General features: G+C 33.9%; 46 protein-coding genes, 1 tRNA gene and 1 pseudogene (1 of these 48 cut by a window edge). 20 read left to right on the top strand and 28 right to left on the bottom strand.

Features of this window, described 5'->3' with window-relative positions; all coding sequences use genetic code 11:
- Positions 1 to 669 carry the 5' portion of a recombinase RecA gene (gene recA, locus ACFELV_RS03555; protein WP_375326779.1) on the bottom strand. Its footprint begins 354 nt before the window's first position, so only the first 669 of its 1,023 coding nucleotides appear in the window; it begins with the start codon at positions 667 to 669; the stop codon falls past the left edge of the window.
- Positions 670 to 899: 230 nt separating this feature from the next.
- On the opposite strand from recA, the gene rpmG reads away from it, so the two are divergent.
- The 5 genes from rpmG (at position 900) to ACFELV_RS03530 (ending at position 4,396) form a co-directional block, all read left to right on the top strand.
- Positions 900 to 1,070 (top strand): 50S ribosomal protein L33, encoded by a 171-nt coding sequence (gene rpmG, locus ACFELV_RS03550; RefSeq protein ID WP_375326778.1) that lies wholly within the window; start codon positions 900 to 902, stop codon positions 1,068 to 1,070.
- Between the two features lie 17 nt (positions 1,071 to 1,087).
- A complete protein-coding gene (gene rpsP, locus ACFELV_RS03545) occupies positions 1,088 to 1,423 on the top strand; it encodes a 30S ribosomal protein S16 (protein WP_375326777.1) in 336 nt (111 codons plus the stop codon).
- 273 nt (positions 1,424 to 1,696) lie between these two features.
- Positions 1,697 to 1,771, top strand: a tRNA-Thr gene (locus tag ACFELV_RS03540).
- Between the two features lie 389 nt (positions 1,772 to 2,160).
- Positions 2,161 to 4,047: an ABC transporter ATP-binding protein gene (locus ACFELV_RS03535; protein WP_375326776.1), complete on the top strand. Its 1,887-nt coding sequence runs from the start codon at positions 2,161 to 2,163 to the stop codon at positions 4,045 to 4,047.
- 166 nt (positions 4,048 to 4,213) lie between these two features.
- On the top strand, positions 4,214 to 4,396 hold the full coding sequence (locus tag ACFELV_RS03530; RefSeq protein WP_375326775.1) for a hypothetical protein: 183 nt from the start codon (positions 4,214 to 4,216) through the stop codon (positions 4,394 to 4,396).
- A gap of 311 nt (positions 4,397 to 4,707) precedes the next feature.
- On the opposite strand, the gene trpS is transcribed toward ACFELV_RS03530, so the two are convergent.
- A complete protein-coding gene (gene trpS, locus ACFELV_RS03525) occupies positions 4,708 to 5,700 on the bottom strand; it encodes a tryptophan--tRNA ligase (RefSeq protein ID WP_375326774.1) in 993 nt (330 codons plus the stop codon).
- 157 nt (positions 5,701 to 5,857) lie between these two features.
- Between trpS and ACFELV_RS03520 the strand changes: the two genes are divergently transcribed.
- On the top strand, positions 5,858 to 6,604 hold the full coding sequence (locus ACFELV_RS03520; protein WP_375327500.1) for a lysophospholipid acyltransferase family protein: 747 nt from the start codon (positions 5,858 to 5,860) through the stop codon (positions 6,602 to 6,604).
- A gap of 288 nt (positions 6,605 to 6,892) precedes the next feature.
- Here ACFELV_RS03520 and ACFELV_RS03515 read toward each other — a convergent pair whose 3' ends face one another.
- Together ACFELV_RS03515 and ACFELV_RS03510 are read right to left on the bottom strand one after the other, a co-directional pair.
- Positions 6,893 to 7,705 (bottom strand): glycosyltransferase family 2 protein, encoded by an 813-nt coding sequence (locus ACFELV_RS03515; protein WP_375326773.1) that lies wholly within the window; start codon positions 7,703 to 7,705, stop codon positions 6,893 to 6,895.
- 50 nt (positions 7,706 to 7,755) lie between these two features.
- Positions 7,756 to 8,007, bottom strand: a complete 252-nt coding sequence (locus ACFELV_RS03510; protein ID WP_375326772.1) for a DUF2671 domain-containing protein — start codon at positions 8,005 to 8,007, stop codon at positions 7,756 to 7,758.
- Between the two features lie 375 nt (positions 8,008 to 8,382).
- Between ACFELV_RS03510 and ACFELV_RS03505 the strand changes: the two genes are divergently transcribed.
- The 4 genes from ACFELV_RS03505 (at position 8,383) to topA (ending at position 15,123) form a co-directional block, all read left to right on the top strand.
- Positions 8,383 to 10,158 carry an ABC transporter ATP-binding protein gene (locus ACFELV_RS03505; protein ID WP_375326771.1) on the top strand — a complete coding sequence of 592 codons (1,776 nt, stop codon included), beginning with the start codon at positions 8,383 to 8,385 and terminating at the stop codon, positions 10,156 to 10,158.
- Between the two features lie 119 nt (positions 10,159 to 10,277).
- Positions 10,278 to 10,880: a peroxiredoxin gene (locus tag ACFELV_RS03500; RefSeq protein ID WP_375326770.1), complete on the top strand. Its 603-nt coding sequence runs from the start codon at positions 10,278 to 10,280 to the stop codon at positions 10,878 to 10,880.
- Positions 10,881 to 11,579: 699 nt separating this feature from the next.
- Complete coding sequence (gene dprA, locus ACFELV_RS03495; RefSeq protein WP_375326769.1) at positions 11,580 to 12,743, top strand: DNA-processing protein DprA; 1,164 nt, start codon at positions 11,580 to 11,582, stop codon at positions 12,741 to 12,743.
- A gap of 1 nt (position 12,744) precedes the next feature.
- Entirely contained in the window at positions 12,745 to 15,123 is a 2,379-nt protein-coding gene (gene topA, locus ACFELV_RS03490; protein ID WP_375326768.1) for a type I DNA topoisomerase, read from the top strand.
- Between the two features lie 13 nt (positions 15,124 to 15,136).
- On the opposite strand, the gene ACFELV_RS03485 is transcribed toward topA, so the two are convergent.
- Entirely contained in the window at positions 15,137 to 15,724 is a 588-nt protein-coding gene (locus tag ACFELV_RS03485) for a hypothetical protein (protein ID WP_375326767.1), read from the bottom strand.
- A gap of 243 nt (positions 15,725 to 15,967) precedes the next feature.
- Between ACFELV_RS03485 and ACFELV_RS03480 the strand changes: the two genes are divergently transcribed.
- A complete protein-coding gene (locus ACFELV_RS03480; RefSeq protein ID WP_375326766.1) occupies positions 15,968 to 16,210 on the top strand; it encodes a hypothetical protein in 243 nt (80 codons plus the stop codon).
- 58 nt (positions 16,211 to 16,268) lie between these two features.
- On the opposite strand, the gene ACFELV_RS03475 is transcribed toward ACFELV_RS03480, so the two are convergent.
- From ACFELV_RS03475 to ACFELV_RS03425, 11 genes are all read right to left on the bottom strand, one after another.
- Positions 16,269 to 17,561, bottom strand: coding sequence for an NAD-dependent epimerase/dehydratase family protein (locus ACFELV_RS03475; RefSeq protein WP_375326765.1), 1,293 nt, complete (start codon positions 17,559 to 17,561; stop codon positions 16,269 to 16,271).
- 288 nt (positions 17,562 to 17,849) lie between these two features.
- On the bottom strand, positions 17,850 to 18,791 hold the full coding sequence (gene mdh / locus ACFELV_RS03470) for a malate dehydrogenase (RefSeq protein ID WP_375326764.1): 942 nt from the start codon (positions 18,789 to 18,791) through the stop codon (positions 17,850 to 17,852).
- Positions 18,784 to 20,181 (bottom strand): transcription termination factor Rho, encoded by a 1,398-nt coding sequence (gene rho / locus ACFELV_RS03465; RefSeq protein WP_375326763.1) that lies wholly within the window; start codon positions 20,179 to 20,181, stop codon positions 18,784 to 18,786. The genes mdh and rho overlap by 8 nt, the downstream gene beginning before the upstream one ends.
- 1,510 nt (positions 20,182 to 21,691) lie before the next feature.
- Positions 21,692 to 22,501 carry a DsbA family protein gene (locus ACFELV_RS03460; RefSeq protein WP_375326762.1) on the bottom strand — a complete coding sequence of 270 codons (810 nt, stop codon included), beginning with the start codon at positions 22,499 to 22,501 and terminating at the stop codon, positions 21,692 to 21,694.
- Positions 22,502 to 22,916: 415 nt separating this feature from the next.
- Positions 22,917 to 26,372 carry an acyl-[ACP]--phospholipid O-acyltransferase gene (locus ACFELV_RS03455; RefSeq protein ID WP_375326761.1) on the bottom strand — a complete coding sequence of 1,152 codons (3,456 nt, stop codon included), beginning with the start codon at positions 26,370 to 26,372 and terminating at the stop codon, positions 22,917 to 22,919.
- Between the two features lie 50 nt (positions 26,373 to 26,422).
- Positions 26,423 to 26,737, bottom strand: coding sequence for an NADH-quinone oxidoreductase subunit NuoK (nuoK, locus tag ACFELV_RS03450; protein ID WP_375326760.1), 315 nt, complete (start codon positions 26,735 to 26,737; stop codon positions 26,423 to 26,425).
- Positions 26,730 to 27,344 (bottom strand): NADH-quinone oxidoreductase subunit J, encoded by a 615-nt coding sequence (locus ACFELV_RS03445; protein WP_375326759.1) that lies wholly within the window; start codon positions 27,342 to 27,344, stop codon positions 26,730 to 26,732. Before ACFELV_RS03445 ends, nuoK begins: the two co-directional genes overlap by 8 nt.
- Before the next feature lie 8 nt (positions 27,345 to 27,352).
- The gene (gene nuoI, locus ACFELV_RS03440) at positions 27,353 to 27,841 is read right to left on the bottom strand and encodes an NADH-quinone oxidoreductase subunit NuoI (protein ID WP_375326758.1); all 489 of its coding nucleotides are present in this window, start codon (positions 27,839 to 27,841) and stop codon (positions 27,353 to 27,355) included.
- A gap of 444 nt (positions 27,842 to 28,285) precedes the next feature.
- Positions 28,286 to 29,302: an NADH-quinone oxidoreductase subunit NuoH gene (nuoH, locus tag ACFELV_RS03435; protein ID WP_375326757.1), complete on the bottom strand. Its 1,017-nt coding sequence runs from the start codon at positions 29,300 to 29,302 to the stop codon at positions 28,286 to 28,288.
- The gene (gene nuoG / locus ACFELV_RS03430; protein WP_375326756.1) at positions 29,299 to 31,347 is read right to left on the bottom strand and encodes an NADH-quinone oxidoreductase subunit NuoG; all 2,049 of its coding nucleotides are present in this window, start codon (positions 31,345 to 31,347) and stop codon (positions 29,299 to 29,301) included. Before nuoG ends, nuoH begins: the two co-directional genes overlap by 4 nt.
- A 103-nt stretch (positions 31,348 to 31,450) precedes the next feature.
- Positions 31,451 to 32,503, bottom strand: a complete 1,053-nt coding sequence (locus tag ACFELV_RS03425; RefSeq protein WP_375326755.1) for a mannose-1-phosphate guanylyltransferase — start codon at positions 32,501 to 32,503, stop codon at positions 31,451 to 31,453.
- Between the two features lie 253 nt (positions 32,504 to 32,756).
- Between ACFELV_RS03425 and ACFELV_RS03420 the strand changes: the two are divergent.
- The 4 genes and pseudogenes from ACFELV_RS03420 to ACFELV_RS03405 all read left to right on the top strand — a co-directional run bounded on the left by ACFELV_RS03420 (position 32,757) and on the right by ACFELV_RS03405 (position 37,055).
- Positions 32,757 to 33,524: pseudogene (locus ACFELV_RS03420) on the top strand (LicD family protein).
- Positions 33,525 to 33,718: 194 nt separating this feature from the next.
- Positions 33,719 to 34,879 carry an ADP-forming succinate--CoA ligase subunit beta gene (gene sucC / locus ACFELV_RS03415; RefSeq protein WP_375326754.1) on the top strand — a complete coding sequence of 387 codons (1,161 nt, stop codon included), beginning with the start codon at positions 33,719 to 33,721 and terminating at the stop codon, positions 34,877 to 34,879.
- A 226-nt stretch (positions 34,880 to 35,105) separates the two neighbouring features.
- Positions 35,106 to 35,987, top strand: coding sequence for a succinate--CoA ligase subunit alpha (gene sucD / locus ACFELV_RS03410; RefSeq protein ID WP_375326753.1), 882 nt, complete (start codon positions 35,106 to 35,108; stop codon positions 35,985 to 35,987).
- Positions 35,988 to 37,055 carry a hypothetical protein gene (locus tag ACFELV_RS03405; RefSeq protein WP_375326752.1) on the top strand — a complete coding sequence of 356 codons (1,068 nt, stop codon included), beginning with the start codon at positions 35,988 to 35,990 and terminating at the stop codon, positions 37,053 to 37,055. It begins immediately after the preceding gene.
- 153 nt (positions 37,056 to 37,208) lie between these two features.
- On the opposite strand, the gene rplT is transcribed toward ACFELV_RS03405, so the two are convergent.
- The 3 genes from rplT to ACFELV_RS03390 form a co-directional block, all read right to left on the bottom strand.
- A complete protein-coding gene (rplT, locus tag ACFELV_RS03400) occupies positions 37,209 to 37,568 on the bottom strand; it encodes a 50S ribosomal protein L20 (RefSeq protein WP_375326751.1) in 360 nt (119 codons plus the stop codon).
- Positions 37,569 to 37,593: 25 nt separating this feature from the next.
- Positions 37,594 to 37,797: a 50S ribosomal protein L35 gene (gene rpmI, locus ACFELV_RS03395; protein WP_375326750.1), complete on the bottom strand. Its 204-nt coding sequence runs from the start codon at positions 37,795 to 37,797 to the stop codon at positions 37,594 to 37,596.
- Between the two features lie 181 nt (positions 37,798 to 37,978).
- On the bottom strand, positions 37,979 to 38,353 hold the full coding sequence (locus ACFELV_RS03390) for a HesB/IscA family protein (protein ID WP_375326749.1): 375 nt from the start codon (positions 38,351 to 38,353) through the stop codon (positions 37,979 to 37,981).
- A gap of 355 nt (positions 38,354 to 38,708) precedes the next feature.
- Between ACFELV_RS03390 and ACFELV_RS03385 the strand changes: the two genes are divergently transcribed.
- Together ACFELV_RS03385 and argS are read left to right on the top strand one after the other, a co-directional pair.
- On the top strand, positions 38,709 to 39,857 hold the full coding sequence (locus ACFELV_RS03385; RefSeq protein ID WP_375326748.1) for a deoxyguanosinetriphosphate triphosphohydrolase: 1,149 nt from the start codon (positions 38,709 to 38,711) through the stop codon (positions 39,855 to 39,857).
- 4 nt (positions 39,858 to 39,861) lie between these two features.
- Positions 39,862 to 41,595, top strand: coding sequence for an arginine--tRNA ligase (gene argS, locus ACFELV_RS03380; RefSeq protein WP_375326747.1), 1,734 nt, complete (start codon positions 39,862 to 39,864; stop codon positions 41,593 to 41,595).
- Between the two features lie 486 nt (positions 41,596 to 42,081).
- On the opposite strand, the gene ACFELV_RS03375 is transcribed toward argS, so the two are convergent.
- The 4 genes from ACFELV_RS03375 to ACFELV_RS03360 form a co-directional block, all read right to left on the bottom strand.
- Positions 42,082 to 42,975, bottom strand: coding sequence for a hypothetical protein (locus tag ACFELV_RS03375; RefSeq protein ID WP_375326746.1), 894 nt, complete (start codon positions 42,973 to 42,975; stop codon positions 42,082 to 42,084).
- Between the two features lie 132 nt (positions 42,976 to 43,107).
- Complete coding sequence (locus ACFELV_RS03370) at positions 43,108 to 43,368, bottom strand: hypothetical protein (RefSeq protein ID WP_375326745.1); 261 nt, start codon at positions 43,366 to 43,368, stop codon at positions 43,108 to 43,110.
- Positions 43,369 to 43,576: 208 nt separating this feature from the next.
- On the bottom strand, positions 43,577 to 45,121 hold the full coding sequence (locus ACFELV_RS03365) for a sensor histidine kinase (protein ID WP_375326744.1): 1,545 nt from the start codon (positions 45,119 to 45,121) through the stop codon (positions 43,577 to 43,579).
- A gap of 337 nt (positions 45,122 to 45,458) precedes the next feature.
- Entirely contained in the window at positions 45,459 to 45,737 is a 279-nt protein-coding gene (locus tag ACFELV_RS03360) for a hypothetical protein (protein ID WP_375326743.1), read from the bottom strand.
- Positions 45,738 to 46,189: 452 nt separating this feature from the next.
- On the opposite strand from ACFELV_RS03360, the gene ACFELV_RS03355 reads away from it, so the two are divergent.
- Both ACFELV_RS03355 and ACFELV_RS03350 read left to right on the top strand, forming a co-directional pair.
- Positions 46,190 to 47,512: a hypothetical protein gene (locus tag ACFELV_RS03355; protein ID WP_375326742.1), complete on the top strand. Its 1,323-nt coding sequence runs from the start codon at positions 46,190 to 46,192 to the stop codon at positions 47,510 to 47,512.
- A gap of 284 nt (positions 47,513 to 47,796) precedes the next feature.
- Complete coding sequence (locus ACFELV_RS03350) at positions 47,797 to 49,125, top strand: NAD(P)-dependent oxidoreductase (protein ID WP_375326741.1); 1,329 nt, start codon at positions 47,797 to 47,799, stop codon at positions 49,123 to 49,125.
- A 51-nt stretch (positions 49,126 to 49,176) separates the two neighbouring features.
- On the opposite strand, the gene ACFELV_RS03345 is transcribed toward ACFELV_RS03350, so the two are convergent.
- From ACFELV_RS03345 to ACFELV_RS03335, 3 genes are all read right to left on the bottom strand, one after another.
- On the bottom strand, positions 49,177 to 50,178 hold the full coding sequence (locus ACFELV_RS03345) for a hypothetical protein (protein ID WP_375326740.1): 1,002 nt from the start codon (positions 50,176 to 50,178) through the stop codon (positions 49,177 to 49,179).
- Between the two features lie 24 nt (positions 50,179 to 50,202).
- Positions 50,203 to 51,246 carry a palindromic element RPE2 domain-containing protein gene (locus ACFELV_RS03340; protein ID WP_375326739.1) on the bottom strand — a complete coding sequence of 348 codons (1,044 nt, stop codon included), beginning with the start codon at positions 51,244 to 51,246 and terminating at the stop codon, positions 50,203 to 50,205.
- Positions 51,247 to 51,393: 147 nt separating this feature from the next.
- Complete coding sequence (locus tag ACFELV_RS03335) at positions 51,394 to 53,157, bottom strand: hypothetical protein (RefSeq protein ID WP_375326738.1); 1,764 nt, start codon at positions 53,155 to 53,157, stop codon at positions 51,394 to 51,396.
- A gap of 409 nt (positions 53,158 to 53,566) precedes the next feature.
- On the opposite strand from ACFELV_RS03335, the gene ACFELV_RS03330 reads away from it, so the two are divergent.
- Positions 53,567 to 53,752, top strand: a complete 186-nt coding sequence (locus ACFELV_RS03330; RefSeq protein WP_375326737.1) for a hypothetical protein — start codon at positions 53,567 to 53,569, stop codon at positions 53,750 to 53,752.
- Between the two features lie 17 nt (positions 53,753 to 53,769).
- Here the strand turns inward: ACFELV_RS03330 and ACFELV_RS03325 are convergent, their stop codons facing one another.
- Together ACFELV_RS03325 and ACFELV_RS03320 are read right to left on the bottom strand one after the other, a co-directional pair.
- On the bottom strand, positions 53,770 to 54,573 hold the full coding sequence (locus tag ACFELV_RS03325; RefSeq protein ID WP_375326736.1) for a hypothetical protein: 804 nt from the start codon (positions 54,571 to 54,573) through the stop codon (positions 53,770 to 53,772).
- Between the two features lie 397 nt (positions 54,574 to 54,970).
- The gene (locus ACFELV_RS03320; protein WP_375326735.1) at positions 54,971 to 57,388 is read right to left on the bottom strand and encodes a hypothetical protein; all 2,418 of its coding nucleotides are present in this window, start codon (positions 57,386 to 57,388) and stop codon (positions 54,971 to 54,973) included.
- Positions 57,389 to 57,671 lie beyond the last annotated feature (283 nt).

Raw genomic sequence — 57,671 nt, 5'->3', positions numbered from 1 at the left:
TCTAATATCTAACCTAATTGAAGCATAGAATTTTAAAGCATTGCCTCCTGTGGTAGTTTCCGGGCTGCCAAACATTACTCCTATTTTCATCCTAATTTGATTAATGAAAATGATAATACAATTAGTTCTAGAAATAGACGCAGTTAATTTTCTCAAGGCTTGGCTCATTAATCTAGCTTGGAGCCCCATATGTGAATCCCCCATTTCTCCTTCTATTTCAGCTTTAGGCACTAGGGCGGCTACGCTATCTATTACGATCATATCAATAGCACCAGAACGTACTAAAGTATCCGCTATCTCTAATGCTTGTTCTCCTGTATCTGGCTGAGAGATGATAAGTTCATCAATATTCACGCCAAGCTTTTTAGCGTATGTTGGATCCAGGGCATGTTCAGCATCAATAAAAGCACAAGTACCACCTTGTTTTTGAGATTCGGCAATTACATGAAGAGTCAAGGTGGTTTTCCCTGAACTTTCTGGTCCGAAGATTTCTATAATGCGTCCTTTGGGTAACCCCCCAATACCTAGAGCAATATCAAGTCCTAGAGAACCGGTAGGTATTGCTTCTATATTTACAGCACGGCGTTGACCGAGCTTCATAACAGAGCCTTTGCCATAATTTTTTTCAATTTGGCTTAAGGCAGCCTGAAGAGCTTTTTCTTTATCCATAATTATTTCATTTTCTTAAAATATTTAGATTAAATTTATAAAGTAACATCTAAAGGAAATCTACCTAAATTATAGATTGATATAGACAAAAACACCTATTATATTTAAGGACAATCATATTCTCGAAGTAAGTATATATAGAAAATACATTTTACTCTTGACTATTTGTGCTCATACTTTTATCATGAGCAGCGGTTTATGAAGAAAAATTAGAAAAAAGTTGGGTCACCGTGGCTAAAAAGAATAAAAATGTTTTAGTAAGGCTTGTAAGTACTGCGGGTACAGGGTATTTTTTGGTAAAAAAGCGCAATCCTAAAACTCAAACTGAGAAATTATCATTTAGGAAATATGATCCTAAAGTCAGGAAGCATGTCCCTTTTAAAGAAGAAAAGATTAAATAGTTAATAGATAAGTTATTATGGCAACAAAAATACGTTTGGCAAGAGGCGGAGCAAAAAAGCGCCCTCACTATAGAGTAGTTGTAGCAAATGCCACAGCCCCTAGAGATGGAGACTTCCTAGAGAAAGTAGGTACTTATAACCCCATGCTTGTCCGCGGTGATGCAGACAGAGTAGTGCTCAAATCTGATCGGATAGAGTATTGGTTAAGTACGGGAGCGCAACCTACCGAGCGCGTTGCAAGGTTCATTGAAGAGGCGGGTATAGTACTTCCAGCCTCAATAAAAAAGAAAATGGAAATAAAAATTAAAAGCCGTAAAGCAAAACCTCCTAAAAAAGAATCAAAGAAAGCTTAAAGACGCTAGGATCGAGGGACAAAAATTAAATTAGTGATGTTGTAAGCTATTTAATTTCTGCTCGCATCCTAAATCTATATTAGACTTCCTGCATATAGTTCAAAAAAGCCCTTTAGGATTTTGACGCCAAAACGAAGCCGAGCAGCTGCAACATAAACGATGGTTACTCGACGGAAGGTCACATTTTGACAATAAAATCACCAACTAGATAGAACTTAGTGCTGGACTTCTATTTATATTTGCTATTAAGTTGGGGTTATAGGGGCATTTTTTGCCGGATTAGCTCAGTGGTAGAGCAATCGCCTTGTAAGCGATAGGTCGTCAGTTCAAATCCGACATCCGGCACCATCTAATATTTTGCTCAATTATACCTTTTCGCATCGCTGAATCATTTGATATTGTGTACTCAGAGGATCAAGGGCGTAAATCACTACCTGTGACCTGCTTTTCCTCATTGTCAATAGACTTAGTATAACCTTCGTTCTTTAGCTGATGACATTTGAATTTAAAGGTGAGGTTGCAAAAGCGATATAAAGAATAGGTGAGCACAACAAAAATCCTGCAAAATCAAGTGTCCCCAGCTAAATACCGCAGCATACTTATAAGGTACATGAGGATTTGAGCCTAGATTCATTGTCCAAATTACCATCGCCAGTAGAGTTTTAAAAAGAAGTCTATTGACTAAAGAACGGAGCCTATAACTTAAATTCCTTTCGTATAAATGACATGTGATTATTATGTCCAACCCTATTATTTATAAGCTGCTCAGATATCTACAGCCTTATAAGAAAGACTTGCTCATTGTGATGCTAGCTTTAATCTGTGTCTCCATCTCTTTATTAGCATTAGGTAGTAGTTTTAAACAATTAGTTGATAATGGCTTAAAACAGAATTACCTGCAATCAATTGACCAATCCATATTATTTATTATTACATTAATAGTGATCTTTAGTATCAGTAGCTTCTTTCGTTCTTATTTTATAAATCAGGTAGCTGAAAAAGTAGTTAACCAAATTAAGAAAGAAGCTTATAGTAACATAATTAACTTACCCATTTCTGCTTTTGAAGAACTAAAGATAGGCGACATTATTTCGCGCTTAACTACAGATATGGAATTACTCTCTAAGCTTATTATTAACTTTCTTTCTTTTTTTATTCGTAATTCCTTAATGTTAATTGGAGGCATTATTTTAATGTTTTGGCAAAGCCCTAAACTTGCCTTTATAGTAACCCTCACTATACCATTATTATTATTTCCACTAATACAATTCGGTAAATATGTAAGAAACTTATCCAAAACAGTATTGCAATTACAAGCAGATATTACCTCTAACTTAGAAGAAAGTGTAACAAATATTGCAGTTATCCAAGCTTTTAATCAACAACCTAATAAAATTTTAAATTTTAATAAACACATTTCTAGTTATTTAGAATATGCTGCTAGCCGCTTTAAAATCCGAGCTATTTTTTTTGCGTTAACTATTGCAGGAATATTATTTTCTATAACTATAGTAATCTGGATAGGAAGTAGAGATATATTACAGGGAAACTTAACCGCAGGACAAATGGTATCCTTTATTTACTACGCTATTGTTGCAGGTCTAAGTAGTGGCGGAATTTTCGATCTTTTAAGTGAAATACATTCTTCTATAGCTGCCTCAGAACGGATTTTCGCTCTTACAGATCACAACCAATATAAACACCATATGATCCCTCTTGCAATCACCCCTTTTATCAAAAACAGGCTAGCTGATCCTTCTTGCGATTCTGCAATCACTGCACCTCTTGCAAGAAATAGTATACCACTAGAGCCGCTAGTATCAACATTTCCTAACCCTTCTTCTTGGCAAATTATTCCGGTTCAACTCAGTAATGATAGTCACAATAATTTGGTAAGTATTGAGTTTGAAAATGTCAGTTTTTCCTACCCTTCAAGATCAGATTCTGTAGTCTTTAACAACTTATCTTTTAGAATTAGTCAAAATCAATTTATTGGGATAGTTGGCAGAACAGGAGCTGGAAAAAGTACAATAATGCAATTATTATTAAAGTTTTATTTGCCTACCAAAGGGACAATTAAAATTATGGGGCAAGATATAGCTAAAACCAGCACTCAACAAATTAGACAGCTGATTGGCTATATACCTCAAGATTCTAGTATTTTTTCAGGAACTATTAGATCAAATATAGCCTTTGCCAAACCTGATGCTACCGAACAAGAAATAATAACAGCTGCAGAGATTAGCGGCATAATGGATTTTACTACACACCTTACCCACGGATTAAATACGCCAATTGGTGAAAAAGGAGTTAGGTTATCTGGAGGCCAGAAACAAAAAATAGCAATTAGTAGAGCCATTCTTCATAACCCTGAAATTTTACTATTAGATGAGGGAATGAGTGCGTTAGACAGTGAAAATGAAAAGAAATTGCTGGATAAGCTACGAGAATTTATGCAAGGAAAAACTATCTTATCTATAGCTCACCGCATTTCTAGTATAGAACAGGCAGATGAAATATTAGTGATTGATCAAGGCAAATTAGTGGCCAGAGATATACACCAAGGATTATTAAAAAATTGTGATATTTATCAAATCCTTTGCCAAGAACAGACCAATTCTTGAAGGATTAACCCTTACTATAGCCAACCCGTTGATATTATGTCACAAAATAAGAGGAATTTTATTATATTCATTAAATATTTTATAATCAAAGCTTAAATCTTATTTATTTACCTTGAATATCGTATGCCGCAAGTTATAATGGCGTGACATAAAAATGAGGTTTATTATGAAAAATTTATTAGCAGCTATTTTGACTTTCGCTTTCTCGGTATCCGCTTTTGCTGCCACCCCAGCGGTAGAAGAAGCAGATGATAGTGAAACTAAAGCAAAATCAGTCCAAGAAGAAACTGTACAAACCAAGACCAAAACTACTACTCAAGAAACTAAGACTAACGAAAGCGATAAGTAAATTTTATTCTTTAAGCAATAGTTGATATATTACTCGTATTTCAAGAATTTTCATTTTATTTTAAGCAGTAGAAGCGCGCAGCGTACCAATATTTTAGGTAAACACAAGCACCTTAAGGTAAAGTGAAAATAGACTTCTTGCGAAACTTGCTTCTGGTAGGGAATTTGAAGAAGGCTCCTCGCTTCAAACCGCAGCGTACGTAAGTGTACGTTAGGATTTGAGCTTAGATTCATTGTCCACATTACCATCGCCAGTAGAGTTTCGCAAGAAGTCAATTGAAAAATGAGTAATATATTGTACCTCTTGCTTCTTTATATTATAAAGCCAAATAACTTCTTGATCCGAGACAGAGTTTTACTAGCAGGAATCCTAGCTTGTTCTGCACCATTTCTTAGCACATTTATTAAATAGTCTTGATTACTCATTAATTCTACATATTGCTCCCTAATAGGAAAGATCTTGCTAATGAGAATTTCCGTTAAATCCTGTTTAAATTTAGCAAACCCGCTATCCTGATAATCCAGAACTATCTGGTCAATAGCCCGATCTGATAAGCTGGAGTAAATGTCGATTAAATTACTAATTTCTGGCCTACTAACATGATCATAGCTCATGTTAGCTAAATTATCTGTTTTTGCTTTTTTAATCTTCTGTGCAATTTGATCCCTACTATCACTTAAATTAATCCGCGATAGATCTGAGGGATCCGATTTACTCATTTTTTTTCTCCCATCTTTTAAGCTCATTATCCTAGCGCGTGAACCTTGAATTACCGCTTCAGGTAATTTAAAGATTTCCTGATTAAATTTTCTATTAATTACCTCGGTAATATCTCTAGTGAGCTCTAAATGCTGTTTTTGATCCTCTCCCACAGGCACGATATCAGGATTATATAATAATATATCAGCTGCCATCAAGACTGGGTAAGAAAACAACCCTAAACCCGCATTTTCTTGGTCCGCTCCAGCCTTCACCTTAAATTGAGTCATACGTTTGAGCCAGCCCATAGGAGTCACGCAATTCAATATCCAAGCAAGCTCTGCATGTTCTTTGACCATACTTTGCGCAAATATAATAGTCTGTTCTGGCCTAAGGCCGGTAGCTATATACATAGCAGCGGTTTGCAGGATTGATGTATTTAGTTCTATAGGTAACCTATCTATAGTTATAGAATGTAGATCAGCTAGAAAGAAGAGACAATGATATTCATCTTGTATTTTAAGCCAATTACTCACTGCTCCTAAATAATTTCCTAAATGTAAGCTACCTGTCACTTGAGAACCTGATACTGCTATTTTTTTCATGCGATTTCTCCTAAATTTTTATTTCTGAGCACGAAGCGGTTAAATTATAATTTGGTTAGAGAGAATTTTATGCTATATATTATAGCCTCTTGCGATATACGAACACATATACTCAATGAAAATCATGAATTGGCCTATAAAACAAGATAGATTAAGTATGTTTTGGCGATTAAGAATATTAATATTTTATGCATTACTTGCTATCTTTACTATTGTATTTTTTATTATATGTTACATACCCGTAACATTTTTTAATGTCAACTATAATATCAGATATAACATAGGGGTTATTTTTTCCTATGTTTTTATTTGGCTGGCAAGAATTTGTTGTAGTTTAAAATACCAAGTTTCTGGTTTAGAAAAATTACCATCCGTACCTTCTATATTAGTAGCTAATCACCAATCCTTTTGGGAACAAGTATATATGCAATTAATTATTCCTAAGCATTCTTGGGTGCTAAAAAAAGAATTATTTGAGATTCCATTATTTGGTTGGGGCTTGCGCATGGTTAAACCTATTGCGGTAGATCGTAATTCTAATATTTCTGTCGGCCAAATTTTGAAAGAAGGACAACAAAAGCTAGGCAGTGGTTTGTGGTTGATCATCTTTCCAGAATCCACTAGAATCAAACCAGATAAAACTGTTAAATTTAAACCAAGTGCTGCGAAATTAGCCACAGTCGCTAAAGTACCTATAGTTATGATGGCCCACAATGCGGGAGCATACTGGCCTAAAGGTTTTTGGATTAACAAACCTGGAACTATTCAAGTAAAAATCATTGATGTTATTACTATGGAAGAAATTGCCAAAACCGATGCGCGAGAGCTAACAGACAAAATGGAACAAGTGATTAACAAAGAAAAACAATTATTATTTGAGCAAACCTTAAGTAAATTTCAGTAAATTTATTTATTATACCATTTCCGGGAACTAAATTAGCACTAGGAGCACAAGTACCGGCTATCTGCGCGTACAGACGTATCACAACACTACTGGACAAAAATAGAAGATGGTTGAAAAAGTACAAAAATTGTTATCTGCTAAAGCTCGTTTTTAGCAATTATTATCTCAAAAATAACATTTTGTACTTAAAATAATATGTTTTTTTAACCATTTTCTATTTTTGTCCAGTAGTGTGACAGACGTATATGTGAGGAGCAAAAGATCATGAAGTACGACGAACGTAGATGATTAGTTTTCGGAAATGGTATTACGCGTTTTTTGTTCGTTTATTAACTCTCTCGCTTTAGCTAACCTGGCAAAACGGGCAAAAGCCAATATTATTGAATCTACAAATCCATCAAAACCAAATACAAAGTACCTTCTGATAAAAAATGTTTTTAAAAAATAGAAAATTAATTCTGTAGAAATTCTTACTTTGGAGGGAGCCCTACCTAGCTTAAGCAGATCTTGTGCTTGTTGAGATGAATAAAAATTAGCTTTATTTATTAATTGCTCAATTGATATACCAGACCTGTGATAAATTATACCATTTAAATTATATATTTTACCTGTGGTAGAAATATCGCTATTCAACAGCACTGAATCGTGAGTGGTGGTTAGGGTATTATTGCTAAAACTAGCGTATCTGCGATTATACAGTCTCATACATTTATTATAAGGAGCAAAATAGTGAGCCGTATTATCTCTGCGATGTAGGATCATAATTTTAGTTTGATAGGCATAATAATTATCTTGCATATTTGATGCAAATATAAATTCTATTTCATCTTGTAACTCTTGTGACAGCTCCTCATCAGCATCAATATTTATTACCCAGTCATTTTTACATAAACTTTCTCCAAAAGATTTTTGCTTGACATAGCCCTGCCACTCATTAAAAATTACTCTAGCTCCCAATTCTTTAGCAATTTGTATAGTGTTATCAGTGCTGCCACTATCAATTATAAGAATTTCTTCGACAATTGCTTTAAGACTATTTATAGCACGGGCTATTCTACTAGCCTCATTCTTAGTGATAATAAAAGCTGACAGTTTTATCATAAGAAACCTTTAAATATATCTGAGCTCAATAAAAGATAAGATTAAAAACCTTAGATGTTCACTTTGATAAACTTTTGTTTTACAGGATGCCAGGTATAATTCACATTTACTACTTTGATTTCTGTAACTGTTATATCTCCGTTTGGTAATTGTGCAATATCAAACCCTTGCTGAGTAGCGTCAGTAATTAATGTTGCAGCTTGGCAGATGTATTTAACATCAGAAAAAGGATAATCAGAAATTGTTAAATCTTGATTTTGGGTTTTTTCATCGGTAACAATAGGAGTGTTTTTTGCTTCCATTCTCGTCGCTTTAAAGATAGTCCTGTACTTTCTTATAACATTTTTGAAATAAGCTAGCAAGTTTTGTTTGTTATTTTATTAATTTTACGTATGTTATTTGTTGTAATAGATCACGCTATAATTTAACACTATTCTTCAGAGTAATTTAAGATATTATATTGAATTTTCTATGAGAAAAATAGTCTTAATTACAATATACTCAAATGATCCTGAGAAATTGGGACATAAAGCCAGGGGTAGGAGAGTGCAGTATAGATATACTATATGAGCACGCCACCGCCCCAAAGTGTTGCAAGACCAATTCTGGAGATCATTCGAGTATACCCTATAAATTAAATTTAATAATAGGAACTAATCAGCTTTTGCAGTGGAGTAATGATTGTGCTAGAAAGTTATGGTTTTTTAAAGACTACAAAGGAACCGTTTCTTTATTTTTTACGGAAAAAAAAAATTCAGGTAATTACGTTAGGTTTATTATGTATAATCTTAGGGATAGTGCCTGCTATTGATAGTGTATTATTACAAAAAATTATCAATCTAATAGAAACTTTTTCTGCTGACCAAGTGACTACTCTTCCATCGGTCATGATGTTTTGGGGCATAATATACGCTCTTTGGTGGATGGTGATAAATATTATATGGCGAGTTTATGATTATCTGTATCTTAAGACAATGCCTCATATTAAAGGGCAAATTTTAGATGAAATGTATAATTATACTCAATACCATCATCATAAATTTTTTCAAGAGAATCTCGCAGGTCACATTACCAACCGGATTACAGAAGCTGCACGGTCTTTTGAGATGGTATTATCATTAATTGGAGAGAAAATTCTATATAAAGCAGCTATTATTGGATTTTCTTTGGTGACTATGTATTTAGTACATCAAGTGTTTGCTACTATATTTCTGATATGGATTAGTTTTTTCGTAGGTATTAGCATCTTTTATTCAGATATAATTAATAAATATTCAGGAAATTATGCCCGCTCTCGAGCAGTAGTTGCAGGTAATATTGTTGATGCCATCGCAAATATTAGTGCAGTTCGTATGTTTACCTCTCATAAATTTGAACGTCAAAACTTAGAAGTCAGAATAAGTGATGCAGTAGATAATGAACAAATCATGCAATTTTTTATGTTCAAGTTGCGTATAGTACTTGGTACCTCTTGTTGCATAATGATTTTTATGATTATTTACTATCTAGCAGAGCTTCGTAGTCAATCACTAATCACTATAGGAGATTGTGTATTAATTTTAACTCTTTGTATCGCTGTTAGTACTGAGGTTTGGGATCTAACGCAAGAAGTAGGAGATATGTTTGAAGAACTTGGTTCTTTTAATCAAAGCATGTCTTTAATGAGCCCTTATGTTCTGACAGATATAGAAAATGCTAAAATTTTAAAAGTGACTGCAGGAGAAATTATATTTAATAATGTTACTTTTAATTATTACCATAATAATAACTTATTTGAGAATAAATCTATTAAAATTATTAGTAAACAAAAAGTCGGGTTGGTCGGTTTTTCTGGCTCAGGAAAATCTACCTTTGTTAATCTTATTATTAGATTACACGATATCACTAAAGGAGAAATATTAATTGATGGACAAAATATTAGACATGTAACGCAAGATTCCTTAAGAGCAAATATTAGTGTAATACCCCAAGAAGCTATCTTGTTTCACAGAACAATACTCGAAAATATCCAATATGGCAAGAAAGAAGCAAGCCTACAGGAAATAATGGCAGCGGCAAAAGCCGCCCATATACATGAATTTATTACCAGTTTACCAGATGGTTATAATAGTTTATGTGGTGAAAGCGGCAATAATCTATCAGGGGGTCAAAGACAAAGGATCATAATAGCTAGAGCTATATTAAAAAATGCTCCCATTTTAATTCTTGACGAAGCAACCAGTAGCTTAGATAGCGAAACTGAAGAGTTACTCGATGCTTCATTAAGCTATTTAATGCAACATAAAACTGTAATAGTAATAGCTCACAGATTATCTACTTTATTAAATATGGATCGAATCTTAGTATTTGAAGAAGGTCATATCGTAGGTGATGGCCCCCATACGGAATTATTAAAGAATAGTAAATTATATAAAAAATTATGGAAATCACAAGTAAAAGGGTTAATAGTATAAAATAAAATTCATTTTTCAGCTTTTAGTTGAAAAAATTAGAGATTTTTATATTGTAATGTAATATTTTTTTATATATCATAAGGAATATTTTTTTATCACTTAATTAACAGGAATTTAACATGCAAGTGTTTGTGGGAAAAGCTGCCCCAGATTTTACAGCTAAAGCTATTATGCCAGATAATAGTATAGAATCTGAATTTAATTTTAAAAGTTATGCTAGAGATCATAAAGTTGTGTTATTTTTTTATCCTCTTGATTTTACTTTTGTTTGTCCCTCAGAAATTATTGCATTTAATAATAGACTAGGAGAATTTACTGAAAGAAATACCAAATTAATTGCGATAAGTGTGGATTCTCATTTTTCTCATTTGGCTTGGAAAAATACTCCGTATAATAAGGGAGGAGTGGGTGATATACAATTTCCTATGGTCTCTGATATTAATAAAACGGCCACCGAGCATTATAATATCCTGCATGACGAAGGAATATCATTACGCGGTACTTTTATTATAGATGAACAATTTATAGTTCGGCATTTATCAGTTAACGATTTACCAATTGGCAGAAATGTAGATGAAGTGCTACGCCTAATTGATGCTATAGAATATAACACCAAGCATGGAGAAGTATGCCCTGCTGGTTGGCACAAAGGCGATGAGGGTATTAATCCTTCCCATAAAGGGATAGCACATTATTTAGCTTCGAATGCAGAAAAATTATAGACGTGTAGTGTAAAATTGTATAAGCAACACTCTAGCACTGTCTTATTGTTGCTAATTCGAGATCATATACTCAATGAATTTCAGTTGGGTTTTATTTGCCAATGGAAAGAGCGCGCAGAGCTTACACTTAAGTACGTGTATGGAGCATAGCTAATACCATTTCCCAAAACTAAATTAGCACTAGGAGTACGAGTGCCCGCTACCTGCGCGTACAGAAATATCACACTACTGGACAAAAATAGAAAATGGTTGAAAAAGTACAAAAATTGTTATCTGCTAAAGCTCGTTTTTAGCAATTATTATCTCAAAAATAACATTTTGTACTTAAAATAATATGTTTTTTTAACCATCTTCTATTTTTGTCCAGTAGCGTGACAGAAATATACGTGAGAAGCAGAAGATCATGAAGTACGACGAACGTAGATGATTAGTTTTCGAAAATGGTATAACACCCCGATAGAGTGAAAAAAACAACTCTTAAAAACCAAAGAGGATATATGTGATCTAGATTGTGTGAACGAAACTTTGATAGAAGTGATTTATAGAGTATTTTAATCAACCAATAGTGGGAATTATGCAGGAATAATATACCTATCGCAAAAAATTTCTGCTATTTTGCAAATAAAATACATATAACTCAAGCGCTAAAAATTTCCTTCATACAACCTAAAATTAGGGTACTATAATTAAAGAGGATTAGTGCTGAAAGAACTATTTCTAAATAAGAAGCTAGAAAATCCTTACACCCAAGAAACTATCGATATTTTACGTTTAATTCGAAGCGAAAATGTTGGACCTAGAACCTTTTGGGGATTAATAAAGGTATTCGGTAATGCAAGCATAGCGATAGAAAATATCCAAGAATTTTCTGTGCGGGGTGGCCGCCCTAAGCTTGTAAAAGTGTTTTCCCAAAATGATGCGCTTAAAGAATTAGAATTATTAGACCAAAATAATGCTCAACTCATTACTTATAAGTCCTCATTCTATTCACAACTACTGGCGGAAATTTTTGATCCTCCTCCTATATTAAGTTATAAAGGAAATATTGAATTATTATCACATAACCGCTGCGTAGCAATTGTTGGCGCAAGAAATGCTTCAGTAAATGGCAGATCCCTTACAGCTAAACTGACAACAAGTTTAATAGAACTAGGTTATATAACGGTTTCTGGGCTAGCACGAGGGATTGATACGGTTGTACATCAAGTCAACACTTCCAAAACAATAGGGGTAATAGCAGGAGGAATTGACCATATTTATCCTCTAGAAAATGCTAAACTCTTTGAACAAATTGTCAGAAATGGCTTAATAATTGCAGAATTACCTATAGGCTCCAAGCCGTTAGCTCAACATTTTCCGCAACGTAATAGGATCATTGCTGGTTTATCGCTTGGCACGTTAGTAATAGAAGCTAGTTTAAAATCCGGCTCTTTAATAACCTCTAAATTTGCCTTGCAGCACAATAGAGAAGTATTTGCAGTCCCAGGTTTTCCTATAGATCCTAGGTGTCAAGGCACTAATAAACTTATTAAACAAGGAGCACATATAGTAGAATCGGTGGACGATATAGTGACTAACTTACCATCTTTTGATAATATTCTCAACAAAGCAAAAGATATAGCCCAAGATTCCCAGATAAATAATCAATTCAAAACGCTGAATATGAAATACCATGATTTAGTTACTAATGATATGCGGGTCAAGGTTCGAGAGCTATTATCTGCCACTCCAACAGATTTTGATTGTTTACATACTGAAACTCAGTTACCTCTACAAACTATATATATGATAATACTAGAATTAGAGTTAGCGGAAAAAGTCATAAGATATCCAGGTAATAAAATTGTTTTAATTTATAATTAACATGAAATTAGTCATAGTAGAATCGCCTGCCAAGGCAAAAACAATCAATAAATATTTAGGTGATGATTTTCAAGTTATTGCTTCAGTAGGTCATATTAGAGATTTACCCTCTAAAAATGGGTCGGTGCTACCTAACAAAAATTTTGAAATGAAATATGTCATTTCTGACAAAGCCAAGAAATATGTAGAGATAATCACCAAAGAAGCTCGCAAGGCAGAAGCCATTTATTTAGCAACTGATCCGGATCGGGAAGGAGAGTCGATTTCATGGCATGTAGCAGAAGTAATAAAGGAGCAAAACTTAGTACAATCTCAAGAATTTTTCAAAAGAATAGCATTTAATGAGATTACTAAAAAATCTATTTTATATGCCATTGAGCACCCCCGGGACATAGATATTAATTTGGTTAATGCGCAGCAAGCGAGAAGAGCATTAGATTATTTAGTAGGCTTCACTTTATCTCCTTTATTGTGGCGAAAACTGCCTGGTTGTAAATCTGCAGGTCGCGTACAATCGGTAGCCCTTAAACTTATTTGTGAACGTGAAGATGAAATAGAACGTTTTCAAATACAGGAATATTGGAATATCATCCTTAACATGCTTAACAAAAACAAAGAACCATTTTTAGCGACCTTAACTCATATTAATGGCCAAAAACTAGAAAAATTTACTATTACTAATAAATCAGCTGCTCACAATTTGGTAAAACAAATTAGAACAAAAAATTTTTATGTGGCATCTTTAGACAAGAAGCAGCAAAAACGCCAACCTCAACCACCTTTTATTACCTCTTCATTACAACAAGAAGCCGCTAGGAAATTAGGTTTTACTGCTAAGAAAACTATGCAAATTGCTCAAAAACTTTATGAAGGTTTAGATATTGGCAAAGATACTATCGGTCTGATAACTTATATGAGAACGGATGGGATCACTTTGGCAAGTGAGGCAGTGGATCAGGTCCGAGCATTAATCCATAAGAATTTTGGTGATAAATATCTCCCTCCTAGCCCAAGAATTTACAAATCTAGGGCTAAAAATGCTCAAGAAGCTCACGAAGCAATAAGACCTACAAATATTAATTTAACTCCTGAAAGATTAAAAGATAAACTAGAGAAAGATTATTATAGACTCTATGATTTAATTTGGAAAAGAACCGTCGCCTGTCAAATGGAAAATGTGGTGATGGATTTAGTGGTAGCGCAAATTGAAACTGAGGATAAACAATTCTTAGCTAGGGCAACTGGCTCCGTTATTGCCTTTGAAGGTTTTTATAAAATTTATCGTGAAGGATTAGACGATGCATTAGAAGAAGAAAACAAGCTTCTGCCAGCATTAGAACCAGGAGAAAAAATAGCTGTAGAATCCATTAATCCTAAACAACATTTCACCGAACCTCCCCCTAGATATTCTGAATCTAGTTTAGTAAAAAAACTTGAGGAATTAGGCATTGGCCGCCCTTCTACTTATGCAACAATTATCTCAGTGTTGCAAGAGAGAAAATATGTGGTTGTCCAAAAAAAACGTTTTGTACCTGAAGAGTTAGGCCGGTTAGTCACTGCGTTTTTAATTGGATTCTTTAAAAAATATGTAGAATATGATTTCACCGCAGAACTGGAAAATGACTTAGATGAAGTAGCAGAAGGCAAGATCGAGTGGAAGACTTTACTAGAAAATTTTTGGGGTGATTTTAATCAAAATGTCGAATCAGTCAGCGAAAAAAAAATAACTGATATCATTATTTATGTTGAAAGCGCTTTAGACTATCATTTGTTTGGAGAAAATAAGACAGATAATCTAGCTCGAAACTGCTCATCTTGTGCTACCGGCAAATTAGGACTCAAGCTTGGTAAATTTGGGGCATTTTTAGCCTGTAGTAACTATCCTGAATGTAATTTTAAGAAACAGATTACTGCCGCCACTAGAGAAGGAAATGGAGACCAAGTCGCTGAAGAAAATAAGTTATTGGGAGTCAACAAAGAAGGCTTAAATGTGTTCCTCAAAAAAGGCCCTTATGGGTTTTATGTCCAATTTGGAGAACAAATCTCTAAAGCAGAAAAACCAAAAAGAGCTCCTGTACCAGCAGCAATGCCGCATCAGGACATTAACCTTGATATGGCACTGCAACTGATGAGTTTACCCAGGAAATTATTTGACTATCCTGGAAGTAATAACGAAATTATACTAGGTATTGGGCGATTTGGACCTTATCTTAAATATCTTGATAGATTTATTTCAATACCTAAAAGGTATAATCCTTTTGCACTGAGCCTAGATATGGTATTGGAAATAATTGAGGCTAATAATAACAAATTAAAGAATAAGCAAGAAAAAGATGTTGGGCCTATTAAGACCAAAAAAGCTAAACGTAATAGAAAGTAGAGCATTTAGCTCATTAGGCATACCCACTAAAATCACCACATTGATCCATGATGTCTCCTCCTAATGGTGGGATATATACATCTTCTGTAGGACAAGACGAAATATACTTTTGTAAGTTTTCTACACCCTGTTTAATCTGTTCATAATTAGTACGATATTCAGGTTTTGGGGAATTATTAAATTTTTCAACTAGTTTATTAATATCAGGTATATTTTTGACAGCTTCTATTTTAGAATAACCATCTTTTAACTCTTCTTGGCGTAAATAATCAGTATAACCACTTCGCTCTACAGGAAGACCCAATACAAATTCCGAAAATTTTTGTAACTGCACATTAGTAATTGCCGTCAATACCCGCATAATAGTATGATCTTCAATTACTTGAATCTTGTTTGCCGGTGCTTCACTCGTTTTAATTATTTTAATGACGTCATTGGATGTTATCACTATTTTATCATCTTTATCAATTTCAGCTAATTTCTCTTGTATAGATGATATACCCTTAGCTAAATCTTCCTCTGTAAAAAAATTTTTATACTGAGTAAGCCAAGGGCCAAAAGCGGTTACCGCAAGTTTTGTAAAATAACTCTTTAATTGCATAAAACCTCCTAAATGTTATTTCAGTATACACCTTATTGATTAAGTGTTCAAAATATCGTAGTGTGACTATATATCATTTATTATAATGATATAGTATTAGAAAAAATCAAGTATAATATAAAACTTAATATTTCTTAAGTAATTAATTATATTAAAAGTATTGTTAATAGATAACATTTAGTATAATATATGCAGTGCATTATTAACTAATATGCGTATTTTTAACTAACAAGAATATTGAATATGATTAATTGGGAAGCTGACGCAAGACCAGAAAGCAAAAAAATAGTTTCCCCTTCTAATAATACAAGTGGTGTTTTCACTCCTATAGTTGCCATACTACACTATATTGCTGTTATTTTTAGTTTTACAAATGAGCAAAAGAATACTACAAATGGTACAAATCCCAACCCATTAGCAAGTGATTTAGCAGGAGTGGATTCCAATCCAAACGATATAAGTAATGCGGAAGGAGGGGTCATTTAATCTGAATCTCCTACCGCCAATAAAAAGGAATATAGAAGGTGGGTAATTTATAGCAGATTTATCTATCTCTTGCTATAGTTAAGAGAACAAGAGTCAAAAGAATTATAGGAATATTCTGGGTACACAAACCTAAAGGAGCTAGCCATAAAGAAGGGAATAATAAGGTGGTCAAACCTGTAGAAGTTAACATTAACAAAATCTGTGCTATACATATTCCTGTGATTCTTTGTCTAATGATCACTAAAATCCCCAGAATTATATTAGCTAGACAACTCGAATATAATATCACGTGTGCAGTATGATTATTAAAGCCTAGCCTAGTGATGGCCTTCAGCGCAAGTTCGGGTGCAAAAACACTACTGATAACACCAGTGGTAATCCACAATAACCCTAAAACAACTTTTAATAATGGTTTTAATAAAAAGAGTCTAGCGTGCCATAATGATTGAGCAGTAAGAGGCTCCGTTGCTAATCCTTCTTCAAAGTTTCTTGGAGTAATAGAAGTAAAATTAATAAATTCATCCTTACTGGCAGTATTTGGCTGTAGCATCATACTATATAATATGCTATTTAGATGTCCTATCTTAAAAACATCTCCTAATCTAGCTCCAATTCTAATAAATATTAAAGGAATTTTTATTAATCTAGCAGGGCCTAGACCAAGCCACCTTCTAAAATTAATTAATATTTCTTTTATTGTCACTATTTCTGGACCCACTATTTTTAATATTTTACAAATCGTTCCTTCTCTTTTAAGGCAATGAATAACCACTTTAGTTAAGTCATCTATATGTATGGGTTGAAATTGTTGGGACCCATCTCCTATGACAGGAATAAACCAAGGTAAGGTTGCTAGAGCGCGGAATAAGGAGGTACCTCCATAACAACCAGCCGCATATACAAGTGATGGTTGTAAAATTACCCAATCAATATTGGTTAAGGCTTGCAAATAATTATCAGCCTGTTTCTTAGTGAGAGCATAACCAGTAGTTTTTTCGTGATCTATACCAAGAGCTGAAATATGGATAATTCTTTTTACTTTAGCAAGAATACATGCTTCAAATAATGCTTTTGGCCCCAAAAAATGGACATTTTCTATTTTATTATTGTTTGTCGAAGTTAATACTCCAGCTACATTAATAACTACCTCGATATTTTGTAAGTGACTCAGCCACTTGTGAGGATCAGTATCATCATTAAAATCACAAGCTACAATTTTTACATTAGGAAATTTCCTTTGCGTAGCTTTTACGTCTCTAACTGCACAAGTGACCTTGTGATGATCTTTTAATAACGCAGCAGTAATATATGATCCAATAAAGCCATTAGCTCCTACTATTAAAATTCTCAAACTTTCTCTCTATGATTTAGTTTCTTATTCCATATTAACGCCATCATCTGCAATATAAGTCAAGGAAAAGTTACATTTTATTCCTATATACTTCTCGGAACTTCAAGAATTGAGCTCTATTATACCTAAAAGGTCGAGGATGCTCACATAACGTAATGTACTCTGCGCTTCTTCTAGCTTTGCTACTACCCTCTTCTTGAAGTTGATTCTATCGTCTACCAACTCGTCATTTACCAATAGTACATAGCCTGCGTTATTGAGCTGACATACCAGTTATGGCAATCCCAATTATACTAATTCTATCATTTTTTTTACCCCTGCCACTGATTGGTTAAATAAGGCTTGCTCTTCAGCATTTAATTTTATTTCTACTATTTTTTCTACACCATTTTTCCCGATTACCACTGGTACCCCAACATAACAATCTTTTACTCCATACTCACCTTGAAGATAAGCAGCACAACCTAATATTTTACGTCTGTCCTTTAAGTAACTTTCTAGCATTTCCACTGCAGAAGTTGCAGGTGCAAAATAAGCAGAACCAGTTTTAAGTAGAGACACAATTTCCCCTCCTCCATTTCTAGTGCGTCCTACTATAGCATCAATACGCTGCCTAGTTGACCACCCCATCTCTACTAAATCTAAAATTGGAATTCCATTAATAGTAGAATATCTAATTAATGGCACCATTAAATCTCCATGCCCCCCCAGCACAAAGCTACTCACATTCTCTACCGAGACATTAAATTCCTGAGCTAAAAATAAATTGAATCTTGCAGAATCAAGTACTCCTGCCATCCCAACTACCATATTGTGAGGTAATCCGCTTTCCTTTAACATGACATATACCATAACATCTAGAGGATTAGTAATAACAATTACAAAAGCGTTGGGAGCATATTGTTTAATATTGGTAGCGACCTTTTTGATAATATCAGAATTCACATTAATTAAATCATCCCGGCTCATTCCTGGTTTACGTGGCACGCCTGCAGTAACAATTATTACATCTGAATTTGCTATATCTTGATAATCATTAGTGCCTCTTACATTTCTATCTGATCCAGTTATAGCTCCTGCTTGGGATATATCAAGAGTTTTCCCTTGGGGCAACCCTGGAGTTATGTCAAACATTACTACATCCCCTAATTCCTTGAAGCTAATTAGATGCGCTAACACCCCTCCTATATTACCACCACCTATTAATGAAATTTTTACTCTTTTAGCCATTTGTCCTCTCACCATTTAGTTTGTTAGAATTCATTTTATTAGAATTCATTGAATCAAAAAATTCAGTATTTGTCTTGGTATTTTTTAGCTTATCTATTAAAAATTCTATAGCATCTATAGTACCCATTGGATTAATAATTCTACGCAGTACCCACATTTTTGGTAAAATTGTTTCATTAACCAACAATTCTTCCTTACGTGTACCTGATTTTGTTATATCAATAGCAGGATAGATGCGCTTATCGGCTATTTTACGATCTAATACTATTTCAGAATTACCGGTACCTTTAAATTCTTCAAAAATCACTTCATCCATACGAGACCCTGTATCAATTAGGGCCGTTCCTATTATGGTTAATGAGCCACCATTTTCAATATTTCTAGCAGCACCAAAGAATCGTTTAGGTCTTTGTAATGCATTAGCATCAACACCTCCTGTGAGCACTTTACCTGACGAAGGCACTACCGTGTTATAAGCCCTTGCAAGTCTAGTGATAGCATCCACTAATATTACCACATCCCTTTTATGTTCTACTAACCTTTTGGCTTTTTCTATCACCATTTCAGCAAGCTGCACATGCCTAGAAGCTGGTTCATCAAAAGTTGAACTAACAACTTCTCCTTTCACTGAACGTTGCATATCAGTTACTTCTTCTGGCCGCTCATCGATTAATAATACAATCAAAAATACTTCTGGATTATTAGTAGTAATTGCATGAGCTATATTTTGTAATAAGACAGTTTTGCCTGTCCTTGGGGGAGCTACAATTAATGCCCGTTGTCCTTTACCCATAGGAGCAACCAACTCAATTATTCTAGTACTAAAATCCTTACTATTATTCTCTATTTCTAATGATAACTTCTCTTCAGGGTAAAGCGGAGTTAAATTATCAAAATGTACTCTATGATATGCTTTAGCGGGTTCTTCAAAATTTACCTTATTAACTTTTAATAACGCAAAGTATCGCTCGCCCGGCTTTGGAGCTCTAATTTGTCCTTCCACTGTATCACCAGTACGTAAGCCAAAACGTCGTATTTGACTAGGAGAAATATAAATATCATCAGGACCCGCTAAATAATTTACTTCTGGAGACCTCAGAAAACCAAACCCATCTGGTAAAATCTCTAACACCCCTTCCCCTAGAATTAACCCTCCTTGCTCCACAGATTTTTTTAATATAGCAAAAACTAATTCTTGCTTTAACAAATAACTAGCATTCTCTATATTCAGGTTCTCGGCTTGTAATTGTAATTCTTCCGGTAGTTTACGTTTTAATTGTTTTAGGTTTATGGTCACAGCATCTTCTTTGATAACACTAGTATGCTTTGCACTATTATCCGGGTATATAGTAGGTAATTCTTTATTGTCAGTAACTGTATTTTTAGTCATACATATCTTTTTATTAGATTATTTACGATAAGTCTTAATTTGTAATAAAAATCATTAGTTTTATTACAAACTAACTAAGTTATGTTTAACTAATGCATTAGGCAAGCCCTGCATTAATTTATATAATATTATTGGAAAACCAAGGACATATGACACCTCAGAAACACAAGTTACTTAGAGATATTTAGGTTGTGTTGACAAAATTTTTTAGTAGACTTTTTGAACAGGTTTTTACCAAAAATATAGGTGAATGTTGCAAGTCAATAGTCCACCTATTTCAAAAAATTTACCTATATTTGCAGGCAAAACATGCCAAAAAAGGCCCTAAAAAAATTTTGTCAACAGAACCTAGGATACCCAGTTGCTTTCAAGAATTATTTTGTCATTTTAGCGAAGATTTAGCTGCTCATGGACCAGTATATTACTTCCGCGCGCTCACACACACCCTAACAAACAAAATGAGGATTCTTGAGATCAAATGAGTACATAGCCTGCGGTATTTAGCTTAGGAATACCTAATATTGCAGGATTTTTGTTGTGCTCACATATACTAGACTTCCTTCGAAACTCTACTCAAGATGGTAATTTGGATAATGAATCTAGGCTCTAAGCCTCACATACACCCTAATCACACTACTGGACAAAAATAGAAGATGGTTGAAAAAGTACAAAAATTGTTATCTGCTAAAGCTCGTTTTTAGCAATTATTATCTCAAAAATAACATTTTGTACTTAAAATAATATGTTTTTTTAACCATTTTCTATTTTTGTCCAGTAGTGTGACACCCTAATACGCTACGGTTCTACGAACAACAATACCTATAAATCTACTCATTAGATAGAAATTTCGCAGCACCTAAAGAAAAGGCTATAAAGCAATTTTTCCGCCTTTGGTAAAGCTTAAAGAGCTACAATTGAAGCCAATTCTTTAATTTACCATAAAACAATATAAAGATTAAATTTATACAAAAGATGAAAGCTACTTTAAACCTTTTGCATTAACCATAATTCTTCTATTTCAAGAGTAATATTACCACTTATAAAGAGAAAAAATATCTACAGGCTTCCATAAAAATTCTTTATATATTCCTCTTCTACCGATTATTTATCTACCAACGGTAGGCAAATAATCTCCTAAGGTGAAGGTATAAAAATGAGGTGAACACGCAGAGCTACCGAGAATTTGCGACAACTAATTTGCATGAGCAAAAGAATATACTTATATTTTAAGGGGACAGTATTAATTGTTATAATGAATTATATGACACTTTAATATCAAAAAAGTGGTGTTTAAAGATTGATATTTATCCTTTCTAAAGATTTCTTATCTCCTCTTTATCTACCAAATTATCTTAAATTTGTCAAATGAATTCAGATAAATTTCTATTTATTATTAATTTTCTCCTACGAAGTATTTACTCTAACGTACTATTACTATTATGCAGCTTTATAATTTATAGAGTAGACAAAACCTATCTACTCCAACTCAAAAATTATATAATAAACAACGCTATTGTTTATTTTGATTCCTAATCTCAGCAATCACTCTCTGCAATTGTTCTAAATCCATCATCCCTGGTATTAATCTGCCATTAATAATATAAGCAGGTACTCCTTGTATTTTTAAATTCCTTGCTAGTTGTGTATTTTGTTCTAATATAGTTTTTACTTCTTCTTGATTTGCTGCGTCTATTATTGAGGCTGGGTCTAAAGTATTGTCTATTAACAACTTTTCTACTGCTGCATTTGAGATAGGCTTCATTTCTATTAAACTATCATGTACATTTTTAAACTTTAATGGAGCAGTTTTATATACAGCTAATGCAATAGATGCGGCAAAATAAGAATTATCACCAAGAATTGGGAAAGGTTTTAAAAACACTTTAACATTTGAATCTAATTTAATTAATTGGTTAATAAACTTATCTCCTTTCTTACAATAAGTACAATTATAATCATAAAAAGCTGCTATCATAATATTGCCACTACTATTTCCAAGTATTGGAGAAGTAGTAGGGTTATTAACTTCAGATTGGTGATCCTGTATATATTGGCTTGCCTTAATCTCCATTTCGTGTTTTTTGCGTTGTTGTAATACTTCCATCGCTTGCACAATTACTTCAGGATTATTAAGCAAATATTCATGGATAATTTTTTCGGTCTTTTTTACCTCGTTTAACTGATCAGAGGATTGCTGGCTTACGTTATTAGGGGAAATTTTTGCAACCGCAATACTGGGTACTTTAAGAGTTTTATAAGCAAATAATGCTATAAGCAAAATTACAATGATCAATAATACTTTACTAACAACGTTATTCATACATTTCTTTTTTAAAATTATCTTCTAAGTTATAAATAACTTATTTATTAAAGTAAAGGCTATAACCTACTTTACCTACCAAAAACTTTTTAACCACATCTTTCATTAGCCCGAAATCCCATAAATATACTCAATGGATTTCAAGAGTTGGATTTCATTTTGAGGGATGAGCGCGCGGAGCGTACACTTAAGTCACACTACTGGACAAAAATAGAAAATGGTTAAAAAAGTACAAAAATTGTTATCTGCTAAAGCTCGTTTTTAGCAATTATTATCTCAAAAATAACATTTTGTACTTAAAATAATATGTTTTTTTAACCATTTTCTATTTTTGTCCAGTAGTGTGACTTAAGTGTACGCTCCGCGCGCTCATCCCTCAAAATGAAATCCAACTCTTGAAATCCATTGAGTATACTTATCCGGATTTACGGTAAATATTCTCCAGCTGTTTATAGTTCACCTTACCTTTAGAAATTCTAGGGATTTCTTGAACATTGATAATCTCAGGTAAATACGCCAATGGCAATAGATTATTATGTAATATTTCAATGAACTTAGCATTATTAATAGCCACGCTGGTGGTAAAAAGAATAATTTTCTTTTCCCTATTAACATTCTCAAGATGAATAACCGCATTAGCACTATCCTTATCTATTATATTTGCCAGTTGTTCTATCAATAGTAAGGGTATCTTCTTCTCTTCTATCATAATGAACTGCTCTAGCTTACCCAAAACCATAATATAACCATCTTGATCACACTTTACCACTTCTTGGGTATCTAACCAGCCTAGACCTAATTCAGAAGCAGTATAATGCAGCACTCCTGGATTATTATTAAACATATAGCCAAGCATAATATTGGGCCCTTTGACAAATAATTGCCCTGCTCCTTCTATGCCTTCCACCTGTTTTATATAATACTCTACCTGGGGCACTAACCTACCGACACTTCCTGACCGATAATGCATAGGAGTATTGCAAGCTATGACCGATGACATTTCGGCAGTCCCATACATTTCAAAAATTCTTATACCAAATTTATTAAGCCATACTTGCCGAGTTTGTTCACGTAATGTGCCCCCATACGCCAATACATATCTTATAGAATAAAAATCATAAGGGTGAGCATATAATGCATAATTATCCAAAAATATATCCACGCTAAATATAATGGTAGCACCAATATCATATATCACCTCAGGAATATTACGGTAATGCTGAGCAGAAAGATAAAGAAACGTGGGTACCCCATTTAATATCATCATTATAGTACTAGTCAACCCAAAACAATCAGAAAATGGCAGAGCAATAAAAGCAAGATCCTCCGGACTAAACTGCAATTTGGCGCCAAGTTGAAATCTATTGGCTTGCAAGTTTCTATGAGATAAAACTATTGCTTTTTGTGCCGCTAAGCAGTCAGAAGTAAATACTACCACTGCCGCGCCTTGATCTCTATGGTTAGTACAAATGCTATTATAATAGCTTTGTGGAAATAAGTTATAAAGCAGTAATTTAATTCTTATGCCCCAACTAATTCGTTGCTGCAAATCTTCTAGATAAATAATGTTTATATTAGCCGCTAAAATTTTTATAATAGTTTCTTGTAACCTAGCTTTCTCGATAAATTCTTTAGAAGTATAGATGATATTGACCGATGTTGTTTGACAAGCAGTAATGATATGACCTACTTCGCTTGTATAATCAAGCATCACTACCGTACTACCAAGAGCCTGCATTGCATAAAAAGTACTCACTACTTTAATCATATTAGGTAACATGAGGCCTAAATAATTAGCACTTTTGGCCTCCCGTTTCATTAAATACGCTAAAGTAAAAGAGTCTAATAATAATTGCTGGTAAGTAATACCCTGATAATCCACATCTTGGATTATCTGTTTTTTAAAGCCATGCACTTTAGCAGATTCAATGAGCGACTGGAAGAGAGTATTTTTGTAATTAGAACTTTCAAACATCATATCGACCATAATATCATAAAGTGCCTGCCCCATATATTTACGCTTTGCCCTATTATCCATATTCTGGATATCCTGCCTTGAAGCAAATTGGACTGGTGGTAAAATCGTGACAGTAATTTTAGGAAAAATCCGAGTTTTTAATATGTTTTTCAGTTTTGAAAAATGAGTAAATTGCGTTCCATCTATTCTCACTGGTAAAATTGTGGCCCCTGCTTTTTCTGCAATCATTCCAGGTCCTTCATAAACCTTCATGAGAGAGCCAGTGATGCTGATTCTTCCTTCAGGAAAAATAGCAATTTTTTTATCTTTTTGTACTTCTTTAATTAAAGTTTTAATAGCCATTGCACTAGTAGGATCTACCGGTAAAGTTCTATTCACTTTTAAAAATGGCCTTACCCACCATGCTTTAGCTATAGTAGTATTAATAGCAAAAGTCATTTCTTCAGGTAGATAAGTTGCAAGCACTGCAGGATCAAGATATGAAATATGATTAGCGATAATTACTGACCGTTTACCAGCCTTATAAAAATTTTCGATCCCTTTCACCTCAACATTATACATAAAATCAAAAATAACTTTTAAAATACCTCGCACCACAGGAAAAGGAATGATTTTTACTTCCGGAATCAGCTCATAGATATAATAAGCAACTACTATATTCAATATGCTAATAAATAATATGACAAATGGGATTGAATACCCCCAATAAAATAATAGAGATAGAATCAGAGTAGAGCCGGCCATAAAAATAGAATTGATAAAATGATTAATCGCAATGATTCTACTACGGTGAGCAAAAGAACTAAAATATTGTAATACCGCATAAAGGGGTACTATATATACTCCCCCTATGGCTGAAATAAAAAATAAATCTATAATTATACGCCAATTATGTTTTTTAGATAAAAAGACTAATATGCTTCTTAACTGTTCTGGCTCATATTGGATCATGCCGATTCGGCTGGCAAAAAACAAATCAATACCAAATATGCTTATTCCTATTGCGGCAAGAAAAATATATTTAGTAGTAATTTCATTTTCCAAAATCTTACTACACAAAAAAGATCCAACACCTACGCCAATAGAAAATGTGGCAAGGAATAGGTTAGCTACATTTTCATCGGCTCCTAAAGTTTCTTTCGCTAGAGCGGGAATTTGCGAAAATATTGCCGCACTAATGAACCAAAACCACGAAATTCCTAGTATGGCTAAATATATCTGTTTCTTAGTTTTGGCATATTTAAGCATTTCCATGCTTTCTTGGTACAAATTAAAATTAATTTTTATTTTAGGATTGGAATTACCAGACCTTGGCATAAATAAGCTACTGATCAAGCCTATCGTTGCAATGATGATCAGCACCATTATAATTAAATTACCATTTATTGTATAATAACCGCCAATAATAGTACCAACTAAAATCGAAAAAAACGTTCCGGCTTCTACAAAACCATTGGCTCCTAATAATTCATCTTTATGAAGATGGTCTGGTAAAACACTATACTTAATTGGGCCAAAGAACGTTGAATGTATGCCCATCAAAAAAATAGACACAAACAATATTCCTAAATTATTACCCCTAAAGCCATAGGCAGCAAAGATTGCGATAAACAGCTCCAATAGCTTAATGACTTTCACTAACATAGATCGCTCATATCGATCTGCTAGTTGTCCGGCTAAACTAGCAAATAGTACAAAAGGCAAGACAAAAATAGTATTAGCAGCTAGTACCATTAAGGAAGCTGATAATACTAATTGGCTAGATAATTGATAAGTAATTAACATGATTAAAGCATTTTTCATTACGTTATCATTTACACACCCGCAAAACTGTACCACAAAAATAGGCAAAAACCGCACATCTCTAAATAGATATAGCAAATTTGGTCCCATACTTTCTCCCAAAAGTTATCATAGTAGAAGAATTATACACTGATTTTAGGCTATCCTTGCATTTGATTAATATCACTTAGATTTATCGATCCCTTATTTCTAAAATAAACTAATAATATTGCTAGGCCTATAGCTGTCTCCGCTGCTGCTATTGTCAAAATTATTATACTAAAAATCTGACCAGTAATATCACTAGCATAAGCAGAAAATGCAACAAAGTTGATATTTACCGCTAGAAGCATTAATTCTATTGACATAAGAATAGTAATAACATTCTTACGATATAAAAATAATCCTAACATCCCTAGGCTAAAAACACAGGCAGATAAAATTAGATAGTGTTCCAAAGTAATATTATTATTCATATTGAATTCCTTCGACCCCCTTATTGATCTCTGGATCAACAATTAATATAGAATTCTCTTTACTTTTACTATTTTGATTGCAAATATTTTGTCTTTTCACTCCCGGCCGATGTTTTATAGTTAAACTAATACATGCTATCATCGCAACAAACAAAATAATACCAGACATTTGGAATGGTAAAATAAAATCAGTATATAATATTACCCCTATTGCCTTAGTATTACTTATATCTGAGAGGTTCTCTAACTTATTATCTGGCACAGTAATCTTTTGAGTCCCTAACAAAATAATTATGATAAAATCAAGCAACATAATGAACGCAACCACGCTACTAATCAGCCAATTTTTTTTTAATTGTTCCATAGCGTATGCTGCGTGTATATCTAACATCATAATAACAAATAAAAATAATACTGCAACCGCCCCAACATATATGACAATTAACATCATGGCTAAAAATTCTGCCCCTAATAAAATCATCAAACCAGAAGCATTACAAAAACTAAAAATTAACCAGAGAACAGAATAAATAGGATTGTTGCTAATAACTACTAAACCGCTACTTATCACTATGAGACTAGCAAATAAATAAAAAAATATCTCCATCATTCACCTCACTTATATTGATAATCCTTATGCAATTTTATTGCTAATTCTTGTTCCCACATATCTCCATTCGTCAATAATTTGTCTTTGTTATATATCAATTCTCTATGAGTAAAAGTCGAAAATTCAAAATTTGGCCCTTCAACTATAGCATCAACTGGACAGGCTTCTTGACATAAACCACAATAAATACATTTTGTCATATCAATATCATACCTAGTAGTTCTTCTACTACCGTCTTCTCTTTCTTGTGCCTCAATAATAATTGCTTGAGCAGGGCAAATTGCTTCACATAATTTACAGGCAATACACCGCTCCTCACCATTCGCATAACGCCTTAATGCGTGTTCTCCTTTAAATCGGGGGCTAATTGGCCCTTTTTCATGAGGATAATTCAACGTCACTTTGGGTTTGAAGAAATATCTCAGCGTCAATGCCAACCCAAATATTATTTCAAATAGAAAAAAAGATCTTAGATAATTGATTGTTTTTATCATATAAAATGCTCTATTCCTTCTGTTGTTCATTAGACCTCTTGCATAACCTAATCTAATTGGTAATTTTGTTGTCAAAACTCATCTCCGTTCCTCACATACAATTTAAGTACGCAGCTCGGCTCGACTTCGTTTTTCCTAAAAATTCCTCAATTATCTTTAGATTATGCAAGAAGCCTATTGCAATTAATAGGAGTGTATGATCTCACTAAAGATACTAATATTTCCTTAATTAACCTCAATTCGATATAAGGAAAAATGCATACTCGAAGCGGTTTTTCTTATGCATTTTCAATTCTTTCATCATTCAATAGATGATTTTAATTATTAAAATCATCTATTGAATGTAATGTTATATTTTAACAATCAGGTGTAAAACCTCTTTAAACCTGATTGTTTCTATATATTTCTCTGAAATTCGATGTACCAGGTTACATCGAATTCAGGTCAATTAGGTAAATTATCAGTAAACATTAATATAGCAGATAGTAATACTACCCAAAATAAAGTAAACGGTAAAAATACTTTCCACCCTAAACGCATCAGCTGATCATACCGATATCTAGGTAGCGTAGCTCTTATCCATAAAAAACAAAATAACAAAAAACCAACTTTTAAAATAAACCAAATAAAACCTGGAATACAACTCAATAATTTGATACCAAAGGGAGGCAAATATCCACCTAAAAAGAAAGTGGTGGTTATCGCGCTAACTAACATCATATTAGCATATTCCCCTAGGAAAAATAACGCGAACCCCATAGAAGAGTATTCCACATTATATCCTGCTACTAGCTCCGATTCAGCTTCAGCTAAATCAAAGGGTAATCTATTAGTTTCGGCAAGTACCGAAATAAAAAACACTACCCCCATTGGCAGTAACATTAAATCTATCCACCAAGGCAATAATCGCTGTTTTTCAACAATCTCTGAAAGGTTAAGAGTACCTGTAGTTAACAGCACTGTAACAATCACCAACCCTATAGAAACCTCGTAAGAAATCATTTGGGCTGAAGCGCGGATCGTCCCAAAAAAAGCATATTTTGAATTACTTGCCCAACCCGCTATTATGATCCCATAAATACCTAATGAAGAAATCGCCATAACGTATAATACCCCAACATTGATATTAGACAGCACCATTCCTTGATCAAAAGGTATAACTGCCCAACCTATTAGGCTCAGAATAAAAGTAATCATCGGTGCTAAAATAAATAATATTTTATCTGCTGAATTTGGGATGATTGCTTCTTTAAATAATAATTTAAAAGCATCAGCTATTGGCTGCAATAAACCAAAAGGCCCGGCCATATTTGGACCTTTTCTTAGCTGTATTAATCCTATGACTTTGCGTTCAGCATAGGTAAGGTAAGCAACACAAAGCAGCAGAGGTATAGTAATAGCAAGAATTTTTAAGGATATAAGCGCTACTGGTAATATATATTGCTCTAAAAACTTAATCATGCTACTTGGTCTCGCTGCTGTTTTGATGCTACACATTTGGCCATAGTCACCGAAGCTCTACTAATAGAATCAGTCATATAATAATTTATTGGGCTAGTTACTATATCATGACCAAGCAATGGATCAGTAGAGACAAACTTGCTGAATCCGCCTCTGACTACATTAGAGATATTAGCAAATACTGGAAATTCTGCGGCTAAATTGCTCCTAATATCTGACAAATTTTTGATGCCCATATCTATTCCTAAATTATCTGCTAACTCTTTAATGATTACCCAATCTACTTTAGCTTGACCTAAAGGATAGGTAGCCGCTTTGGTATATTGAGCTCTTCCTTCAAAGTTAACATAAATTGCATCTTTTTCTATATAGCTAGTAGCAGGCAAAATTACATCTGCAACATTTGCACCTCTATCACCATGATGGCCTTGATATACTACAAAAGAAGATTTTAATCTATCCATATCAATTTCGTCACTACCTAATAGATAAACGAACTGGATCTTCCCTTCTTCTGCCTTACGCACAATCTCAACAGCACTACTACCACCATTTTGAGGGCTAAACCCAATATCTAAACTCCCCACCATCGCAGCATGATTATGCAATATATTAAAACCGTTCCAATCCTCTCTTACTATTTTATATCTCTCCACCATTTGGTGAATAAGGCCTAAAAGGGCATATCCATCATCACGCCCATATACTCCGTCTCCAATAATAATCATTGGTTTTTGTGCCTTGATCAATGCCTGAGCCAACTTATGATCTCCTGTTACTATTTGGCTAATTATAGCAGGATCAGCTCCTAATTCATTGATAGGATAAGTTTGGTTAGTCACATTACCAATTCGATACACATTTAACTTACCCTCTCTTTGTAATACCCCAAGTCGTGCATTAAGGACAGGTGCTATCTGCCTAATGTTGGCTCCTATTATTAAACATAAGTCGGCTTCTTGCAATTTAACAATAGTAGTATTAAACAAATAATTACCTCTATTTGTCCTATCAATTTTATAATTAAATTGATTACTATCAAAATTATTACATCCCAACGCTTGCAGCATAGTTTTTAATAGAAACATTGATTCCACGCAAGCCATCTGTCCGGCAATTGCCCCTATCTGCTCTCCCTCTAATGTTCTTAATTTTTCTGCTACTAAATTAAGCGCATCATGCCACGAAGCTTCAACTAACCTCCCATTCAATTTGATATAAGGAGTATCTAATCGTTGATATTTTAATCCGTCATAAGAAAATCGCGCTTTATCGGATATCCATTCCTCATTGATATCATCATTCACTCTAGGCATTATTCTCATCACTTCGCTTCCCCGTGTATCGATAGCTATATTGCAACCTTGCGCATCCAGTACATCAATAGATGGAGTTCTGGTCAATTCCCAGCTTCGAGCTTTAAAAGCGTAAGGCTTAGAATTCAAGGCCCCCACAGGACAGATATCTATCATATTACCCGACAGTTCCGAATCAAGAGTCTGTTCTAAATACGAGGTTACTTCCATATGTTCTCCGCGGTAAATAGCTCCTATTTCTTCAATACCCGCTATATCAGTAGCAAATCTAATACATCTTGTACATTGGATGCATCTAGTCATATGAGTTTTAATTAAGGGACCCATATCTTTATCTTTGACTGTCCTTTTATTTTCTAGAAATCTATTAGTACCTTTACCATATTTGAAAGCTTGATCTTGTAAATCACATTCTCCTCCTTGATCACAAATAGGACAATCTAAAGGGTGGTTAATCAATAAAAACTCCATTACCCCTTCACGAGCTTGTTGCACCACCAGACTATTAGTATGAATTACCATAGAAGGGGACACAGGCATGGAGCAAGACGCAACTGGCTTAGGAAACTTTTCCATCTCCACTAAACACATCCTACAATTACCGGCAATCTTTAAACGTTTATGGTAGCAAAAATGCGGGATTTCTATTCCTAGCTTAGTACAAGCTTGCAATATTGTGGTACCTTCTTCTACTTCAACTTCAGTATTATCTATAGAGAGTTTTATCATGTATTATAATTCAATATTATAGGATTCATGCTGTTATTATACTTAATTTTATTCTAAGCGCTAATATAAATTTTGTATCAAAGCAATATATTAGCCCTCTATTCTAAATTTCTTCTCGGCCTCCTCTAGTCATTTGGAGTACTAATTGTTTTACTTTTTCTACTTTTGATTTTTTTACTATTAATAACGCATCATTAGTATTAATAATTATCAGGTTATCTACCCCTACCACAACAGTTAATTTATCCTTAGAATGAAGATATGAATTAGTAGTATCAACCTGTATTATATCACCTTCATAATAATTATTTAAGGTATCTTTATGCTGCATTTGCCATAATCTATACCAATTTCCTAAATCACACCAACTAAAATCCCCTCTTACCATAACCATTTGATTAATATTTTGAATTATAGCATAATCTAGAGAGATTGGTTTAATTCGTAAATAAGGTTTTAAGGCAAGCATTATGTTATTATTTGTTCTGGTAGCCTTATTTAGAGCATTATAAGAGTGGGTAAAAAGCTTCTTTTGCCATAATTTTGCTTGCTCTAGTATAAAATCTACACTAAAAATAAAAATTCCTGAATTCCAAAAATATTGCTCATCCTGTAGATAAGTTTGCGCTTGCAGTAGATTAGGTTTTTCTATAAAATTATTAGCTTGATAGACTCCCTCCTCCATCCACTGATTAGTTTTTATATATCCATATTCAGTATCAGGACGATCCGGCTGAATACCAATAGTACAAACTCCAAATTTTGATACATATTTCAAACATTTGCTAATAGTCTGTAAATATTTATCTATATTATCTATGTAATGATCACAAGGTAGCAATATAATAATTTCATAATTAGCTTGTTTGGCGGCGATAGCGGATATAATTGCACAAGCAGCAGTATTTCTTCCTAGTGGTTCGATAATCAAATCTGCTTCTACCCCGAGCTCTGTTAACTGAGTCTTTACTATTTCCTCATATTCTTTAATAATCATTAAAGTCGGCTGTCCAAAGGAAATATTATTAATAATGGTTCTTTGCATTAAACTAAAATTATCCAATAATTTAACAAATTGTTTAGGATAATTTTGTCTGGATAATGGCCATAATCTGGAACCCACCCCTCCAGCCATAATTACTGACTTGATCTTCATTGACTATTAATTTATTTTATTATGAATAAAGCAATTTATAGTTGATAAATAAGATAAAGTATAGTAAATTTATTCCTAATATTTCTGGTGTTTAACAAATTAGGTTCTTAACAGAATCTAAATCGTAAGTTCAAATGGTCAACTGTAAGAATGTTATATACCACCAGCAGATGCTATATTTTTACAAATAACAATTCTTGACATACTATGAGCACATGATAAAATAGCTGTTTTTATAAATACTTCTGTTCTTATGTATTTCCTACCCAAAGCTATTAATAAATTGCTATATAGACTTGCGGGAATTCTCATAATAAGCTGGGGGTTATACCAAATGTATCTAGAGTTTTATAACCATAAATGGAGAATAATCACTCCTACAAGATGCACAAATACAAGAATATTCCATTAAGCCAACACAAGCTTTAGCATTATACCAGTTAATGAAAGATACACATGAGATATTAACTCAGCACAACATAGATTATTGGATTGAAGGCGGCACACTTTTAGGAGCAGTAAGACATCAGGGTACATACCCTTTGATGACGATTTAGATATTGGAGTGCAACACAAAGATGAAACTAAATTACAAGAAACTTTTGACAGTTTTAGAAAATTACACTACAAGGTACGCCAAAATAGAATATATACTATATGCAGCAAATTATGCCTAGATATTTTTATCTATCATCAAATAGATGATAGATTGACCTATACTAATTTAGCACTACGTAATAGGTTTCCTAATCATTCTTTTTATTCTAATGAATTATTTCCTCTCAAAAAATATAAGTTTGGTGAACTTGAAGTATATGGCCCTAATGAATATAAGCCATATCTTGATAGACAGTATCCTGAGTGGGATCAATATGCCATAATTCAGCAACCTCACAATTATCATTATAGACTGTCAGGAATAGAAAAAAAGACTAAATTTATTTTAACTCCTACCCTACTAAAGGCTGCTATGCCGACTTCCCCTTTACAAGATCGTACTTCCAGACTAGGATTTTTTTAATTAAGTTTTTCGGCTCCACAACTCTATTCTTAAAAGGGTTACTACAGGTGAAACCTAGGATTGTTTTATTACCCCTTGATAAGAAAAAATAACAGTGATATCTATAGTTAATTAACCTTGAAATGAAGCTTTACAGTGATGATATTTTTAGTATTATAGGGTATCTTTAAATATTTAAAAAATAATTATAAACAATGAATATCCATGAATATCAAGCGAAGATGATTTTAAGGCAATATGGTATACCTACTTCTACAGGTGTAGTCATATTGCGCAAAGACGATATTGATCGGTTAATTGATGAATTACATACGGAGCTATATGTAGTAAAAGCTCAGATTCATGCAGGTGGTAGAGGTAAAGCAGGAGGAGTACAGGTTGTGAAGGATAAGGAGGCAACCAAAAAAGCTGCCCATGCAATGTTTGGAATTAATTTAGTAACCCCTCAAACTTCTAAAGAAGGACAAAAAGTAAATCGTATTTACGTGGAAGCTGGCTGTGATATTTTAAAGGAATATTATTTTAGTGCCGTCTTTAATCGCAGCAAGAGCACGATAACTTTTATAGCCTCTACTGAAGGCGGGATAGATATTGAGGAAGTAGCGCAGGCGAATCCAGAAAAGATTATTTCAGTATCAGTTGATCCAGCGACTGGCATACAACCCTTTCATTGTCGCGAGATAGCTTATAAGCTTGGGTTTAAAGGCGAACAAATTAAACAGATGATGCAAATTGTTGAGTCAACTTACAAGGCTTTTATTGAAACTGATGCGAGTCAGATTGAGATTAATCCCTTAATAACTAAACTTGATGGTACTTTACTTGCTTTAGATGCCAAAATTAATTTTGATGATAATGCTTTATTTAAACACCCTAATATTACCATCTTAAGAGATGAAGAAGAAGAGAATGCTCTAGAGACTAGAGCTGCCAACGCAGGCATTAGCTATGTTAAAATGGAGGGCAATATTGGTTGCATGGTCAACGGCGCAGGTCTAGCCATGGCCACGATGGATATTATCAAATTATACGGAGCAGAACCTGCAAATTTTTTAGATGTTGGGGGAGGAGCCGATCGTGAGAGAGTGACGGAAGCATTTAAAATTATTTTATCAGATCAAGGAGTCCGTGGTGTCTTAGTCAATATTTTTGGGGGCATAATGCGCTGTGATATCATTGCTGAAGGCATAATCGCTGCGGTAAAAGAAATTGACATTACTGTGCCTCTTGTGGTCCGTTTATCTGGCACTAATTTTGAATTAGGACGCAATATTTTAGCCAATTCAGGGTTAAAAATAATAGCTGCCAATGATTTAAATGACGCGGCTGAGCAAATTGTTGCTGCAGTAAAATAAACTCCAGGTTGTGTGAAAGAAATTTTTATAGAAGTGATTTATAGAGCATTTTAATCGAAAGATAGTGGGAGTTTTGCAAGTCAATAATCTACCTATTTCAAAAAATCTCCGCTATTTTGCAGATAAAATACGCATAAATCAAGTGATCAAAGATTCCTGCACACAGTCTGTATAACAGACTAAAAGAATAAAGGTATAATTACTTTAAAATACAGGAAATAAATATATGGCAATATTAGTTGATAGAAATACCAGAGTAATCTGTCAGGGTTTTACTGGCTCACAAGGAACTTTTCACTCTGAACAAGCCATCAGCTATGGAACTAAAATGGTGGGGGGAGTCACTCCTGGCAAAGGGGGACAAACTCATTTAGATCTCCCAATATATAATAGTGTACGTGAGGCAGTGGCCAAAACCAATGCAAATGCTAGTGTGATTTATGTACCTCCAGCATTTGCTGCTGACTCAATTTTAGAAGCAATAGATGCAGAAATTGAACTAGTAGTATGTATCACTGAAGGTATACCAATACTTGACATGGTAAAAGTTAAAAGAGCGCTAGTAGGAGCAAAAACTAGGTTAATTGGTCCCAATTGCCCAGGAATCATTACTCCGGATGAATGCAAGATCGGAATAATGCCGGGTTATATTCATACAAGAGGCACCGTAGGTATTGTCTCTAGATCTGGTACTCTAACTTATGAAGCAGTAGCACAAACTACTGCGGTAGGGCTTGGACAAACTACTTGTATTGGCATTGGAGGAGATCCAGTAAATGGTACAGATTTTTGTGATATCATAGAATTGTTTTTGCAAGATAATGACACTAAATCCATTATTATGATTGGCGAAATAGGAGGAGATGCGGAAGAAAGAGCTGCTGAATTAATTAAAGCTTCAAAAATAAAAAAACCAATCGTGAGCTTTATTGCTGGCATAACAGCACCTGAAGGAAAAAGAATGGGCCATGCAGGGGCAATTATTTCTAAAGGGCAAGGTTCAGCTGAACATAAATTAGAAGCATTACAAAGCTCTGGGGTTACCATCACTATGTCTCCAGCTAATATTGGTAAAACTATGCTAGAATTATTGCAAAATAAGATTTAAATGCTTACCCTACTACATACCAATCTCATTTCAGAGCTCAAAGATAATAAGTATGATTTTTTAAAGTTTGGTTTAATCAAGCAAGAGCAAATAAAGGCGTTTGCTGTCTCTAATAATAATATGTATGATAATATTATTATTATTGGTTTTGGAGCATCATCCTTAAATATCAGAGCTTTGCTTAGTATTGCTGTTAGACCTGCTAAAAAAGTAGTATATCTGGATAGTTTAGATCAAACAGAAATTAATGACCAATTATCATCACTCAATTTCAATAGGTCAGCATTTTTTGCATTGAGTAAATCTGGGAATACTAACGAAACATATTTATTAACTAAATATGTTTTAGAAGACTTACAAGTTCCTCCTCAGAATATATATATTATTGCACCTTTTACGGATAACTTGCTAAGCCAGTTAGCACGATCTTACAAAACCCATTTTTTTGAACATGATGAGATATGTAGCGGAAGGTTTGGGATAATTTCTAACGCTTCTTTATTACCACTCGCTGTAGTTGGCCTTAATGTAAGTAAAGTGGTTGCTGCAGCTACCACAAAGATTTTACAAGTTATTTCAGGTAGCACTGTTATTTACCAAACAGCTGAATATTATCTAAAACAATATTTTTTAGGTAGGCGAATATTAGTTATGTTTAATTATAGTTATCAATTAGATGGCGTATGTAGATGGCAACAACAAATGATAGCCGAGACACTTAGCAAAAATGGTTTCGGTATTACTCCTGTAATAGCCAGAGGTACATTTGATCAACATAGTCAATTACAGCTTTATTTAGAAGGGCCAGATGATAAATTTTACCAAATTATTACTAACACCAAGCCAGATGACTCTCATATTGCTACCAACTTAACTGTTCATGCAAATAATATATATCACGCATTAACTCAAGCAGAACGGCCCGTGAAGCTCATAAATTTTGACATTACTGAAGAAATAATAATAGGGGAAATTATTGATACAATGTTATCTATTATCTTAATAGCAAAATATTTAGCAATCAATCCGTTTAATCAACCTGCTGTTGATAAATATAAACTATTGTAATTTAATAATAGGTTTTGTGAACATTGCTATCTAATGGTCGATATCATTGTTATTTTCGCTCTTGAATCCCCATATATATTTGTATGCTGCAACTCTGCGAGTAAAAATGCAATGCCTATAAATCTACTAATTATATAGAAATATTCACAAAACCTAGGATACTGAATATTCTTTAACTTTAGCGACAATATCAGCAAAACCTTGAGGATTCTTAACTGCTAACTCAGCTAGCACCTTACGATCGATCTCAATAGCAGCTTTTTTAAGCCCGCCCATAAATTGCGAATATACCAAACCATATTGGCGGACTGCGGCATTAATACGCTGGATCCAGAGACCTCTAAAATCACGTTTACGATTTCTCCGATCTCTATAAGCATAACTTAAAGCTTTTTCGACTTTTTCAATTGCTATACTAAAACAATTATTCGCCCTACCCCTATATCCTTTAGCTAATTTAAGGATTTTTTTGTGACGATTTTTTGAAACTTTTCCTGATTTTACACGTGACATAGCTCATTTCACTCCTGTTCAATTATTAAATACCATAAGGCAGAAAGAATTTTTTAAGATTCTTTGCATCCTGCTCACACAAAATTGTGGTTCCTCGCAGATTACGAAGTTGAGCTTTTGTACGACGTCTCATGAAATGTTTTTTGCCAGATTGCGTCCCTATCACTTTGCCAGTCGAGGTAAGCTTAAAACGCTTTTTTACCGCAGATTTTGTTTTTAATTTAGGCATAATATTCCTTTGTTTGGTATTTTAAGATGATAAATAGCAAGATTTTTAGGCATACCAAAGCCACATTGCTAGCTAGCACAATATAAAGAATTCATAGAATAAATGCAAGTTAATTTTATTCATTTCTCTTTAAAACAATCCAGATAGAGTCATTATCAGATGACAAGATAAATTAATGCAATTATAACGAAAAAGAGCTGCCACAACCGCATTTTATCTTAGCCTTTGGATTCCAAATTTTAAAATCGGAGCTTCCTAATTCTTCTATAAAATCTATAATACAGTCAGACATAAGCTGTTGCGACTCTTCATCAATAACCACTTTAGTAATACCATTGTCAAAAATAATATCTTCTTCTGTGATATCGTTATTGGGAACAACTTCATACTTATACTGATAACCTGAGCACCCCCCTCCTCCAATACTTATTCGCAGTACTGCATCTAGAGTATTGGCAGCTCTTATTACTTGTTCTACTTTTTTAAAAACATTCTCAGTAACTGTTATATTATTACGCATCACTTTTGCTGGAATGTCATTAGCTTGTAGTGCCATATATTTGTTTTATATTGAGAATGGATTATTGATAAAATAATACTAAAAGCTCACTTTTGCAAGTACCAGATTTTAAAAAGCTTGAAAAGTTCCATAGTCACTTTATACTAGTGAGGTTACAAGTATAAATAAATTATTAGACTTCCTCCATAAAGTCGAGCTAGTTGGTGATTTTGTTGTCAAAACGCAGCCTTCCATCGAGTTACAATCGTCCATGTTACGTCTGCTCGGCTCAGCTTCGTTTTTTTCTTCAAAATCCTAAAGGGCTTTTTTGAACTCTATGCAGGAAGTCTATTGACAACTTCGCATAACATGGTTATTTAATTTTAAACAATTTAAATTTGGAGTTGATATAGTGCTTGCCTCCTACGCTTGCGATCCTTCCACTAACCAAGGAAGATTATATAAAGAACAGCCTACTAGTTATAGGAATGAATTTGAACGAGACCGTGATCGAATAATACATTCGAAAGCCTTTAGGCGCTTACAATACAAAACGCAAGTTTTTATTAACCACGAAGGGGATCATTATCGCAATAGGTTGACTCATTCCATTGAAGTGGCGACCGTTGCACGCTCCATTTCAAATACCCTTAATTTATCGAGCGATTTAGCAGAAGCTGTAGCACTAGCACATGATTTAGGGCATACCCCATTTGGCCATGCAGGAGAGATAGCACTAAATGAATGTATGAAAGATTTTGGAGGCTTTTCCCATAACACTCATTCATTAAAAATCCTTACTAAATTAGAAAAAAGATATGCCTCATATGATGGATTAAATTTAACTTGGGAAGTATTAGAAGGAATAGTTAAACATAATGGCCCTTTAACTCACGATGTTTCTGAATATATCAAGCAATATAATGCCCAAAATGACCTTGATCTCACTACTTATGCTTCCGCTGAAGCACAAATAGCAGCCCTAGCCGATGATATAAGTTATATTTCCCATGATTTAGAAGATAGTATTGGAGCCAAGATTATTGATTTTAATCATTTATCTGAAATTACCTTTATTGACCGTTATATTAATACTATTAAATCTCAATTTAGAGATATTACCTCTTCTAAGCTGATTTATGAGGTGGTCCGTAAATTAATGAGTGATTTAATTAACGATTTATTATTACAAACACATAATAATTTAAAGAAAGAAAAAATTACTACTGCTATGGATATTCGGCATCTTAATTATCAGATCATCGATTTTACCGAGGACACAAAGGAGTATATCAAGGAATTAAGGCAATTTTTATATAATAAGGTATATAAAAATAATAAATTAACCGCCATGACTTTAAAGTGCCAAAAAATCATTCAAGGACTATTTAAATTATATATGAATAATATTGATTTGTTACCATTTAATTGGAAAGAGTTAATTTTAGAAGATGAGCAATCCAAAGCTACTATCGTAGCTGATTATATAGCAGGCATGACAGATAGGTTTGCTATCCAAGAATACAACGCCTTCTACTCCTGTAATTTTAACAATATTTAATTATATGAATATATTTAATAGATTACGAAATGATATAATGGTTGCGGGAAAACAAATCTGCAATAATGAGGAGATATTACAATTAGCTGCCATCGAGATCCCCAAAGACAATCTAAACGGTGACCTGGCCAGTAATATCGCAATGATTATCGCCTCAAAACAAGGTGGTAAGCCACGGGAACTAGCTATTAAATTTAAAGAAATATTATCTCCCCTTTCTTATATTGCCTCTATTGAAGTGGCAGGACCGGGATTTATTAATTTTACTCTTAAAGCAGATTATTGGCATCAATCTATTCAAGATATATTACTAGACAATGAAGATTTTTTTAAGATTAATATTGGTAATCACCAGAAGATCAATATCGAATATGTATCCGCCAATCCCACGGGGCCCCTACATATTGGGCATGCTAGAGGAGCCGTGTACGGGGATGCTTTAGCCAGGATTTTAGAAACCACCGGCTACCAAGTAACTAAAGAATATTATATTAACGATGCAGGATCACAAGTAGATAATTTAGCTCAAGCTGTGATGTATCGCTACCAAGAAGTTTTAACAGGAACAACACTCACATTGCCAGCTGGGCTTTATCCTGGAGAATATTTAATAGAGGTTGCTAAGAAGTTAGTAGAGCAATTTGGGAATAAATTATTATCATTAGCAGATAATGAACGTCATGAAATAATTAGAAAATTCAGTGTAGACCAGATGCTAGATTTAATCCGACGAGATCTAAAAGATCTTGAGATTGAGCACCAGGTGTTTTTCTCTGAAAAATCATTACATGATAAAGGTAAAATCGCTGAAGTAGTGAAACTGCTGACTACCATGGGCTTAATATATGAAGGGCAATTACCTATCCCAAAAGGGCAAACTGAGGAAGAATGGAATCCACAGGTCCATAGGTTGTTTAAATCTACCAATTTTGGAGATACTCAAGATAGATCTATAGAGAAATCTGATGGCAGTTGGACTTATTTTGCAGCAGATTTAGCCTATGCTAAGGATAAAATAGATCGAGGAGCACAGCGTTTAGTCTATATTTTAGGTGCAGACCACTCTGGTTATGTTAAAAGAATTGAGGCAATAGTAGGAGCCCTAACTCATAACAAAGTTAAAGTAGATGTAAAAATTTGTCAGTTAGTAAATTTTGTGCATAATGGTGAATCAATCAAAATGTCAAAACGAAAAGGAAATTTTACTAGCGTTCGTGATGTTACCTCGGAAGTTGGTAAAGATATAATACGATTTATGATGTTAACACGGAAAAACGATGCCCCTTTGGATTTTGATTTAGCTAAAGTAAGAGAGCAATCCAAAGACAATCCTATATTCTATGTACAATATGCTTATGTTCGGACAAGATCTATACTGATGAAGGCTAAAGACACTATGTACACTGCATACGATAAGTTTAAAATCAATCAATATAATTTGTCGTTACTTTCTACTGAAGAAGAAATAGAAATGATCAAGCTGCTGGCGTCCTGGCCCAAAGTTATAGAAGCATCAGCAAAATATTTTGAGCCACACAGAGTAGCTTTCTATTTAGTTAATTTAGCTTCCAAATTTCATTCCTTATGGAATTTTGGCAAAGAAAATAATGATTACCGATTTTTAATTGAAGAAGATCTAGAACTAACCACAGCACGACTTGCTTTGGCAAGCGCTATACAAAAGATTATTAAGGTGGGTTTTAATATTATCGGCATAACGCCTATGAATAAGATGTAATGGCCCTTAGTAGGTTCTGTGAACATTTCTATCTAATGGTCGATTTTTGTGGTTATTTTCGTTCTCGAATCCTTACATACATTTAGTACGCTGCGGTTTCTGTGAGCGAAAATGCCTATAAATCTACTCATTACATAGAAATAGACTTCTTTTAGAAATGCGCTTCTGGTAGGGAATTTGCAGAAGGCTCGCAGCACAAAACCGCAACGTACGGCAGTAATAGTGAAGCTTTGAGCCTAGATTCATTGTCCAAATTATCATCTCGAGTAGAGTTTCGGAAGAAGCCTAATGAAAAAAAACAACTCTTGAAAGCCAAAGGAATATACTGATACAAGTTGCTTTCAAGACAATAGTAGGAGTATGAGTGGTGAGGCGCGCGGAACCTAGTAGATCTAGGTGAGCACGACGAATCCCGAAATACGACAACCTAATGTGAAGAAAGCAATTTGGTATGAAAATTCTTTAGTCCTATATATTATAGCTCAATTATACAACATCTTCTGCTATATTTCCCGTAACAGAAACTGGTAAAGGAAAATGATTACTACACCATGACAAGATTCCAAAACATGAGGGCTCCACTACAGAAGTGTCATTCATCGGCACCCTAAAGATGGTAGGCGTAAGACCATCATTAAAAATACTAAGTTCTATTTTATCAGGCTCATTATTAATTTTAGAAATTTTAAACATCATGGGAGAGGTTTGCAGTGTATTTAAACTAAAAGTAGATGCTGCGGCCTTAAGACGCTTTATTAATGAGGGATTATTCTCTTCATTCTCATGACCCTCACTAATAGATACATTATAATCCTTAATCATACAATAACCTTTAAGAGTATTATAGTCTTTGATCATATCGTTATCATAAACTTTGATTGTAAATACCAGCCTTGAAGGGTCAGATAAGCTAGCGATCATTTTCAGTACTTCATTTTTCATTACTAGCTGGAAGTTCTGAGAATTAAAATGCTGCATATCTCCCCCCTTGCCATTATCTTGTAATTCTTTTACTGCGTGCAGTATTACTGAAGCTGTTTTATAGTGTTTACATTCTATTGCTTTTTTAAAAGCTGCATCCCCATTCGCATGTAACATCCATTTTAAGTTTGCAGATTTTTCAGCAATCTCTAAAAGAATTTTTATTATTGGCGAATCTTCTAAGAGTAAGTCAGTATATTCTGCTACTTTTATGAATAATATATAGTTACTATGGGAAATTATCTGCGTTTGTATACTGTCTTGATGGAGATGTAATTGCATAAAGCTCTTACTACAATCACGTAAGTTTAGAGTGGCAAGATTTGCGCAAAGTTTTTCTACAATAGCATAGGGTTTACAATGTTCTTTTATACAATCATGTCGTATCTCATGTTTCATAATTACTAATACCTTTTATCTATTATTAACATAAACCAAGGTATAATATTCTATTTTAAATAGCAATTAAAAAATGTTATACTTCATTTAGACTTAAGTAAAGTTTAACAACATTTTTGTAGTAAATGAATTTTAAACCCATTTATTACTATTTTTGTTACTTTCAGTTTTAATATTGAGATAAACCGTAATATAATCTATTTGCTTTTTCATTTCATATATTTGATTAGTTAACAAATTAAAATAGTGTTGGGTTTTATTATGCTTAGATACTACCATAAATCTAAGCGCTAAAATATTGCTGGATAAACCTAATAATTTATTCTCTATTTCCTTAAATCCAAGTGGATTTACAGGATGTTTATTAAGCGGTACATTCTTTTGATTCAACATATGATCCCTTGAGTTTAAGATTGCGACTTAGACTTCCTTGTATAATTTTGAAAGTACATGAATATACTGTTCACCTTTCAAGAGTTGTTTTTCAAATAAAATCCAACTCGTGAAATCCATTGAGTATATATCTTGCCTGATACCCCAAAATAAAGAGCAGGATAGTACATATTTTACCAAACTGCTGCTATTGATCCAGAGAGGGAATCTATTTTTTATAATCTGCCAACTGAATGACATTAGTTTTATTAAAATTAGTAATATGAGGAGTCAAGCTATTTTGAGGAACCAAGTGAGGGATTTTGATAGAAGTAGAATTGATACCTTTTTTTTGGGAAACACTGATAATTATCCCTAATTGTCGCGATATTTTCTTGACACCTTCATCCTCTAACAAAAATAAATTACCCTTTTTCCTATATAAAGGGATTACCCCATATCCCTCATCTATTATCAAGAACTTTACCCAACCTTGTCTTTTAAGAATATGAATGGTTAGGAAATTATTACTACATAGTCTACTTATCGCATTCTCTATTACATGAAATAAAATGAGCGATAATAAAAGCTTATCAGTTTCTACCCACAAATCTTTATCCTCTTCAGGGAAAAAAGCTATTTCTTTTTCTAAGATTTCATAATTAAATATTGTCATCAACTCTTTTATTATAGAGCCGATATTTACCTCGGAAATATTTAAACCGCTTAGAAAATGCCCTTCTAAGCTTGTTAAAATATTTAGATTTTGTTTGATTAGAAGCTTACTATGGCTAGTATTGCCACTATTAAGTATTAGTTCTTCATTTACTTGTACTTCTTTTAAAGCATTTTGTATCCTGGTCCAAATCTCTAAAAGAAAATCAAGGTATAATTGATATGATTCTTTTTTGGCTTTTAATAGCGTATTTAAGTAATTATTTTTTTTATTAAGGCTTTCAACTTGCTGCCTATACGCTTCTGCTTTTTTTATTTTATTTTCTAACCTAATCTTTAAATCTTTAAATTTAAAATTAGTATATTTTCGTAAATAGAGATACATAAATATTATGCAAAATAATAGACTAGTTCCTCCTATTACATATTGATTAATATAGTGGGGTAATTTATTTTTAATGGTTTGTTGTCGTACAGTAATTAAATTATCTGCCTCTTGAGTTAAATATTGTTTATATAAATCAATAACTATATCTGGATTTTTTATCTCTGCTTGCGTAATATTTTCATATTGATTAGCATTAGAACTGGGCCCTATTCCTAAAATTATCAACTCAGGAGCAGTAGAGATTTGATAGGCGATAAAAAAAGAATCTTTATTTTTTTTTATTAATTGAGGAGTAGTAAGAGATATGTTATTCAGTAACTTATAATATTTAGAGTGGTTACGTAAGCCTTTTTTGCTAAAAGTTTTTTTATTATATAAGATTACTATAGATTTAAATATTAAATATTTTGCTTTAAACTTAAGCAAATGATGCATATCTTTTATAACCGAAACTATTTCCTGGGGATTCGGAACACTTAGCTTTTCTTCAGTTAAACGTAATATTAAATATGCCTGCGAAAAAAATTCTTTATACTTCTTCTCTAATATTAAGGCGTTTTGTTTTGCCTCTATTTGAAAATCAAAATAAAAATAACCGGTTATACTACTGGTATAAACAGCAAAAATTAACAAAAATATTTTTGATATAATGCGCAAATCGGTATTAATCCCAAAACCACACCAACTAATAATATTACTAACGTTTTTCATTGAGGTAACACTTTAGAGAATTCTAATTATTAGGAGTAAAATATTGATTAGAACAAACTTAATAATTTATCAATTTAACCTTATTAGTCAATTTTAATCTCTATTTTAACATCTGTTGGTTGTGTTATAAACTACTGCTTATAAACTTTTGTAAAGAACAATATTACAGAGAGTGTGTTAAATAAAACGCAATTTTTAATCATTATCCCTTAAAACTGTATTCGGTGAATGTACACCTGTCAAGAAAAATGTTGGCTCCCTTAAATATTTCCTTACTCTAAAACCAGAGGCTCAAGAAATTCCTGACTATCAAAGATCTACCCTACTAGCGCAGGATTTATATTTGAATCCACCCTTCTTCATTATCTCTATCATCTCCCTCGTCAACTCCCATATCTAAGTAGCTGCGTAAATAATCTAAATCCTTTTTCATCTCATATATTTGCTTACTTAATATATTAAAATAACTTTCCAGCTTTTTATGACTGACTCCAATTTCACTCCTCAAAGCTAAAACATTACCTGATAAGCCTAATAATTTACCTTCTATCTCTTGAACCCTTTGCTGGTCTAAGATTTGTTCTTCACTCTGAAAGCTCTTAATTTTGTTAAACATATATACCTTGCTAATTAAATCTAACCCCTCACATAAATATTAAGAGGTATTAATAACAAAGCATATATAAAATGATTCGGTAAGACCAAAAATATCAGGCGAAAATAGGAGGGGATTTTAGGAGGGGGTTATCAGAAGAAAATTAGGTATTGTTTTGCAACCGGCTGAGTAGTTAATATATAGAGTTCGGTATTTAGTGAGGGATTCCATAAATTTTGTAGGATTCGGTTGGATTCATATATGCCTATATGCCCCAGGCAAACAACTATCAAATTCAAGTATCCTTCGCTAAACTCCTGTAACTATAGCATGCATGCCAAAGGAGACGGTTAAATAACTGTTGTTCACTATACTAATTAGCTGTATGAGTATAGAGCTGTTGTTTATATTCAGTTACTCTATTTACAGTGGTAGGAGCAAAACCATATTCAATTAAATAATTAAATTTACTTATGAATAAAGAGCTGGATTTGAATCTTAAAGAAGTCGCATGGGGTGATATTAGAGATGAGATATACAAAATAAATCGGGAATTAGCAGAAAAGTGTGACCAATCTAATACATATAACCAACATACTCTATTTAAAATTAGCTATCCTTACGGCACTTCTATTGTAAATGAAGGAGTCTTTCACCTGCCTACTAGAGATGGAAGATTAGTGTCTATCAAGGATCCAAAAGTTCCAGAATCTATCAGGACTAAATTATCATACAGCCCTATTCCTCTTAGCTTTATTCTTCATAATTCTAGTGAAGTATTTGTTAAGGACAAAGATAGAGTAATTCCTCTAAATATTTTTGGAGTTGGAAAATTGTTTGGGCTATTTGAACTACTCAATATATTAACGCATCCCCCTATCACACATGCACCTATTTGGAACGTGAATGCTGGAGCACGTTCCGTTTTTATGCTCCCAAGTATTTCTGACATGATAGGACATAATAGAATTCAAAAAAAATTGGGCTCTAATATTCATCTCCCTTATCATCTGGTAGATCACTGGCAAACCTTTGTCGAGATTAATCAATATTCTACCGCCAAAGATCGCTGGCATAATACAATTATAGTGTTTACTAATAAATGGTTTGAAGAAACCAATAATATTAGCTATGCAAAATTTGTTAACTATCTGGCTATACAAGGCTGGCAACAGTTGCAATTTGGCCTATTAGGAGATTTTACTGAATTTAGTCTATTATGGTCCTTGTTTACTCATGAAATTAACAACCGTAATTTAAAACCAAGACCATATCTAATTGACACTATTAAACATTTAATTTCTATTACTAAACAATTTGGCATAGCATTTCAGCCTTCTATCGATGATCAAGCTTTACCAAGACAGTTAATACAACAAGTCTATGTTGAAGATTACCAACTCAAGGAGTATATCCCCACTATTATGCAGCCTGCAACACTTGTAAATAAGAAAAATAAATTATATTATTCTTTGAGCCTCCCTACTCTCCCTAACAGTTCTCCATATTTTAAAAACCCTCCTAGCCTAATTGAAGATCAAAGAGAAATTAACAAACTATTAACTATATTGATGAGCATAGCTCATAAAATCAAGCATCCTACTGCTATTGTCATGAAAGATATCAAGTTCAGGATGTTTCACTCAGGACATGATCCATTTGGTCAAATAATCGCAAGTAAATATATAGCAGACCATGATAGTAGATTCTTAGTGTATAACAATGAACACAACAGGACATTCTGCTGGTCCTCTACTTTTTTTAATGGTTGTATAAGCATTGAATATAAAGAATAAAGCTTTATAAGCCCTGTGAACAAAATCAATATCTTATAACACTAGTTAATAATAATTAAAAATTTTAATAGAGTTCTAGGAAAAATATGTTATAATCCTGTTGCTCATTAACTCTAATTATGTACCCATTGTAGAGTAATATTGACTAAGGTAACTTCATACTGTTCTACTACTTACCCAAAAACTAGCTAGTCCTATTTATAATATATAATTTATTATTAATGCTTATTGTTTAATTCAACACATCTATTTTTTAACCTTTTATTTTAATCAAGTAAAACTGAATGTTACCCATTTTACAATCTATTGTAGATCGAGTGCAAACTACTTCCCCTTTCAATTTAGCAAAAATTACCTTTATCTGTGTACAACACCTTCTCTTTACTACCGTCGATATCATAAAGTCTTTAATATTGCTGCAGGCTAAACCACACAATATCCATATTATGGGCAAAATATATTCCTCTTGCCCGGCAGTAGTTGACCAGCTAATGACGATAGGAGTCAATTACCACCCCAGCTCTTATCCGTCACAACTCGGCCATTTCAATGATTATTTCAATTCTGATATCATCAATATGTGGGATAAAATAAGTGATACAATAATTAATACTAACTCTAACACTATTATTGTTCTTGATGATGGCGGCAAAGCTATTGCGAATGTCCCTAAGGAGTTACTGCAAAAATATAAGACCTTTGTGGTAGAACAAACTTCTTCTGGTATGTCTTATGTCACAAAAAATAATATCGCTTTACCAATGATTAATGTTGCATATTCTGCAGCAAAACAATTACTAGAATCTCCTATGATTGCTAAAGCGGTAATCACTAAACTAATCCCATCCTTACCCGTGCATACCAATAAGGCAGTATGTGGGGTCGTAGGTTTAGGAGTAATAGGACGAGCTGTTGTAGAGTTGCTTTTATCTTTGGGCCATAGAGTAATAGTATATGACAAGCTAAATGCTCAATATGACTTATTAAATTCTGTTCAGTTTATGGCAGATGAGCAATTACTATTTCAAGAAGCAGACTATATTTTCGGCTGTACAGGAGAAGATATTACAACCTCCATAGACCTCACTAAACTCCAAGGCACTAAGAATTTCATTAGTTGTTCCTCACAGGATATAGAATTTTGTTCTTTATTAAAAATGATTCAAAATAGTTCTTATAAGGCTACAGATGTGATGGATAACATAGAATATCCATTAAATACCGAATACCCGATAAGGGGCGGCATAATTAGAATTTTGAAAGGAGGATATCCCATAAATTTCGATAATACTGGTGAATCTGTGCCCGCTAAAGATATCCAGTTAACACGCGCTCTATTATTTGGTGGAGTTATTCAAGCAATGTTACAATCCCTGCAAAATCCGGAACCTAAACAATACATGTTAAATCCTGCTCTACAAAAATTCATTGTACAAGAGTTGATAAATAGCCAGAGTCCCGAAGAGCGCTTGTATAACAGCCCCTTAATAATACATTTCCTGAATGAACAATGGATTCAAAATAACTCTAGCGGCGAATATGTGGACAATAATATTATCACAAATTTGTGTAAAAAGCCTATAAGATCTTCTCCATTAATCAGACAAATTTAGTTAGGGGGCTAGGCCTAGAGAAACAAAGCCCCTAATCTATAAGTCTGTCAATTATAAAGACGTGACTAGTTCATAGGAGACTTCTATATCGCTACTATCTATTCCTAACATCGTCAATTCTTCGAGCTGATTTAGGGCAGTAGAAGTATTAGCTTGCCTGCTTGAAAATTCTGCTGGAACTGTCGCAGGAGAGATACAAGTTAACTCACTAGAGGAGTGGGGTAATTTAGCTTCTACTTTCGAGCGAGCAGCTACTATACTATTGTCAACCGTTGCTGCTAATGCTCTTGCGACTCCTGCTAACTCTTCAGCAACATTATACGACTTATTAATCCTACCTTCAGCTAATAGCATATTTTCTTCATTATTAATATTTTCTTGTGCTATATTCTCCTGTTCCTCGGAAACATGTTTAAAACAGAATAGCTTTTTCATTTTCGCTATACCCGTAATCACCGTAATCAAGGCAGGAGGCACCGCTATTACTAGTCCTAGTATAACTGACCTTAAATCAGGGTGGAGGCTATCCCAACCTGTAGGTGGTGGTGTGTCTATATTGTCTTGAGGAGTCTTTAATTTGGTTATCATAATATCTTGAATCAGCTTATTAACTTCCCTGGTAATTTGCTCCTCACTAACATTCGACATTTGTTTATTGAGCTGAATCATAGACTGGCGATACCCAGGGCTTATTTCTTTACCAGCGCCTGCTAATTCCTCACTTTTTATAATATAAGGCATAATATTTTTTAACTGATGATAATAGGCAGAAGAGGCATCATTATTTAATAAGATTGCAGTAATATTAGTGCCTGATGTTGCACACTGCTTAGCCAGGTTAAATTTTTCCTTATTAATAACAGCATAGCCCCGAGCATTCACGTTGAATACCCCCGAACTACTGCCATTTTCATCACCACCTAGGCATGTACCTATCACATCATTCTTATCAATATCCCCTTTTGTGCTACTAATTCGTATATACTGCAATTTAAACCACTTACTGAGTAAATCAATATCACTTAAGCTCTTAGTCAATTTAATATCATTCATAGAAATTTCTCCATTATCTACAGCTCATTGTGCTAGCTTTTTCGGCTTATAAGAACTAAAAGTTATGATACTATCATCAGCATCCTTCAGAATAGTAATCTTCACGTCATCTTTAATATTCTCTATACACTTTTTTACCACCGCTGCCATACTTTTATCCACACGAAACATTAAAGAACCAGTTGGATTATCTGCTAATAATTTCATTAATTGAGCACGCACTTCAGTATTTTGAAGAGGACGGTTCTGTTGAAGCAGATTTAACAGTTTTAGCATATCTCTTTCAAAATGGTCCACACTATACCCTCCTCCTTCGCCGCCTATTGTCTCTACTGCTGTAGTATTTGCTTTCACAAAACGTTTTACATTATTTTGCTGCTTTGTAAACTCTTGAGCCCTACCTTCTGAATCGTCATCCAATACAAAATAATCAACATCCTCCGCGCGCGCCGCCCCGCCTACTGTCTCTTCTTGTATATTATAGTCAATTGATGAGAAGTTGGTGACGTCGTTACTCGTCGCTCGCCTATTATCTATAGGCTTCGCTCCATCGCGCCTAGCACCAAATTCTCCTGAATTGACTATATTTGCTTCCACAAAACCTGTACCATCATTTTGCTGCTCTATAAACCCAGTCACCCTACCTTCTGAACCGTCAGCTAACACAAAATTTTTAATGTTAGCTAATCGATTAGCAATTAATTCTGTCCAGCTTTTCATTATACATTCAGGAATTTTAACAAGTGTTTCCTGTACTTGCAGACAAAACACTTTGATCATTTTACTACAGTAAATCTTTTCTCTAGAGGCAATCATTTGTACCGCAGGACAGGTCTTATTGAAAATAGTGTTCTCAAAATCCTCCATTGTTAAAATATCATTATACCTTTCATGATCCTCCAATTCTTTAAGATCAGTATAATTTATCATACTTACCTCACAATAATGAGTAACTTGGGTATGAGTATAAGAATATTTAGTAATAAGCTGATGATAATGCTCTTGCTCATTACCCATACCTTGCTCTCTGCCATAAAAGGCATTAGCGTACCTAGCGAAGAAGCTCATAAGTAAGAACAATGGTTTTTTATATTCATCTTAACCTCCTATTTTGTTATGTTGATTTATAGTAACTTCAATTAAGATAGAGGACTAGCGCAGAGGAGAGCAGCCAAACAGTCATTAGGAAGAGCCAGAAACGGCTTTACAGCTAGTTCAGATTAATTCACTATAATTACTACTCCCCCCAGCTATAGGGGTTGCTCTTTCGTCGTCTAGAAACACAAGACTATTTTGCTCTCCTACATAGGATATTGGTGTTTCCTTTGGGAGAATACCTACCATTATTTTACTAGAGGATATTAAAGGATCGCTCTCTCTTGCGGTAGGGCATTCCACTGGCTGAACAGGATTAATATTGTCTAAAACTATTAGTACATTATCCCTTGCTTCTAGGCTAGGTTGTATATTTGGTAGGCTTGTTTCCTGTAGGTTATTGTCATTGTTATTCTCCCCTACCCTGTCATCGCCTTGGCATGTCTTAACAATTTTAATCCATATTATTGGTCCTTTTTTTATTCCCAACCAACACACTCCTAGTAAAGAAATAATTCCTAAAATTGTACCTATAATAGTGTGAACCAAATTCAATGATTCTTTCCATTCGCCACTATTTTCTTTATCACTATTATCCTTTACCTCATTAGATTTATCCAAAGGAGCGAGCATATTACTTAATAACGTTTGCCGGAGCTTAGTCACTCTCTCTTCATTTGCTTCCTCACTGTCATTATGCATCAGTTTCATTGCTTGAGCTGAAATATTCAGAGCTTTAGGACTAAGAATAGAATTATTTGCTTCTTCCACATCGTGCTCTACCAGAAATTTTACCTTAATGTCTAACTTTAATTGACCCTTCTTGCCAACATGGGCGCCCATCAAAAGCACAGTAACTGACATCCGGTGTGGAATAATACAATTATGAGCAGTTTTAATACCTTCTGGCGATGCAGTACTATACCCCTGACTACCTAAATTATTAAATGTCATTTCGTTATTTGTTAAACCTTTAAGACACTGGCCTATAATATTATTCGCTTCCATATTCTCGTCCACACTATTAATTTTAATATAAATGGGCTTAAATGTTTTGGAAAGTAAGGTATTTAGGGGACCAATTTGTTGCTGAAATATTGCATTATGGATATAAACATCTCCCTCAGTTGTAATACATTCCGCGAGCTTAAGATGACCTTTACGGTCATGTGATATAAACACCGTAATATCTGGCTGCTTTCGCATCGTTACTTCCTGCCTTAGGTGATGATGAGCGAAACAATTAATCACCTCTACCTCGCTTGCCCGCGGCACACGTAATACCATGCTTGCTATTGAAACAGTATGATCTATTAATTTTTTAAAACTATTTCGTGCCTCGTTATCAATGACTATTTCTCTTGATGACCTTATTGGAGGTGGAGAGGAAAAATTTAGGGTATTACCTAACAATCCAAGGTTTTCTACTGGATTATGATTTAAAGAATTTTCTTCTTTAAACAACCATTCGGGCAGCACTGGATCATCATGCAATTCACTGCTAGAGACCCTAATAAATTGATTAACCGCATCAATTATACAATTGGTCATGGGATAGACAGTATGAGAAATAAAAGTACATATTGCTTGAGTGAGATTAGTACATTGAGGCCTTACTTCAGCATAAATACTTTTGCTCATACAGTTTTTAGCAAACATAATATCGTATTGATCAAGGGGCAGTGCTTCTTTTAGAAACGGTAATTGCTGAGAATAGTCATAAATTTCAATTAAATTAGGTGTCACCAACTCGCTCTTATAATATTTAGTAACACCTACATAATTATTATCATCCGAAGAAAAGCCAGTGATAAAATGGCATGAATTACCAGCTGCTCGCAGAAGCAATATAGTAGGTTTAACGATTAATTTGTATAAATTCATAATAACCTCCCAATTTTATTATTTAATCTAATTTCTAGGTTGTGTTGACAAAATTTTTCAGGTCCTTTCTTGGCAGATTTGTCCTGCAAATATAGGCAAATTTTTTGACATAGCTGGACTATTTAGTTGCAAAATTCACCTATATTTTCGGTAAAAATCTGCTCAAAAAGTCTACTAAAAAATTTTGTCAACACAACCTCGACAGGAAGGAACAAAGCCTAGTAAGTTTACTGAGGAAGAGAAGATCAACTCTAGCACCCTGCACATCAATTCACTATAATCTGTGATATAATATAAGAGCTAATACTTTTAATGGGATAATAAGTATCTAATACAACTTAAAGGTACTATTCTTTAATAATGAAGTCAAACTATTTTAATTATTAAATACTTATTAAATAGATAATGTTTGAAAATTTATATTAGACTTCTTTTAGAACTCGCTTCTGGTAGGGAATTTGAAGAAGACTCGGAGCGTAGGGCCGCAGCGTACGGCAGTAGTAGTGAGGCCTTGAGCCTAGATTCACTGTCCAAATTACCATCGCCAGTAGAGTTTCGAAAGAAGTCTATTGAATATGAAAAGAACAAATTATAGGCATCCTATAAAATTGTTTAAGGAATCGAGATGGCAAAACTAGCAACTTCCCATGAGTTTTCCGTGCCTAGTAACGAAGAAGAGAAAGAAAAATTATCTATTTCCTCATCTATCTGAGGGTTGACAACTTCTATATTACTATTAATACTTAGTGATCTTCTAGCAGAGGGTATACTACCAGAGGCGATGTTGCCCTGAAATAACTCTCTTACTGCTCCTACATTCCCACAATAACCTATTAGTTGTGTTTCTTGTGTAGAGTAGGAAGGACCGCCATCCTCTAATATCTCTGGGCTATGAGCATTCACTATATTACACTCCTTAACTGAATATTTATTATATAATGTTTTGAGCACAATACCCCCAAGGACAACGCTACCAATAATACTTCCTGCCATAATACTTATCTCTAGCCCCGAATAGCCATAAGGAGATTGGTCCTGAATACTTCGCCTATCAGTACTATCACCAATTAAGACATCTTGGTCTAAATTCTTATTTAAACAATTTCGATAAAGTGGGCTTAAAATATTATCTTCAATAAGGCTAGTTATATTAGCAGTATAAGACGAACTGGAGTAGTAATTTGGATAAATATAATTATTCACAACATAAGATATTGTATCAGTAATCCAACTGGTCCACTCCGGTGAACAGTGATCTTGATACTCAATGTGATTATTTAACCAGGAAGATTTCAGGCTATAAACTCTATTATCATCATCTTCAAGATTTTCACAAGTAAGGGTAGTCACTAATCCACTTTTTAATGAAATTATTAGCTTATTGTATAAAGGTTCAGTAACATTATTACAGGTCATTTTAATAGGTTCCTTTACTAAGTCACAATTTTTTTTCCATATCAAGTGAGATGACTTAAAAAGGTTATAAATACTATTTTCTAACTTAGCGCTACACAGATAACTGAAATATTTATTAACATCTGAGTTATATATAATAGTCAGGATTTTGGATACAACAGAGGGTGCCATATTATTGATTATTTATTATTTAAAAATTAATTTAACATTTTTAACGTAATTTTTAAATTTAGCAAGGTTTTTTTATAATATATCTTAACACTTAAATTCAATAGAACCAATTCTGAGTCAGAATAGTGATGCTGATCCAGAATTGGTTAGTAAAATAATAGACTTCTTTTAGAGCTCGCTTTAAGTCAGGAATTTAAAGGAGATGAGGCACACAAAACTAAAGGATTTAATCGCTATCTACACCTAACAGCGGTTGCATATTAGCTGCGGGAGTCAGAGAAGCAATATATTGATGTCCAGAATGGATTGGAGCATAGAGCAATGGATGATTTATTGGCTCATACTGATTCTCACTCAATGTTGAAGAAGACACTAGCATAGAGTCTTGTAATTCTATATCAGATGATAAAAGAGATTTGCTAGCTTTCTCTAACAAGGATGCTGGTATCTTTGGCTTAGGGGGAACAGTAGGCCGAGCCTTCGCTTGCTCGGGAATATGATTATACTCCACCTTAATGATTGGATATTGATCAAGAGATGGGTTAGTGGAACTACCAAACTTAGGATTTGAAATTTCGGGCTTAGGGATTGCTTGCTCTAGATCTGCTGGGCTTTTCTTGTGTGCAAGAAAGTATTTTTTATATAACAATATGCCGGCTATTGCTCCTAGCGTTGTAACTGTTAAGCCCCCTGTAATACCTACTATTCGCAGCACAATACTAGCAGTATCTGTATCATTGCCACCCAGCTCCGGTTGATTAGCGGATGGTCCTGAATAGGTAGGTATAGTACTACTACAACCAAGCGGTATATGTTTAGTAGCAATCTGAATATTTACTTTATCCTGCTCCGTTTCCTTTATCACCCACTCCGCCCATCCGTCAGTACACTGAAAGAGCACGCCAGGCTTATTATCTGTAAAGATAGTAACGTCAACATGTTTACCATCCTTATTATTATGATTAATTGATTGTGATTGGCGTTGACATTGTGCTCTAGCGTTATAATCCTTAGGGGCATTACAGTCTACAACTATACAATGTGCCTTAACAGTATCGCATTGCAATAGCAACGTATTTATATGGGATGAACTTGTAATAGGTGCAGTAGGATTATCAGAAGTTATTATATCACCTTGAGTACAAGCTTGGCGCATACTATCGATAATATATTGACTTGTACTTTGGATAGAATGGCAATCCGCAGCATTATTGATACTATCATGTATCGACTGTATATTGGTTAAAAGCCATGATGACCAAGAGGAAGGACAATTATATGTTGTGCTCTTACCTGTACTGTGAAACTCAGTAAAAGATGCACCTCCGGCAGGATGGTATGAGAGCTTGTAGGAGCCATCATATAATATAGTACTACTATCAGCTGGAACATAGTGGCTCAGCCAAGGGAACCCCCCGGTAATTGTATCATACATTTCTTTAGGATTAGCAATATCTTGCTCAGCTTGCGATATTAGCCAGGGGCTACAAGCAAAGATTTTATATTGGGATTTATTCGCATCGCATATAAAAACCAAAGGCGATTCTTCCACTGCATCTGAAGTTTTGCCATTATTATTTAACCATTGTTTAAACCGAGTTAAATCAAAGGCAGGTTTAAAATGTTGATTTATACATGCTTCTTCTGGTTGAGTGCGTATACAATCTAAAGTGTTCCTTATGGCAGCTGGTGATACTTCATACACTTGCTTTATTATAGCTGGCCCCATCTGATAACGCGCCCGAACATTTTCCAACACTTGATCTTTATTATAAAGTTGCAGGGCCTTATTACTCTTAAATAAATTAGAAGTTGAGTCGATATAATAAGGCTGAGAATTATCATAGTCTTCAATAAATACCGCTATCCCTTCACACAATAATGTTCTCATACCCTTACCATTCGTATTAAAAAATTGCAGCGAATGAGCTATCTCATGCCTAATGGTACTACCCTCATATTCTGTGGCACTGCCTATTACCGCCTCCATCTTACATCTCATAATTTTGGAGTTTGTGGGATCAATGCCCTGGGGATGGTATCGTCCTAACACATGTCCTTGAGGTTGATCCCATTTTTGCAGAGTACAGTGATATTCCATTTCGGAATGAAATATGCCAATTGTGCGGTCAAATACCTCAATAGCTTTGTCAATATCAGGCGTGACTTTTCTTATCTCATCTTGAGTAAAACCTTCAAACTTTATATTCATTTTTAAAACTGAGTGCGTTACTTTGTAAGTATAAAAGCTAGAAGGTGAAGGTGCCCCTGCTCGCATAGATGCTATCTTTTGCGCGGAATAATCTTCTCCTATTACTACACTATTTATGCCTTCCTCAAACAATCCTGGCTCAAAATATTTCTCTATATCTATTTTTGCTTCTGCCTTTTGAGTCCTGATAATATTCCACCATTCTGGTGTAGTATGCGCCGTTCCTTGCTTTAACTGACTACCCACTTCATCCAAATCCAGAAAAACAGGGTATGCCATATTTCCCTTGCCCAGCTGGATATTATCGGGTTCAGCTAGTCTCAAGCTATTGGTAGTGTTTTGACTTTCCGCATAAGCCCCCTTATTCCAGGCAAAGGCTAACTGCGAAAGATAAGATAAAGAGATAATAGATTTGATGTTAAATATCCGCATAAATAAGATTCCTAAATAATAAGTTAATAATGTTGATATACTCTTTTGTTACGACAAAGCTTACTCATTTAAAGAATTGTTAAACTAGTACCGTTAAGAACGGACTACAAATATTGTAATGTGAGACAAGATTGTTTTGTTAAGGTCATTTTGGTGATTTATATTTAAGGAAATGGTTAGTCAGCTATTCCAAAGTTCTAGCTTGTACTTATGAAATTTCTGTAAAGGACAACACATTTATAAAAATCCACGCACAAAGTCAAGTATTATTATTAATTTAAAT

It is taken from the genome of Candidatus Tisiphia endosymbiont of Nemotelus uliginosus, assembly GCF_964264835.1.
Lineage (GTDB): Bacteria > Pseudomonadota > Alphaproteobacteria > Rickettsiales > Rickettsiaceae > Tisiphia.
This window is presented reverse-complemented; position numbering and strand designations above follow the sequence as displayed.

What these genes read in the sequence shown, in the direction of transcription:
- ACFELV_RS03500 (WP_375326770.1), top strand. Translation starts at nt 10,278, where the DNA reads ATGCAAGTGTTTGTGGGAAAAGCTGCCCCAGATTTTACAGCTAAAGCT.
- ACFELV_RS03530 (WP_375326775.1), top strand. Translation starts at nt 4,214, where the DNA reads ATGAAAAATTTATTAGCAGCTATTTTGACTTTCGCTTTCTCGGTATCC.
- ACFELV_RS03375 (WP_375326746.1), bottom strand. Translation starts at nt 42,975, where the DNA reads ATGAAACATGAGATACGACATGATTGTATAAAAGAACATTGTAAACCC.
- ACFELV_RS03360 (WP_375326743.1), bottom strand. Translation starts at nt 45,737, where the DNA reads ATGTTTAACAAAATTAAGAGCTTTCAGAGTGAAGAACAAATCTTAGAC.
- rho (WP_375326763.1), bottom strand. Translation starts at nt 20,181, where the DNA reads ATGACTAAAAATACAGTTACTGACAATAAAGAATTACCTACTATATAC.
- ACFELV_RS03365 (WP_375326744.1), bottom strand. Translation starts at nt 45,121, where the DNA reads ATGAAAAACGTTAGTAATATTATTAGTTGGTGTGGTTTTGGGATTAAT.
- ACFELV_RS03325 (WP_375326736.1), bottom strand. Translation starts at nt 54,573, where the DNA reads ATGACCTGTAATAATGTTACTGAACCTTTATACAATAAGCTAATAATT.
- mdh (WP_375326764.1), bottom strand. Translation starts at nt 18,791, where the DNA reads ATGGCTAAAAGAGTAAAAATTTCATTAATAGGTGGTGGTAATATAGGA.
- ACFELV_RS03405 (WP_375326752.1), top strand. Translation starts at nt 35,988, where the DNA reads ATGCTTACCCTACTACATACCAATCTCATTTCAGAGCTCAAAGATAAT.
- ACFELV_RS03425 (WP_375326755.1), bottom strand. Translation starts at nt 32,503, where the DNA reads ATGAAGATCAAGTCAGTAATTATGGCTGGAGGGGTGGGTTCCAGATTA.
- ACFELV_RS03505 (WP_375326771.1), top strand. Translation starts at nt 8,383, where the DNA reads ATGATTGTGCTAGAAAGTTATGGTTTTTTAAAGACTACAAAGGAACCG.
- ACFELV_RS03535 (WP_375326776.1), top strand. Translation starts at nt 2,161, where the DNA reads ATGTCCAACCCTATTATTTATAAGCTGCTCAGATATCTACAGCCTTAT.
- ACFELV_RS03350 (WP_375326741.1), top strand. Translation starts at nt 47,797, where the DNA reads ATGTTACCCATTTTACAATCTATTGTAGATCGAGTGCAAACTACTTCC.
- ACFELV_RS03455 (WP_375326761.1), bottom strand. Translation starts at nt 26,372, where the DNA reads ATGGGACCAAATTTGCTATATCTATTTAGAGATGTGCGGTTTTTGCCT.
- argS (WP_375326747.1), top strand. Translation starts at nt 39,862, where the DNA reads ATGAATATATTTAATAGATTACGAAATGATATAATGGTTGCGGGAAAA.
- ACFELV_RS03335 (WP_375326738.1), bottom strand. Translation starts at nt 53,157, where the DNA reads ATGAATTTATACAAATTAATCGTTAAACCTACTATATTGCTTCTGCGA.
- ACFELV_RS03480 (WP_375326766.1), top strand. Translation starts at nt 15,968, where the DNA reads ATGATTAATTGGGAAGCTGACGCAAGACCAGAAAGCAAAAAAATAGTT.
- ACFELV_RS03445 (WP_375326759.1), bottom strand. Translation starts at nt 27,344, where the DNA reads ATGGAGATATTTTTTTATTTATTTGCTAGTCTCATAGTGATAAGTAGC.
- trpS (WP_375326774.1), bottom strand. Translation starts at nt 5,700, where the DNA reads ATGAAAAAAATAGCAGTATCAGGTTCTCAAGTGACAGGTAGCTTACAT.
- ACFELV_RS03370 (WP_375326745.1), bottom strand. Translation starts at nt 43,368, where the DNA reads ATGTTGAATCAAAAGAATGTACCGCTTAATAAACATCCTGTAAATCCA.
- nuoH (WP_375326757.1), bottom strand. Translation starts at nt 29,302, where the DNA reads ATGATTAAGTTTTTAGAGCAATATATATTACCAGTAGCGCTTATATCC.
- rplT (WP_375326751.1), bottom strand. Translation starts at nt 37,568, where the DNA reads ATGTCACGTGTAAAATCAGGAAAAGTTTCAAAAAATCGTCACAAAAAA.
- topA (WP_375326768.1), top strand. Translation starts at nt 12,745, where the DNA reads ATGAAATTAGTCATAGTAGAATCGCCTGCCAAGGCAAAAACAATCAAT.
- ACFELV_RS03460 (WP_375326762.1), bottom strand. Translation starts at nt 22,501, where the DNA reads ATGAATAACGTTGTTAGTAAAGTATTATTGATCATTGTAATTTTGCTT.
- ACFELV_RS03355 (WP_375326742.1), top strand. Translation starts at nt 46,190, where the DNA reads ATGAATAAAGAGCTGGATTTGAATCTTAAAGAAGTCGCATGGGGTGAT.
- ACFELV_RS03390 (WP_375326749.1), bottom strand. Translation starts at nt 38,353, where the DNA reads ATGGCACTACAAGCTAATGACATTCCAGCAAAAGTGATGCGTAATAAT.
- ACFELV_RS03520 (WP_375327500.1), top strand. Translation starts at nt 5,858, where the DNA reads ATGTTTTGGCGATTAAGAATATTAATATTTTATGCATTACTTGCTATC.
- rpsP (WP_375326777.1), top strand. Translation starts at nt 1,088, where the DNA reads ATGGCAACAAAAATACGTTTGGCAAGAGGCGGAGCAAAAAAGCGCCCT.
- nuoI (WP_375326758.1), bottom strand. Translation starts at nt 27,841, where the DNA reads ATGATAAAAACAATCAATTATCTAAGATCTTTTTTTCTATTTGAAATA.
- nuoG (WP_375326756.1), bottom strand. Translation starts at nt 31,347, where the DNA reads ATGATAAAACTCTCTATAGATAATACTGAAGTTGAAGTAGAAGAAGGT.
- sucC (WP_375326754.1), top strand. Translation starts at nt 33,719, where the DNA reads ATGAATATCCATGAATATCAAGCGAAGATGATTTTAAGGCAATATGGT.
- nuoK (WP_375326760.1), bottom strand. Translation starts at nt 26,737, where the DNA reads ATGAATAATAATATTACTTTGGAACACTATCTAATTTTATCTGCCTGT.
- ACFELV_RS03485 (WP_375326767.1), bottom strand. Translation starts at nt 15,724, where the DNA reads ATGCAATTAAAGAGTTATTTTACAAAACTTGCGGTAACCGCTTTTGGC.
- ACFELV_RS03320 (WP_375326735.1), bottom strand. Translation starts at nt 57,388, where the DNA reads ATGCGGATATTTAACATCAAATCTATTATCTCTTTATCTTATCTTTCG.
- ACFELV_RS03515 (WP_375326773.1), bottom strand. Translation starts at nt 7,705, where the DNA reads ATGATAAAACTGTCAGCTTTTATTATCACTAAGAATGAGGCTAGTAGA.
- sucD (WP_375326753.1), top strand. Translation starts at nt 35,106, where the DNA reads ATGGCAATATTAGTTGATAGAAATACCAGAGTAATCTGTCAGGGTTTT.
- ACFELV_RS03340 (WP_375326739.1), bottom strand. Translation starts at nt 51,246, where the DNA reads ATGAGCTTCTTCGCTAGGTACGCTAATGCCTTTTATGGCAGAGAGCAA.
- ACFELV_RS03345 (WP_375326740.1), bottom strand. Translation starts at nt 50,178, where the DNA reads ATGAATGATATTAAATTGACTAAGAGCTTAAGTGATATTGATTTACTC.
- ACFELV_RS03510 (WP_375326772.1), bottom strand. Translation starts at nt 8,007, where the DNA reads ATGGAAGCAAAAAACACTCCTATTGTTACCGATGAAAAAACCCAAAAT.
- rpmI (WP_375326750.1), bottom strand. Translation starts at nt 37,797, where the DNA reads ATGCCTAAATTAAAAACAAAATCTGCGGTAAAAAAGCGTTTTAAGCTT.